Raw genomic sequence first — 57,671 nt, 5'->3', positions numbered from 1 at the left:
TATCACCACCCGATTCCCTGATTACGGGAGCTGATTCTCCAGTGATAGCAGATTCGTCGATAGTAGCAATCCCTTCAATGATCTCTCCATCGGTAGGAATGGTATCACCAGCTTCGCAAATAAATATATCGCCTTTACTCAGCGAGTTTGATGAACGTACTTCTGTTGTTCCGTTGTCCAATACTACCTTTGCAGGTGTTTCCTCTCTGGTCTTGCGCAGACTATCTGCCTGCGCCTTGCCCCTTGCTTCTGCAATAGCCTCGGCAAAGTTGGCAAATAGCAAAGTTAACAGCAGGATCAGAAAGATAAAAAAGTTATATATTGGCGATCCCTGCCCTTGGTTGCTGATCGAGTAAATGGTTACATAGGCCATAACCAAAGTACCGATCTCCACGGTAAACATGACTGGGTTTTTGATCATCGCCCTAGGATCAAGCTTGACAAAGGATTGTTTCAATGCAGTCTGCACCAAAGCAGGCTCAAATAATTTATTATTAGTTTTCATTTGTTATCTACTTAAAGCTGTAAAATATTCTGCTAATGGCCCTAAGGTCAGAGCTGGGAAATATGAAAGTGCGTTGAGCACGATGATAACTGCAAAAGTCATCAGCGCAAAGGTTTTGGTATCGGTTTTTAAAGTACCCGCAGATTCTGGAATAAATTTCTTTGCGCCTAATAAACCAGCAATAGCAATTGGGCCAATAATAGGCAAGAAACGGCCCAGCAATAATATAATGCCCGTTAGTACATTCCAGAAAGTGTTATTGTCACCCAATCCTTCGAAACCTGAACCATTGTTCGCATTGGAAGAAGTAACCTCATATAACATTTCCGAAAAACCATGTGAACCTGGATTATTCAGCCAATTCTGGGGCTGTACTGCCCAGTTTGCGTCGCCATAGTTGTTGAATGTGTAGGTTGCAATCGCTGTACCTGTCAAAATTAAAAATGGACTTAGCAGAGTAATGATCGCCGCAATCTTAATTTCCCTTGCTTCAACCTTATGGCCTAAAAATTCAGGTGTTCTACCAACCATCAATCCCGAAATAAATACGGCAATGATCAGATAGATGAAATAATTTAGGATTCCTACACCACAGCCTCCATAGAACGAATTGATCATCATCCCCAGCAATTGCCATGCACCTGTTAATGGCATGCTGCTATCATGCATACTGTTAACCGATCCTGTAGAAATAATGGTAGTTACTGTACTCCAGTAGGCCGAAATTGCAGGACCAAACCTCACCTCCTTACCTTCCATAGCACCAGTTGCCTGAGATATGCCCATTTTTGCAATTGCCGGATTACCCCCTAATTCGGAGCTTAATGTAGGAATGAGCAACAATAACATACCTATGGTCATTACACCAAAGATTGTCCAGGCCAGTTTCTTTCTTCTAATAAAAAAACCGAAAGCGATAACCATGGCTATTGGGATAATTACCTGAGCAATAAGCTCAACCATAGCTGTAAAATAGTTTGGATTTTCTAAAGGGTGTGCAGAGTTTGCACCGAACCAACCACCGCCATTTGTACCCAAATGTTTAATGGCAATAAAAGCTGCAGCTGGACCTCTAGAAACATTTACGGTATCACCTTGCAGAGATATGAATTGATCTTTGCCTTCATAGCTTGATGGTGTTCCGTTAAAAGTAAGGATCAATGCCATAACCAATGATAATGGCAATAGTAAGCGGGTAATCGATTTCACAAAGAAATCCCAAAAATTACCCAACTTGGTTGTAGTTTTATCCCGAAACGCTTTAAATAATACCACCGCAGCAGCGATACCTGTTGCACAGCTCACAAACTGCAAAAACATCATTACATAATGCTGGGATAAATAACTCACTCCTGTTTCGCCAGAATAGTGCTGTAGGTTACAGTTTACCACAAAGCTGATAATGGAGTTAAAGGATAAATCTGGCGACATTCCCGGATTTCCATCTGGGTTCCAAGGTAATTTATCTTGGTAGATAAGCACAAAAAAGCCATACACTAGCCATACCAAATTAATAGTAAGTAATGCTTTTAGGTGTTGTTTCCAGTTCATCTCTTCTTTGGGATTGATTCCGGAAAGCCTATATATTCCGCTCTCGAACGGTTTAAGGAAATCCGTCCATACCTTCTCACCTGCAAAGACCTTGGCAAGATACTTCCCTAGCGGGATGGCTATAGCCAATGTTAACAGGAATGTGGCAACAATGCCGAGTAATTCTGTGTTCATTTTTTACTTCTTAAACTCCAAAAGGAGTGGTTAAAATTTTTCGGGTTTGATGAGTACGTAAACCATGTACAGGAATACAAGTACCGCAATGATGAATAGTGAAACCATGGGATTTAGATTTTCTCGAACAAGTCGATGGATAAATACATTGCCCAACAGAGCAATAAGATGAGGATAAATAGGATTGCTGTCATAATCTAATTGTTTTTATGCACCCTATACCAACCCGCGTACCACAAAAACAAGAACATACATAAACAATTGAAAAACAGTAGTTTACATCAAATAAGAACTAAAACAGAAATCCGGGACATAAAAAAACCCTTCCAAAATGGAAAGGTTTTTTTCATATCGGGCAAAGCAAAAAAACATCAGTTGATATTGTATTCTTCTATTTTGCGATAGAGTGTAGTGAGCCCTATTCCCAGCAACCTTGCCGTTTCAGTCTTGTTGCCTCGGGCATAAGAAAGTACTTTAATAATGTGTTGTTTTTCAACCATGGCCATTTCCATAGCGTTCGTAGCATCATTTGCACCATTGTTAAACTCATAGGGTAATAAATCAGAGCCAATTACATTGCTACTAGCTAAAATTACCGCCCTTTCGATAATGTTCTTAAGCTCACGGATATTCCCCTTCCAGTAATGGTTAGAAAGATATTCAATGAAAGAATTGTCCATCGTAAGTTCGTTCCTGTTTACCTTGTCAGAAAACTCCTTCAGATAATGCTTTGCCAGCAGAACGATATCGCCTTTTCTTTGGGAAAGGCTTGGCAGAACAATAGCAAATACCGACAGCCTATAAAAAAGATCTGAACGGAAATTGCCCTTGTCTGATTCTGACTTTAGGTCTCTATTGGTTGCCGCAATAATCCTAACATTAACTTTACTGGTCTGTGTGGCGCCCATTTTGATAAATGTTTGATTTTCTAGCACCCTTAAAAGTTTGGCCTGCAGGTCGATATTCATCTCCCCTATTTCATCAAGGAACAATGTGCCTTCATTTGCCTCTTCAAGCAGTCCTTTTTTATCCTTATTCGCACCAGTAAAAGCACCTTCCTTGTAGCCAAATAATTCACTCTCTAGCAGTTCCGGATTAAAACCACTGCAGTTCAACGCAACAAAGGGCTTGTTCCTTCTGGGGCTTCCATAATGGATGGCCTGCGCAAAAACTTCTTTTCCCGTTCCCGTTTCACCAAGCAATAACACTGTTGTATCGGTTACCGCTACTTTTTGTGCCAAGGTAATCGCCTCCTTAATTGCAGGGGAACTACCGATGATACTTTCAAAACTGTGTTTAAGTCCAACCTTTTTTTCCAGATCGAAAACACGTGCCTGAAGCTTTGCCTTCTCCAATGCCTTGTGCAAAAGTGGAATGATTTTATCGTTGTCGTCGCCCTTGGTGATATAATCAAAAGCCCCATTTCGCATGGCTGTTACCCCATCTGCAATGGTACCAAATGCAGTAAGATTGATAACCTCAACATAGGGTCGGATCTTTTTGATTGCTATTACCAGTTCAACCCCATTGGCATCCGGCAATTTTACATCACTTAGTACTACCATTACCTCATGTGCACTGAGTAGCTTAAGTCCTTCTTTTCCCGTTGCAGCCTGTAGCACATGGAAACCTTCGAGTTCGATGATCCTCGATAGCAGGCTTCTGATTTTGGCTTCATCGTCTATGATGAGTATGGTATGTTCCATAAAGTTGATGCGATTAATGCAAATATAAGTTTAGTTATTCAAACCTCTTACTCTTATATTAAAGCTAGTTCATCCCACCTAAAATAACTGGATTTTTGTTACTGCCCAGTAAAATAATCTTTGTATTCGAAGAAAGAGCAATTTCTTTCTGAGCCTTGATGGCTTCATATTGCAGCTGTTTATCACTTAATCCGGTAGATAAGATTTTTTGGTAATCGGCAATACCTTGTGCCTCTACACGTTTACGTTCTGCTTCCTGTTTTTCTTTCTGAAGAACGAAAGTCATTTTTTGCGCCTCTTGTTCTGCATTGATCTTCGATTCAATTGCTGCTTTTACTGAAGGAGGGAGTGTTACATTTCTAACCAACAATTGCTCAAGATCTAAACCACGTTTTGCAAAGCTGGCAGCAATAGTTTGGTAAATTTTCTGCTGGAATTCCTCGCGTTTTAATGAGTAAAGCGCAACAGCATCATAAGAAACTGCATTATCCCTAATTGCAGTTCGCGTAATCGGCCTTACAATCTTATCTACATAATCTGTTCCAATTGTACCAAGAATATTTGGTGCCGAAGTAGGTTTCACCTTAAACAATACAGAAAGGTCAATTACCACTTCCAATCCATCAGCAGACAACACCCTTATGGCATCGTCACCATCCTTGTTTCCTTCATTGTGCACTGCTGACATGGTGTAATTTTGTGTTCGAATATCGAAAGTTGTTACTTCAACCAAGGGGTTTACTATATTCAACCCACTATGGAGCACATTTTCATCAACCTTGCCATAAAGCGTCTTTACCCCAACATCTCCCGCATCAATTACCTTTAACATTGAGGTTACTGCTCCTAGGAAAATTACAACAAGACCAACGATACGAACAATCCCCTTAAACCTTGCCAGTGGACTGTTGCCTTTGGCCATAAAAAAGCCTACCGAAATGATAAGCATACCTAAAATAATAAGAAACATAATTTTTAAATTTATTTGCATTAGGGTCAACAAACTGAATGCCCTAAACAGCAGTTCCTCCAAAAAAACGGTAATCACTGGGATAAACATTGTTTTTCCGCTTAGACCCAAGCAAACAAATTCAAAGCACCCTTCCAAAATGGAAAGACTTTTTTCATTTTGGAAGGCATGAACAATTACACATCCTGCTCCTTTTCTACAGATGAAGGTCGGTTTATATCTTGAGCCGTTGATGAGCGTTTGCGATCGACCTTTCGACTGAGAGAATTTATAAATACCTTCTTACATGGAAATTCTAACAAAACAACTGTGGGTTGCTACAAAACCACTGCATATAAAGTTAATACAACTAAAAGTATATGCTTTATGCAGCTTTTTAGGAATGAGAGTAAATATCTTTGTGATGTGGAAACAAATGAATAGCTATGGTTAAAATGAAGACAATCGGCAACAAGATTGCTGAAGCACGTAAAAAAATTAAGATATCGCAGGCTGGGCTTGCAGAACGCCTTTTCATTAGTCCACAAGCCGTGGGGAAATGGGAACGTGGAGAATCGATGCCAGATATCACCACATTTGAGCGGCTTGCTGGAATATTGGGAGTTGACCTAAACTATTTCTCAGAAAGCTTTGAATCTGATCTTGTAGCCCCATCTGCTTTGAATACACAAGATACTGAAGTCCAAATAGCACAAAGAACAAAGCCAGTTTGGGACTTGTCACGTGGAAATTGGACCGACGCTGACTTTTCAGGACTGAAAGGCCTTCATGAAAAATTGAGCTCATCTAATCTGCAACGCTGCCTATTCATAGGGTCGGACCTATCGGGACTCCTGCTGAAAACGAACAATGTAGAAAGCTGTGATTTTTCCTCATCCAACATCAATGGAAGCCACATCCAAGGTTCGCATTTAGATAACAATTTGTTTAAAGATAGTTCGCTCAAGAGCGCCAAGTTTTCGAAAAGTTATTTTATGGGTTGCGATTTTTCGGGCTCCGACTTTGACGACAGCGATATTAGGACTTCTTATTTTGACGGCAACCTCTTCAAAAATAGTTCCTTAAAGGCAGTTAAGCTTTTCAAAAGCTATCTCAAAGGATGTGATTTCTCAGGTTCGGATTTTTCCCAAACGGAGCTAAGGTCTGGTGGATTTGAACATAACAATCTAAAGGGTGTAGTATGGAAAGAAACTTCCTTCATTGGAACACAGCTTAAGGACCTAACTTTCGATGGTACCATAGAAGGTTGCTATTTTGAGAACTGCTCATTCGACTGGGTGAAGTTTGAAAATGCGAACCTGATTGGCACCTTCTTCAAGAACAATAGGTTTAAGCGAATGAAGTTTGTGGATTGCACAACCGATGCGGTAACTTATGGCTTTTTGAAAAACGGGGGAGCTAATTTGGATGGGCTAACCTTAATAGACAATTGATAAAATAGTAAAAACGCAATAGTAAAATAGCTATTCCCATACGTATATATTATAGTCTGCCACCTGCAGGCTTTTAATATGAAAAATATAAAATGTAATCTATTATCGATTCTGTTGCTCATGATTGCAATATCTTGCAAAAAAGAAAAACAGGCGGCACTAATTCTCCCAGAGGCAAACCAATGGATTTTAGACAGCATGAAGGTTTATTATTATTGGAACGAGCAATTACCAAAACAACCTGAACCAAATAACAGTGCCTCTCTTTTCTTCCAGGGCTTGCGCTATTCAGCTGATCGTTTTTCCTATATGGAAGATCCAGCTGCAAATACTACCGAATATTCTTCTTTTGCCTACTATGGATTTGAGTATGCATTGGTTCAAATGCCAGCTTTCCCCGGGCGTATATTCGGTACGGTTACCTTGGTTGTTCCGAACGGACCAGCTGCAAAAAAGGGCTTAAAAAGAGGAGATTTATTCAGCGCAGTTAATGGTATAGAAATTAACTCAAGCTCATCAAACGCTATAAAACAGCTATTGAAACAAGGTGCTAATATCTCATTACAAACTTTAAAGGTAGTAAATGACCAACTTATAAGTGGTCCACTTTTCTCTATCTCTTATTCCTATTTTAGGGAACAGCCAGTTTATCTTACCAAAATATTTTCCAACGGGAATAAAAAGACAGGGTACATCTTTTACAATAATTTCAATGATGAATTTGATCGCAATATCCTTGATTCGATTGCAAAATTTAAAAATAAGGGGATTAAAGACCTCATTCTAGACTTGCGCTACAATCCTGGGGGAGCGGTTTCTTCTGCGGCAAAAGTAGCCGCAGCAGTTGTTTCAGTTAATGAAGGTGAAATTTTTTTAGTTAGCCAGGCCAATAAAAATGGAGGGCGCTTTACCGATTCTTTTGGGCAGACCATTGCAAAGGGTTCCTCGTTGCCACGAACTTTTGCTGAAGTTATAAATTCACGAATTTCAATCGAAAAATTGTTTGTCCTTACCTCGTCAGCCACTGCATCTTCTGCAGAATTATTGATCAATAACCTAAAACCTTACCTAAATGTTGTACAGATTGGCGAAAAAACCATAGGAAAGGATATGTCCAGTTTCGAAATTTATGACCAGCGGGTACCAAAAAAAATAATGTATGTATTGCACCCGCTAATTTTCAAATTATACAACTCAAAGCTGCAGGGCGATTATAGTGCAGGCTTAGTTCCAGATTATTTCGCAGACGAGTTTAGCACACTACCCTTAAAAGAATTCGGGGACAAAGAAGAAATTTTACTAAAAAAAGCGTTAGAAGTTTCACTTGGTACATCCCCTATTATTAGTTCAAAAGTTGCATCCAATAAAGTAGCTCCAATCCTATCCGCTAATACAAAAGCAGTTTTCCAGTCTTCTTTCGCACGTAGTACAACAATGTCACCCATCAGTTTTGGAAGAGGAAAAACCGGCCTAGATTTTAAATCAAATAAAAAATGAGAAAGTCATAGTAAAAAAACAACTTCTATCCGTAATACTATTAAAAGCAAGACAACTGCTCTGAGATTAAAAGGAAATGACAAAAGAATTAATATACAAATATTTTAATAACACCTGTTCTCCAGAAGAGTATGAGATGGTAAACACCTATCTTAAAGGAAATGATATCACCTTATTTCATGAATATATGGACGAGGTAGCCTCGCATTCCACTAACGAAACTACAATTGACCAGGAAGAATCTTTAGCATTGTTGAAGGTAATCCATCAAAAAATAGAGACAGAAGAAGTAATCAAGCACATCTCAAAAGAAATCGAATCCGACAGCGATATTATAAAAATAAATGCCAACCAAAATCCGGGTGCTAAAAGAACATTCTGGAGTTTTCCATTACGGATAGCTGCAAGTATTATTGTACTATTTACAATTGGTGGCGTATATGCGGTTTGGAAAAAGCAGGAGGATAAGGCCACCCCTACATTGGCCATCTGGACAACCATGGGCAATCCATCAATAAACGTTAAGAAATTGGTGATGCCTGATGGAACAAACATTTGGCTAAATGCATATTCTTCTTTAGCCTATAAAAAATCAGAGTATAACTTAGTAAAAAGAGAGGTTCGCATTAGCGGGGAAGCATTTTTTGACGTTGTTCATAATGTAGAAAAGCCGTTTGTGGTGCGATCTGGAAACCTGAGTACAACAGTGTTGGGTACTGCATTTAACGTAGAGGCTTATAAGACCGCTAAAGATATCAGCATTATTCTAGTTAGAGGCAGGGTTAAAGTCCAAGCTGAAAATCAAGAAAAATTCCTTGTTCCCGGACAGATCTTAAAATACGGCACTGACAACCGTTACATGGATGTGAAAAGTATTGAAACCAAAGACGTGAATGCTTGGATCGACGGGAAGTTAGTCTTTAATGATATTCCATTAGCTGATGCCTTCAAAAAGATGGCACAACAGTATAACATAACCATTATAGCGCCTGAAGCCAAAAAGCTAAACAATAAAAGACTTACTGGGGTATTTGAACGGCAAAGACCAGAAGATCTGCTGAGAAAAATACTTTTCATCTACGGATTTGACTATGACAAGAAAGGAGGAAAATTCATCATAAAAATCTAGACCAAAAAAAGAGGGCATTGTCTCACCAACGCCCTCTCAAACAATTCTTCAAGCCTTTAGAACTTAAAAAAAAATAAATTTATGCATCTCTATACACAATTACGTGTTTTTAGTAAAAAAAAATTAATACTACTTATAATATTGCTTGCAATGCAGGTCTTGTCTGTGGCAAAATCGGCAGGCCAATCTACAAGCGACGTCTATAAAATTACTGCTCCAATAACCTTACAGATAAATAATACTGATCTGGATCAGGTTTTAACAAAACTGAATGGACAGGCTGGGTATCGCTACAGCTATGACAACAACCAAGCTAAAGCAATTAAGATAAATAAGCTGAATCTGAACCAAATTCCACTTGGAAAAGTGCTACTCAAATTACAGGATGAAGCTAGCCTAACCTATAGCATGGACGGAAAATCGATAATGGTAAGGATTGGTGAAGGAAAAAAAATTGAGAGGTTACGCCCAGGCAAAATTACGGGCACTGTGGTAGACGAAAAAGGGCAGCCAATGCCTGGGGCATCAATCAAAATCGTAGAAACAGGAAACATTGTACAAACAGATGTAGACGGGCGTTATTCGATGACCCTTGCTGAAGGCATATACACCTTCGAGGTAAGCTATATTTCTTATCAAAAGCAGCGGATTACTGGCATACAGGTTACCGGGGGTAAAAGCACACCGTTAGACATAGCGATGAAGACCGATACACAGGGGCTAAAAGAAGTGGTAATTACGGCAGATTATAAAAATGCGTCTATAGCTGGGCTATATGCTCGCCAAAAGAATAATGCAAGTATGAGCGATGGGATCACTGCAGAGCAGATTAGTCGAACGCCAGATAATAATACAGCACAGGTATTGAAACGGGTAAGCGGACTTCAGGTGTCACAAAATAAATATGTAGTTGTACGCGGCTTAAGCGATCGTTACAATAATGTGCTGTTAAACGGGAACCAATTACCGAGCACTGAACCCAATCGGAGGGATTTTGCATTTGATATGATCCCCAGCGGACTTGTAGATAACATAATCGTAAATAAAACTGCTACTCCTGATCTGCCAGGTGAATTTACCGGAGGGTTGGTACAGGTGAATACAAAGGACATCCCAGAAGAAAATTTTGTTACGCTTTCTATCGGAAGTGGATTAAATACACAGGCTACAGGGAAAGATTTTATTGGGGGACAAAGAGGACAGGCCAATTTTTTTGGCTATGCCAACGACTATCAGAAAAAACCTGAAGGCATGACATTTGCTGAATATAATGTTTTAGCTAACAAGATTGATGGCAGTGGTGCCTCAAGCGATGAAAAACAAAAAGCGGCCCAATTCCTAAATCAGTTTCCTGATAATTGGGCCATGCGCCGTTATACCGCACAGCCTATTCAAAATTATGCCTTAACGGTGGGTAGAAGCATTCCGATTAAAAAGAACAAACTGGGTATCATCGCAGCTTTTACCTATCGAAATGAACAAACAGCAGAACAAGACGACCAGTATGCGCCAGGTTCATCAGATTACAAGGGAACCGACTATACGTTTACTACGCTAATGGGGGGTAGCCTTAACCTTGGTTATGTCTTCGGCAAAAATAAATTCACCTTAAAGAATACCTACAACAGGCGGTTTTCAGATAAATTATATCAATTTAATGGTATTGATATCCAGAGTGGCGACTCAGAAATGAATGGCTATTCGGCACTAACGCTAATTAATGAGCTGTTTCAAAGTAGCCTTGCCGGTGAACATGCTTTTGGTGCAAGGGGAATTAAACTAGATTATAATTTGGCACTCTCTACCCTACAGCGGGATCAGCCCAATAGTCGGATCATGAATATGGTAGGCCCACCAGTTGGGGGGAATGATTCAGCGCCTGATCAGTATTATGAATATCGTTTTAACGATTATCAACCAGAGTATGGCTCTCTATTCTATTCAGATCTTAAAGAAAAACGTTATGCCTACCAGACAAATCTATCGGTACCATTTAAATTATTGAATCTAAACCAAACCCTAAAATTCGGATATCAGGGAAGTTACCGGAAAGCAGACTTTAACGCAGAATCATACCGGATTAAAAAAGTACTTGGCGCAACAAAAGATTTTAATGGGTCTGCCTACACTGATGTTTATACCAACAAGAATTTTGTAGATCAGCAGTTGTTCCTCCTCTCTTTTACCGGTGCAGGCACATCTATAAAGGCTGGATCGCCAACAGCTTACAATGGGAGCCAACAGTTAAATGCCTATTATGGAATGGTAGATCTTAAGCCGATAGAAAAATTGCGATTAATTGGAGGGATGAGATTAGAACAGAATAACCAGAAAGTTTTTACCAATACAGTGGGAAAGATAACTAATCCAAATGAGATTACACCGTTAGTTGATAGCCTAATTTCGATTGTGAAAAACGATTGGCTTCCCTCTTTAAATGCTATTTATGCGGTTAATGCTAAAATGAATATCAGGGCTGCCTATTACAAAACTGTAGCTCGTCCAGATCTAAAGGAACTTTCTTCTTTTTCCTATTTTGATTTTGAAGTGTTCCGTACCATTAGTGGCAATAATCTTAAGCCTACACAAATTAAGAACTACGACCTGCGCTATGAATTTTATCCCGGTCCAGACGAGATCATATCCGTTTCGGGCTTCTACAAGAAATTTACCAATCCTATAGAACTTACCTTTGAGCCTACTTCTGCTAAGCCACTACTGATTTACAAGAACCTATCCAGCGCAAGGGATCTAGGCTTTGAAGTCGATTTCCGTAAGTCGTTACGGTTCTTTTCTTCCTCTTCGGCATTCTGGAAAAACCTTTACCTATCGGGAAGTTTTACCTGGGTTGATGCTTCTGTTGATCTAGGACCTGGTATTGCAGTTGATGCAGCTGGCAAGTCTATTGCAAGTAAGAGGGACAGGCCATTATATGGCCAATCGCCCTATATTATTAATGGAGGTATCAATTTTGTTGGCAAACGCGTTGGCCTTAATGCAGTGTACAATCGTTATGGGAAACGGGTGGTCACTTCCACTGCCTACACCTCTGCAGATGAGTATGAAAATCCCCGTGATGTTGTAGACCTGCAGTTGAGCTATAAATTCTTAAGGGCTCAACGTGCAGAGCTCCGTTTAAACATCAGCGATCTTCTTAACCAGCAGTTCATTACCTATAAAAATCAGTATGGACCAGACCATCCAGTTTATGCAGAGGCTGACCCCTCGGTTGAGCGTTATCCAGGGGATGGATCTGTTGCTTTATCGGCAGATCAGCTTGACCCCAAAGGAACATCTTATAACCCAGTTTATGATGTGGTGACCTTCAGAAGAAGAAACGGAATCAATTATACGCTCAATTTTATCTACAGATTTTAATTGTACCTACATATTATGCACCATAAAAGAAAGGAGGATCGTTTAGCAGCAGAAAAACAAGCCAGACATGAGCTGGCAGTATCAAATCTGAACACTTAAATTCTATCAAAATTGCAAACATGGCTATTATGCCTTAATTTTTAAAAACTAATTTTATGAAAATTCAACTAAAATCTACAGGTATCTATTTATTATTCTCTTTTTTATCTTTCTTTTTGTGCTTAACCAGCTGTAAGAAAGATTTTAGTGCTAAAAACTCGGCTAATGGCCAGTTTAACCGATCTACAAAAGCCCTTTACACTGATGGAAGGCCAGTTCCAACAGTTGTTCAAACCTTAAGTGGTTTAATTACAGGCACCAGATCATTGTCTAATGATACACTCTATTATTTAAACGGACCTGTATTTGTAGATAGTTTGGCTACACTTAACATTGAAGAGGGAACATTTATCAAAGGTTTGGATAAACCTAATACCACAAGTGGCTTTGCTTCCTATCTTGTTGTAAGAAGAGGAGGAAAGATTTTTGCTGATGGTACAGCAACAGAACCTATTGTGTTTACTTCTCAATATTCAGCAAACAGTCGTAATGAAGGAGACTGGGGTGGTATAGTAATATTAGGACAAGCCCCTGTAAACAATGTAAGACCTAAAATAGAAGGAATCCCTTCAGCACAAATTCCTGCTGCGCTTTCTGGTAAAGATGCGATTGGTTATGGTGGAGAAATCGAAAACGATAACTCGGGCAGGTTGGTAAATGTAAGAATTGAATTTGCCGGCGAAGTAATTACCGACGGTAATGAATTGAATGGACTTACTTTAGGTGGCGTTGGTTCTGGTACTACTTTAGATCACATCCAAGTATCAGTTGGTGCCGATGATGCATTCGAATTTTTTGGCGGATCGGTTAATGCAACGAATTTGATTTCCTATTTCAATGATGATGATGATTTTGATTTTGACCAAGGTTATGAAGGAAGTATCCAATTTGCTGTAGCACAAAAAGACCCTAACACTTCGTTGTATCCAAGATCTAGTAATCCAAATGGTATCGAATCTAATAATGTAACCTCACCAATCATTACTGGCGGAACTTATTCAACAAGGATTACAAATCCAATACTTAGTAATTTCAGTATTTTGGGAGATACCACTACTGCTCCGAGCAATGGTACAGGTACAGTTTTCAGAGCTGGTTCTAGTGGTGTGTTCAAAAACTCTGTTGTGGGTGGTTTCTACGCCGGTGCCAATTTAGGTGCTGCTGCTGGTTCATTGGTTTATAGCAATAATTACCTGCATTATTTTACTAACAATGGTTATCCTTCAAGTGGAAATACTATTGATAATACGGATCCTAATTTCTTTTTGTTAACTGCACCATACAATGGTACAGCACCTGATTGGAGATACATCACCGATGCAATCAATGGTATTTTCTCTCCATTGGCCAGTGGTTGGAACAGTGGTAGCTTAACTGTTACACATACAGGTGGATCATTATCATCTTTCACCAATACTGGTTTTGTGGGTGCGTTTGGTGAAAATGATGGTTCGTCTGCAACCACAAATCGTTGGGATTCAACTGGATGGGCATCTTATACCCCTAGAACAAATACTTATTAATACTAAAAACTAACTGGTACATTAAAACTATCCCGGGGACTTAACGACCCCGGGATTTATTTAAACAAATAACATATGAAGATAAATAGACTTTTATACCTTGCTGCAGTAATGTTACTCCTTTTTTCTGCTTGTAAGAAAGAAGGAGAAATTGTTACCTATCCTGATTTTGGAAAGCTGTCGGTTTCGGGATCTGCACCAATTGGCTCAAAACCACTGTTGATCCAGATTGATGGGAAGCTACAAGATTCAATGCTTGTAGGAATCACGGGCACTGTTAGCAAAAATATGATTATTCAAACTGGAGAGAGAAAGCTTACAATTTTGGACCATGACAATAAGTTGCTGATTGATACTACGCTTAGCTTCACTGTTGGCAAGACCAATACACTCCCAATATTTTTATACACTGGAACATCCCTTTTATTTGATGATTTAAACAGTAAGCCTGCCACCCCTGGTAACGTGCTGTTCAGATTCGTGAACAATTCTGCATCACTTCCAGATTTGATGAATATAGAGGTAGTGCTAATTTATACCCAAGCTGGAGCAAGAAAAATTGTTTCGATGGATAAGAAACTTAATGGGATAACCAGAAATAAGTTTTCGGGTTATTTGGAGCTTGTACCCCCTACCTCACTAACGCCTACTGGTGCAACGGGTGCAACTTATATAATAATCGGCACAAATGCGGCAACTGGTGAAGTAGTGATGAATGTTGATCCTGTTCCAGCCTCCACAAACAATAGTTATGGAACATTAAGATATACCCTGACTGCCAGTAGCACTACCTATGTGGCCAATGCCGTTGTTTCATTGGGCATAGGTGATCCTGCAACTTCAAGTACGAAAATCAGGGCTTCGAAAGCAATTTTTGCAAGGATTGCAAACTGATAAAAAAGGCCTGCCATTACTGACAAGCCTTAAAATTCAAATTTCTTTACAGGTATCTATGCTGTAAGAAAATGCAATATACAATTTATATTAAATCAATGTAAAAATATTGAACAAAAACCGGTATCAGACCGGTTTTTTTTTGCTACCTACTAATCGATACCCGTCTTTAGGTAAAGCCGTAATTCATGGCGCAAAAGAGATAATGATTCCCGAAGGTGATTGTCTATGGTATTGGGTGAAATAGAAAGCCTTTCAGAAAGCTTCTTTCGCGTTAATCCTTCTTCAAGATATAATTTTACTACTTCTCGCCTACGGGAGGTTAAGCGTAACAATACATTGTTTACTACTTCCAGGTATTCCTTTCTCCCGTACTGGCTTTCTACCGAAGGGGCATGTGATTCTGCAATATGTGTAATGTGAACAGTGGCTATCCTACCACAATTGTTCCTCCTCAACTCGTCTATGTAGGTATTTTTGCAATAGGTGAAAAGCAATGGATATAGGTCTTTCTTGTCGGCAATACCATCCCACTTTTCCCAAAGCTTAAGGTAAACCTTCTGTAAAATGTCCAGCGTAAGTTCCCTGTCTCTACAGAGTTTTAAAACTGTGCAATGTAACTTCCGGTGAGTAGCATAATAAATTGTATTAAACTGCTCTGTTTTTGATGTTTCAAATGCGTTAAACATAACTTAGGGATTTAATTAAACCTACTTTAATGGTATTAACCTAATGTGAATTAAAGATTATATTTATTTTAATGTTCCTTTGGTTAACAGTAACAATGTTCTCTGTGCAATTCTCTACGTCTCACTCTGGCCTACAACTTTAAGTGATGGTTTCTTTGTCGATATCAACTTGTTCAAGAGCTTTTCGATTAACGGTACAAATGGAATAAAGAGCAATACGCCGGCTGCATTAAATATCATGTGCGCATTGGCTATCTTCTGCTCAATGCTTGCAGATGCAGAAATCAGTTCTATAAATTGGATATATAAGGGGAAAATCAATAGGCCCAAAGCAATAGAAGAAATATTAAAAAATAGGTGAAAGACCCCAGTCTTGACTGCCTGTTTATCCGAACGAATAGTAGCAAGTAAGGTATCTGAACAAGTGCCCAATTCTGAGCCGAGCATAACTGCAATCCCACCTCCCAAATTGATCAACCCTTTTTTGGCCAGAGTAATCACCATGCCTACGGTAGCCGATGATGATTGTATTACCAAAGTTACCAGGGCACCAGCCGCTGTTCCTCTCCAAGGATTCTCTAACCTTTCCATCCAAGACAGAAAGCCCGGATGGTCTCTTAGTGGTTCAACTGCCCGCTCCATCGTATACAGTCCAAAGAACAAAATACCGAAATAGAGCACGACCTTTGCAGTTCTAGAAATCTTTTCGCTTTTGGAGAAAAGACTAAATACTAGGCCAAGAAAGATGGGTATCGGCGAATACTGACCGATATCTAATGCAATTAGCTGACTAGAAAAAGTGGTGCCAATGTTAGCACCCATTACAATGCCCATAGATTGTCTGAAGGATAGTGCGCCAGAATTAACCAATACAATAGTCATGATGATCACTGCCGAAGAGGAATCTAGGATGGTGGTGATGACAACCCCAGTTAGTATGGCTGTGAATACATTTTTGGTGAAATAACCCAGCCACTTTTTTGCCTTATCCCCAAGCAGTTCTTTAAGAGTATCCGAGAGGTTATGAATGGCAAACAGGAAAAGTCCAAGTCCACCCAATACCATTAATACAATTTCCCATATATTTCCCATAAATGATTATGCCTCCCGGTTTTAAAATTACGGAACCTTCATTTAACAATCTGAAAGTCTGAGAGTTTAGCTTTTCGTGTTATGCTTGTGTTAACAAACAATGCCTTCTGGTTTAACTAAATATGATTCAACTGCCATATTAAGGCAAAAACATCAATAGCAATAATATTTTAAGTTTTTCTTCTTATAGGGGGTATTTATTCCTTATTAAAATAAATATAGGTTATGCCTCAAATTTTGGGTACTTTTATTCCTACTCCCTATGAAAAAACCAGAATACATCGTTGCTATCGGAGCCTCAGCTGGAGGACTAGAAGCGCTGTCAGCTTTTTTTGAGCACACACCAATAGATAGTGTTTCCTATATTATCATCCCGCACCTTTCACCAGATTTCAAAAGTAGAATGGTTGAAATACTTTCTCGCCATAGTGAACTTGATATACTGGAAGCCGAGGAAGAAATGCCAGTAGAAATTAACAAGGTATATCTGATTCCCAATACAAAATACATGGGCATTAGAAATGGAAAATTGTTTTTGATAGAAAAGGAAGGACAGTCCCTGCCTCATATGACTATCGATGCATTTTTAACTTCCCTTGCAGATGAACGTGGTCCCAAAGCCATAGGCATTGTACTTTCAGGGGTAGGCAGCGATGGATCACTTGGAGCAATAGCCGTTGAAAATGCAGGTGGTGTGGTTATGGTACAAGATCCTAATGAGACAAAATTCGACGGAATGCCACGGTCTGTGCTAAACGCCATCGATACCCCATATGTGTTTTCGGCAGCGGACTTGCCACTTGCCATTCAGCGGTACATCTCAACTAGAAATGAAATAGATGTTACTGCAGAAGCGCCCTTAAGCGAAGAAGCGCTGGCCAAATTTGTAGACCTGATTAAAGATCAATATCCATTTGATTTTACACATTATAAAAATGGTACTCTTGAAAGACGGATTAGAAGGAGAATGACCCATCATAATCTGTTGGAGTTGGATTCCTTCTTTGCCTATCTTCAGAAAAACCCACAGGAGATTGAACTGTTGATCAGTGATTTCCTGATCGGTGTTACTTCATTCTTTAGAGATAGGGAAGCATACGAAGTTCTCGAACGGGAAGTTTTACCAAAGATCATTTCTGCAAAATCCGAAAATGAACTGCTTAAGGTATGGGTAACCTGCTGTGCTACAGGAGAAGAAGCCTACTCTCTTGCTATCCTTATAAAGGAATACTTATTAGAACAAAAATCAAATATAGATGTCAAAATCTTTGCTACGGACATTAATGAAAATGCATTAAAACAGGCCGCAAAGGGCGTATTTTCTAATAACATCACCAAAACAGTATCCAAGGAGAGACTTGTAAAATTCTTTGATAAAGCGACCGATAGTTTCAAGATCAAACCAGAGATAAGAGAAATGTTGATCTTTGCAAGGCATGACCTCACCAAAAACCCTCCCTATTGTTATGTAGATCTTATCAGTTGCCGGAACATGCTCATCTACATCAAGCCTGTGCTACAAAAACAGATCTTAGCAAAACTAGGGTTTGGTCTTAGAAAAAATGGATACTTGTTTCTTGGATCAAGCGAAAACATTTCGGTTGCAAAAGACACGTTCGTAGAAATCAGCGCCAAGTGGAAAATCTACCAGAGTATCAAATCTGATAGGGCCATAATCTTTGACGGACAGTTAACTGCCCCTATCTCTAACCTCTCCATAAAATATGGAGAAAAAGAGATAAAACCCAAAGCATTACCAAGAAATTCAGAGAATGCTCCTGATCTCAATGAGGCCATTCTTTCAGAAAGCGGTCTTTCAGGAGTAATCATTGATAGGGAAGGCAAGGTAAGTAACTCTTTTGGTGATTTGAGCGCTTACCTTAAGCAGGAACGATTCAAATTTGACCTTCGTGAACTTTTACCAGAAAATCTTAGTCTGGCATTCAGCTCTACACTCCAAAAGGTTATCAAATCAAACCAGAGGGAAAGAATCAATAACATTTCCTTTATTGAACCTGAAACTGCTAAACATAGCACTGCCGACTTGATTGTTAGTCCGTATGCCGATAGAAAAACCAATTTCAAGGGAATGTTGGTGCTATTTAAAAAGTCAGAAACTGTTGAAGTGCAACATAACGTGGCAAGTTTCAAAATTGATGTACAAACAAAGGAATATATAGCTCAATTAGAGGAAGACCTGATGCAGGCCAGTCAGGACCTTAACTCATCAAATGATTTTTTGGAAACCTCTAAGGAGGCGATGCAGGCATTTAATGAAGAATTGTTGTCTGCAAATGAGGAAATGCAGAGTGCAAATGAAGAGCTTCATTCAATCAATGAAGAACTAGAAACAGTTAATGCTGCACATAAATACACAATTAATGAACTAACTGACCTCAATGACGATCTGAATAACTATTTCCGCAGTAATGTCAATGGACAACTGTTTGTCGACAAAGATATCCTGCTTAAAAAATACTCGCCCGGGGCGGTTAGCCATATCAATATCATGGAGAGTGATTTGGGACGTCCTCTTAGCAATATCACTACGAATATAAAATTTGAGACCCTTATAGATGATATCAAAAAAGTGATCAGCGATGGAGAGATTATCATTAAGGAAATAGAAAGTAACCAGGGAAGGCTGTATCAGGTAATGACCAGCCCTTATCTAAAAAAAGGAAACGATTTGCCCAATGGTGCCATTATCACATTTTATGATGTTACTGATTTGAAAAAGGCCCAACATGAACTAGACAAGAGCATAAAAATGCTTTCTTTGGCTACGGTTGCATCGGAAATGGGTACCTGGTCTATCGATGTCCAGGATAAGGAGTTGTTCTGCTCAATCCGTCTTAAAGAAATTTTTGGGTTTGAGGCCGATACAGAAGTTGCCCTTGATGATATTATAGGCCAAATTGAAATTTCACATCAGCCCATTGTGATGAAAGCGATTGAAACCGCTATTAAAGATGATGGAAGATTTGAAATTGAATTTCCAATAGTAAGATTGATAGATAATGCCCATAGCTGGGTAAGGGCAATTGGAAACCTTTCCCATGATAAGAATAGAACCGCAGCTTTTCTAACTGGAATTATGCATGATGTTACCGACCATAAGCTAGACGACCTGCGTAAAAATGATTTTATTGCCATCGTTAGCCATGAACTGAAATCTCCATTAACTTCCCTACAGGGCTATCTCCAATTATTGGACAGAAACGCAAGAAAGACAAAGGATGAATTTGCAATAGGCGCACTAGAGAAAACGATGAGACAGGTAAAAAAAATGGAGGTACTGATCAGTGGTTTTCTAAATGTTTCGCGTTTAGAATCAGGAAAGATTTACCTCAATAGACAATCTTTTGAAATTGATGCGCTGACAAGAGAAATCGTGGCGGAAATAACAACAGCAAACACTACAGTAACGATTAGTGTTGCTGCTGACTGTGGTTGTATTATTCAAGGAGATCGTGATAAGATTGGGCAGGTCATCACAAATATTTTGTCCAATGCGATTAAATATTCGCCTTCAGATCATATGATAGAAGTCTCGTGTAAAGCTGAGGGAGAAAGCGTACAGATTAGCATTAAAGACCATGGTTTTGGAATAAAAACAGAAGATCTAGAAAAACTCTTCGACCGCTATTACAGGGTTGAAAGTGCAAAAACTAAAACAATCTCTGGCTTTGGCATTGGGCTTTACCTATGTGCAGAGATCATTCACCGCCATAATGGTAAAATATGGGCGGAAAGTGAAATCGGAAAAGGCTCTACCTTTTGCTTCAGCATTCCATGCCTTCATTAATCGATTATAGTTATGCAAAAATCAGCAAAAGGCACAAATCAGCAAAAAGTAGATAAAGTTATCGTTATCGGTACTTCTGCCGGGGGTTTAAATGCAATTATCAAGCTTATAGGCCAGCTAAAAAAAGGTTTTCAGGCACCGATATTAATCGTACAGCATATGTCTGCTGATACCACGGGCAATATACTATTGAATGCACTGAACGAGCAAGGCAACTTTATATGTAAACACGCAACAACAGGTGCTAAACTTATCAATGGACATATCTACCTTGCCCCTTCCGACCATCATTTGATGATTGACAAGGACAAAAAAATATTGGTAACCAAGGGAGCACAGGAAAACAAGTCAAGGCCAGCGATAGATCCTTTATTTAGATCTGCTGCAGTTACTTTTGCCAATAGAATCATTGGTATAACGCTTACCGGCTATCTGGACGATGGCACTTCGGGAATGATCGCCATCAAACGCTGTGGAGGAACCTGCGTTGTTCAGGACCCAAATGATGCTGAATACCCTGATATGCCAAAAAATGTGCTTAACCAGATAAAGGCTGACTATTGCCTACCAATAGCTGAAATGGGCCCATTGCTCTACAAACTTCTCTCTGAACCTTCAGGAAATAAAAAGCCCATACCTAAAGATATTATCACAGAATACAAAATTGCAACCAGGGTGCTAAGCGATCTGCCTGCTGTTAATTCTCTTGGTGACCAGGTGCCGTTTAACTGTCCGGGATGTGGTGGGGTGTTATGGAAGGTGGACAAAGACAAAGGCTCGCTTTTAAGATACAGATGCCATACCGGGCATGCATATACGTCTAAATCCCTCCTTACCGAACAAACCAAAAAGATTGAGGAAACAATGTGGACCGCTCTAAGAATGTTCGAGGAAAGAAAAAACCTACTCACTACTATGGCAAAGAGTCAGACTGGCGCAGCAGCGAAATCTGCCATGGAACGGGCAGTCCTTTCTCAAATTCACATTGACCGCATAAGAGCGATCCTTCTTTCTGATGATAAGGACGCGGCAAATGATATAGCTAGCTAAAGCTGACCTGCATTAAGTGTAATAAAGTTGCGATAAGGACACTTTATATCTATCTGACTGATTTTTCAAAAAAAATGTGTTTTCTTTCGTCGATAATTTTGTGTTTATCACATTGTATCCATGGTTAAATCTTGCTTCTGATTTAAATAGAAGACCTTTCACTTTTAATCTTTTCTCGGTGTTGAATGCCCCATCTGGTCATTGCTTTGACAAGTTCTTCTAATTCCCTGTCGATTAAGGTTGTTATATGTCTTGTGGAGAATACCAGAGTACATATTTGATCAATCGGAGATGAGAAGGTACTAAAAAGAAAATGCCTTTATCGTGCTGGACAGTTTGGGACGACACCAGATGGATACTTTCACGGAAATACACAAACTTGACAAAGAAACAAGCTAACTCAAAACCAGAATCGTTATCCTAAGCAAATAAATTTTGGCCTTTCCACAGCATACAGCTCATTAATTTGGTTAAATACTCATTTTCAAAATTTCTTACTTATTGTGTTAGGTTAAAAAATGATTATTAAAGGGTAAAATATTCATTAATCTAAGCATCCCCGTGTCCTAATTTTATTAAACGTTAAAATGACATTTATTAATTATAACCTAAACCAATAACTATGAACTTAAAATTTAAACTTTCCTTAAGCCGATTATTTGGAATACTTGCCATTCTTTTAATACCGTGGCAAGTTTTTGCTCAAACCAAGATTACAGGAACCGTAAAAGACAACAATGGATTACCTATTCCAGGAGTTTCTGTATCGCAAAAGGCCACTAAAAATGGAGCTTCAACAGACGAAAATGGAAAATTTACATTAATCTTAAAAGCTGATGCCCCATTAACACTCACCTTAACCATGGTGGGTTTCGCTACTAAAGAAATTGCTATTGATGGTAAAACTACTTTAAATATTGAATTGTTAGAAGACACAAAGTCTTTAAACGAGGTCGTACTTATTGGATACCAAAACATCCAAAGAAAGAAAACCGCAGGTGCAATCTCTTCTGTTAAGGGTAAGGATTTTGAAAACACCCCCTACTCTACCTTCGATTCAATGTTACAGGGACGTGTTGCTGGTTTAACGGTATTAAGTACCTCAGGGGAACCTGGAGGAAACAACATTGTAAATATTAGAGGAGCCACTAGCGTAGTTTTAGGTCAGAGTTCTTCACCGCTATATGTAATTGATGGAATTATCTATGATGTTAATGATATAGGTTCTGCATATGGCAGTAATCCGTTACAAGCGATTAATCCAAATGACATTGAATCAGTCGACGTATTAAAAGATGCATCGGCAGCTGCCGTTTATGGAGCCAGGGCATCTAATGGGGTAATTCTTGTAAAAACAAAAAGAGCAGCCATAGGTGCACCACCTCAAATTAGAGTAGCGACTTATTTCGGAATTGCCAATAAGCCTGCCTTAAAACCAATCCAAACTGGAACTGCCGAAAGACGTTTAAAAATGGATCTCTTATATGCTGGTAATGGTAGTTATACACAGCTAGGCAATCTAAACATGATGCTAACAGATAGTTTAAATTCTGCATTTAATAACAATACCGATTGGCAAGGGTTATTTCTTCAAACTGGATTAATCACCAATGTTGATGCAAGTATTGCAGCAGCTACAGAAACGTATTCCTATCGGTTTTCATTTAATCGCTTTAGTGAAGAAGGCGTAATGAAGGGATATGATTTTAGTAGAATCACACCAAGCTTATTTGTTCAGGTAAATCCAACTAAATCGTTGCAAGTCCAAACCAACCTATTTGTGGGCCTAACCAAATCTAGACACGGACAAGGAGATCAAACCAAATATCCTTTTACCACTTGGGGCTTCCCCTCATCTTTCTGGAAGATTGGGACTACTGAAGAAGAACTATATAGTGGCCGTTACGATGAGCTAAGAGACGATGATAGAACTACGAGTTTGAATGGAAATACCTCTGCTCAATATACCATTATCAAAGGCTTGAACTTAAAAAGTACAATTTCGTATAATATCAATAATAACACCAGAGGTTATTTTAAACCGAATATATTAAGCAACAGCGGGCAAAATGAAGCAGAAGGCTGGGTTAATCAAGGCAACCGTTGGGAATTAGAAAACACATTAAATTATACTAAATCCTTAGAAAGCGGGCATAATTTTAATGCGGTTGTGCTTTATGGAATGGAGAAAAATGTGAGTAATAGCACCTACAGTAGAAGTGTGGGAAATTCTGACGCGGTAAAAACAGTTAATGGCATCGCATCTGGAGCAAATCTTTACACAAACAATATCGTTCAACAACGTTCTCGATTATCGTGGATGGGCAGTTTTGTTTACGACTATAAAGGTAAATATTTAATGCAGGCTGTATATCGTACTGATGCTTCATCAAGATACAGTGCAGATAATAGATGGGGTGCATTTCCATCTATCTCTGCAGGATGGAATGTTTCTGAAGAAAAATTCTTTACCCCTTTTAAAAAGGTAGTTTCTTACCTTAAATTGAGGGCTAGTTATGGCATAACGGGTAACGATCCAGGAGCTTATTATGCACAGTACCAAACGTTAATTACCGATGCATCATATCCTTTTTCTGCATTAGCCAATGGGCAAGGTGGTTCTCAGACTACCTATAATGGCACACAGGTACTGTATCCAAATTATAATGGTGCAGCCTCGGCACCATCAATTAGCTGGGAAAGAGCTCCACAATTTAATGCAGGTGTAGATTTAGGCTTTTTTAATGATAGAATATCAATGTCTGCCGAATACTATGTTCGTGATTCGAAAAGTAAAGTTTTTGATGTAGCAGTTCCACTTACCACGGGCTTCTCTCAAATATCAAACAACTATGTAGATTTACGTAATACTGGGGTAGAATTAAGTATTAACACACGCAATTTAGGACCAAAATCACAGGTGCAGTGGAATACGAATTTTAACATCGCTTACAACAAAAATTATGTGACCAAACTTCCAAATGGTGGCAGAGATTTTACCTTCGGACCACCGTGGATGCAACAAACCCTTAGTGTAGGCGAACCACTATTTACATATAAAGTATGGGAAGTTAGAGGAATTTATTCTAGAGATTCTGATGTTCCTATCGATCCACTTACAGGTAAAAGAATAACTCAGTTTGGCGGTAGTCAATTTGGTGCAGGAGACCCAGCAAGGGTAGACCAGAATGGAGATTATAACATCGATTATAGCGATAACATCTCCTATGGCAATCCAAATCCTGATTGGACAGGCGGAATGAACAACTCATTCTCTTATAAAGGATTTAGCATTGATGTTTTAACAACCTTTATTTCAGGACGTAAATTACGTAATGGTTATCTTTCTGATAAACTACAAGATGCTGGAACAAGTGACCCTTATACACTATGGGGACCACGGTCTGGACCTGCTTCGAACTTTAATGTTGCCGACTTCTGGTCAAAACCTGGTGATGTTGCAAAATATCCAGGCCTAATTACAAACACAGTTGATAAATGGCATATTGGACAGAGCATGTATGTTGAGGATGCTAGTTTCCTTAGGATTAAAAACATAAGACTAGGTTATACCCTTCCAGAAAAAGTTTCGAAAAGAATGGGCATTCGATTAATTAGATTTTACGGTTTGTTAGACAATGTTAAAGTATGGTCTAGATCTACAGTTCCTGACCCCGAAGCAGTTGGTGTTGATGGGTATTCTTCTGGCAATGATTATCCTATCCCTAGAAAATACACATTTGGCTTAGATTTAACTTTCTAAATAAAACAAAGATGAAACCATCATAAGGTTACAGCCGCTTAAAAATAAACTGTGAACATAACTTATGATAGCTTCATATCCATTAAAAAATAAATTATAATCCAATGAAAAAATTAACTACATATATTATTTGCATTATAGCAATAAGCACACTTGCTTCATGCAAAAAATTCTTAGATGAAAAACCAATAAGTGAATCAACAGATTTAACCTTTTGGAAAAATGAAAAGGATGCAGATCAAAGTGTTGCTGCTGGATATGCTTTGTTGAGAAAAACCCTAAACAAAGCAGATGGGGTTGCTTTTTTTGCCTATGGAGATTTACCGACTGATGAATACACTACCAATCAATGGAGGTATTCAGATATTTCAAATGTAAATTGGTCCATCGCTGTTCCAGGGTCTGAAGTATGGGATAGAATGATGCAAATGCGCCGCTACGATACTTTTTATAGCGCAATAGATCAAGCTAATCGTTGTATCAAATTTATACCCACAATAGGTGATGATAAGTTTTCTTCACTAGTAGCAAAAAATAATTTATTAGGCGAAGCTTATTTTTTAAGAGCCTTTAATTATTTTTATATGGCTAGAATTTGGGGAGATATTCCTTTGGTAACCGAATCGGGCTTAATAACTGACGCTGTAGATCTTCCTCGTACTAAAGAGGCTGATGTAATTGCACAATGTATTAAAGATGTAAATACAGCTATCAGCTTGCTAAATTGGAATTATGATAATGCCAATAATAGAGCTGTAAGAGCAAACAAGGGTGCAGCTTATGCTTTATTAGCTCACATTTATGCATGGAAAGGCGATTATACCAACTGTAATATAGCTACCGATCAAGTGATTAATCAAGGGTTTTATCAATATGTAGATCGTGGTACTTACCTTAATATTTTCAAAGGAAAATCTACTGAAGGTATTTTTGAAATTGCACAAAGCGATGAAAATGAAGGTAACGTAAATGGAATTTCTTCTTACACCTTAAAAACTCCGTACTTAACCACAGTTACAAACAATGCAGGTTTTACCATTAATACGACAACACTCAATAATCTTTACGGTAATAATGCAAATGATAAAAGATTTACAAATGCTTTTGCGCTAACAACTACAACCGATCCTATTTGTATTAAGTATTCAAACATTACTTATGTAAATGGTAATAATGTAATTACCCCTGTTACACATAACAACATTATCATTTTTAGGCTAGCAGACATCAAATTACTCAAAGCCGAAGCACTTGCTGCTTTAACACAATATAGTGCTGCCAGAATAGTATTAAATGAAGTTCGTTTGCAAGCAGGATTAACAGATTGGACAGGTACAGATGCAAATTTGTTCGAAGGCATTATAGATGAACGTGGCCGTGAGCTGTTCTTAGAAGGACATCGTTTTTATGACCTGGTTAGATTGGGAAAAAAGATGGGTATTGTAAAATTTGGAGACAATAAAATCAGCAAGTCAGACTTCGATGCTGGTAAATATTATTGGCCAATCGATCCTGCATTATTACAAATTAATAAAAAGCTTACACAAACAACATTCTGGAGTTCTAAGATGTAAAACAATGAAAAATAAACTACTCTATTTTTTAATATGTAGCCTAGGGCTTGCATATTTTACAAGCTGTAAGAAAAGTAATTACCTAACCGATGGTGGACTAAGTGAAGCAAAAACATCATTATCTACTTACGATTACTTAAAACAGCATAAGTACCATTTATTTGACACTTTAATTATGGCAATTGACCACTATAAACTTAAAGATGAGGTAAATAGCGCAGCAACCTTTTTTGCACCAACCAATTATTCCATAAATAAGTATCTTAAAATAAAAAGAGATTCGGTACAAAAGATAAATGAAAATAATACCTACACATTAACAGACATGTATGCAAACTTAACTGCTGATTCTTTACGGATTTACATGACTAAATCTAAGGTCGAATTAACGAGTGCACCTTTGCAGGTTACCATGACGCCAAATTTTGGCAATACACAAACTGGTGTGCAGCGCATATTACAGCCTAAGCCAGGTGAATCATGGTCATCGGCCCCTATTTATTATTTATTTTATATTAAAGTAAGAGGGGGCATTGATCCACCGAATTCAGTTTTACTGCCAAATGATCCAAACATTGATTTAAAGGCTCAATGTCAAACCACAGGAATAGAACCTTCGTCTGGTGGAATTTTACATGTTTTAAGTAATACACACACATTTATTAGATTTTAATATGAACTCAAAATATAAAATTTTATATCTTTCCATAGTTGCTTTTATAGCAATTTTATATGGATGTGCAAAAGTTGAAAAGGGCTTTATAAGCGATTATATGTATTATTCGCCAAACCCCTTAATTGCAACTCAAGGTAATGTAACAACTTCTAAAGCATTAGAACTCGATGGAAGTTCAGGACCTGTTACGGTTAAGCTATTGGCAGTTAGAAATTCGGCCACGGGAAAAGATGTTCCAGAATTTCTTAAAGAATACATGATTCAACAGTTTAATGCCCAAATTACGGTGGCTGATTCGACCATTGCATTAGTGAACAAAAAAATTGAACTTAAACCTTCAGTTCCATTAACGGTAGGTGAGATTGGTGGACGAATAGCCCTTTCACAGGCCACTGCTAATGTACCAACGGGCGACTATGTGATTGATGTACAGGTAAGTAATGCTAAAGGAACACGTACACTTTTAAATGCGTGCAGAATAAAGTTAACGCCTAAAGTACACTATGCGATAAGCACAAGTCCATTTTACACCACTTCTGACGTTGGGGCCGAAACTGGATTTTCGGCAAGTAACTTTTTACCGATTACAGTTACACATGATGCAACCGGACCTAACAAAATTATCTTTAAGTTTTTAGATAAAAATGGTGCTGTTTTTAATGCTGCCGCCGGTGAGGTTGTAACAAGAGGAGATCGTGGCAACATGTCGCAGATGAACCCTTATTTCCCTGTAGTAAAAACAACTACGGGATTAGAATGGGGATTTATACAGCTTCCTAATGGTTTCCCAATAAAGGATGGAAACAATGGAACGGGTAATTATTATCGTATTCCAGGTCAATTCACTGTAGAAAACAGAAATGCAAACCCAGTATTCTTCGATTTCAAAGTGTTCTCTGCAGGTACCTATACCGTAACAGTTCAAATACCAGCAATTACCAGAAAACCTTAATAAGGTTAATATAATAAACCCCGAATCTTTAATCAGGTTCGGGGTTTTTGTTAAATATTTTTGCTGGCAGCATCCCTTTGGGAAAGGCCCGTTTAATTTATCATAACATCAAAAGATTTCCTTCGACTACGCTCAGGATGACATCTTTTGATGTTATTCCATTAACTTAGGCTTTACTTCTGCTGTATAATGTTAAAATTATTAAATGAACCATAACCACTTTGTTCACCATAAGTAGCCTGAAACATACCTACTTGAACAGCCTTTTTGTCAAAATCAACACGTAATATCGGACTTCCTGGTAACTCTTTCCAGTTTTTACCATCGGCACTTGCTCTCAAATTAAATAGATTCCCATTGCGTTCAATTTGCAAATACTTATAGAAATTAAATGCAGACCCATTATTGGTCTGAACACGTCCACGACTACCCATATTGGTTACCATGTTACCTATCCCCCAGCCTAGCATCACACTATTTTGAAGTAACCCATTCCCATCTGTTGCACGTACCATAAGGCCAATATCATTGGCTCCATTTGCCTTCCTGTCCTTCCATCCACTTAAATCAGCTATGGTAACCTCGACAACAAAATTACCAGTTATCGTTTTATATAAATAAGGCCCAAGCGGCGTAGACCTATCCCATTTGGTATTTGTTGATGCTAAAGTGAGTACTCCATCTATGGTTGATGCCTTATCGGTGCCTCCAATAAAACCATCCCATTGGCTAGCTGTAACACCATCCTTCTGGAAATTATGATTAGTAACTAAACCATCTTTAAATATGGTAAATTGGCTCGTATTTGTTGAAACATCAGTGTAGGCAGAAGGTAAAGTTACATTACCATAGTTGTCTCTTGCCTTAACGCTATATGCATATAATTGATCGGCACTTAATCCAAAATTGATATATTTTTTGCTGTTTAACCATCCACTGTTATTTAAACCATCTTTTGCCGTGAAATAATAGTGAATGCTCGATCCTGCAAGCTTAACGTTACTTGCAGACATAGAAATCATATTCGGTGAAATGGCTTTTGGTAGCTGATCGAATGTAGCTACTGTTAGGATATTTTGTTTCGTATTGAACCAATTTTTGTAGGCTTCCAATGCTCCTGTTGGTGAATATGCATAGTTGTATACAATAAGTGAAGCTAATGCCATTTTATCTCCATTGGCATAGATAGTAAATTCGTTCTCCCCACTTTTCGAGAATTCAGTTTCATTTTTACTACTTAAAACACCATTGATATAGGTTTTATGCAAACGGCCATCAAAAGTACTTACTAGATGTTGCCACTTCCCTGTTCCCTTAATTTTTAACGTTTTAAACAACTTATTTGAAGCTTGTGGCCAAGCCATTGCTAAATATTGAGAAGCTGTTTCTGAAAATACCTGAGCTATGATGGTATAGGGTTTTGTACCATTTAGTGCAATTGGAACTGCTTTATTAAAAGCAATCTTTCCCTTATCATTTAAATTGACGGCAATTTTACCTTGGATATCTTCAATTAATGGGGAATTTCGAGTTGGTATTAAGTTTCCAGTAGCAAAACCTTCATTTTTCCAACTTTTAAGCTTACCATAATCGAGTGGCGAGGTCTCAAAATAAAACACAGCTTCAGAATCAGAGTTTTCAGCAGCCATTTTCTTTACCTCATTTTCAGTAAGTGGTATGTCGTACAGTTTTAAGGCAGCTAATGCACCCGAGAAATAAGCATTTCGATCGGTTGTAGTGCCAATAAAAATTTCACTAAGCCTGTTTACAAATAACATTTTCCGCTCTTCCCGATCTAAAAGGCCATCTACATATAGACGTTCCATTGTACCATCGAACACCAATGCAATATGATGCCATTTGCCAGCTTCTGGTAGTTTTTTATAAGGCATATCTGGCCAACCCATGTGTGCGGCTGCACCCCAATTTTTATTACCTCCGTAACCTACTGTTACATTTGTTAGATCATCCCCACCACGCTGTGTCCAAGTTATAATTGGTTCTTCATCAGCAATTTCTGGATTATACACCCACATCGCTACACTAAAACTACTATTTCCATTTAAGGAGCCTGGAGCTTTGAAACTCGACTTAAGGGATGATTTCCCTGAAAAAACAAGAGCCTTTTTTCCGCCTATAATTTCTACCACAGGAGCCTGCGATTGTTCGGCCGAAAAACTACCTTTAAGCTTTCCAGTATTTCCCCATTCGTTAACGCTACTTCCTATTTTTAAAGATTTAGCATTTAAGTCTAAAATTAGCCCTTGAGGTTTATAACTGTGATGATCAGCTATTTTTTTTGTTGTGGTGATGGCATTAGGGCGATACTCATCGTTATCGAAAGCTTTCATATTCCAAACCGCTTTGTTAAGTCCTGGGTATTCTGTATCGGTAATGGTTAATTTTAAATAACGTGCTTTTACATTACCAAAATCAATAACTGGACTGCCGTGTTTGGTATTTTTTGTTTTATCGGCGTACACTAGCCAAGTTTTCCCATCAACAGAATAATGGATGATATATTGATAGTACCAGGTTGCGTATTCAAATTGAGTATGAATACTTTTCACGTTTTTAACACTTCCTAAATCAAGTTCTAGCCACGATGCACTTGTATTATTTTTTGGCTTCCATAATGTCCCATTGTTATCATCAACGGCAAAACTTGGTTTAAAATCATCACTATAAAAAGAAGAGGCTTTAACTTTTGCTTTAAAAGCCAAGTTAGTATGTGGATTGCTATTTTTAGCTAAATAACCTACTCCTTCATGTGTGGGATTAATTTTAACGATATTTCCTTCTGCATCAAATTCCATTTTATCGGCAACCACTTGCCTATGATAGCCGCCCTCATTATTCGGGTTATTGTGCCTGTGGTATATCATATAAAAATCGTTCCCTTCTTGTAAAACCGATTGATGGCCAGGGCCATGTACGGTACCATCTGCATTAGTGGAAAGAAGTGGATTGTTTTTTCCAAAAACAAATGGCCCAATTGGCCCTGTTTTACTCATTACATATTGAACTCGATAGGTTCCATCTTCGCAACGGCCCGATGAATAGGTTAAATAGTATATCCCATTGCGCTTAAACATAAATGGCGCTTCGAAAAAATCTTTCGCTACCGTATTGGGTATTTGCGCTAGTTTAGCAAAAGATTTCATATCTGGATTCATTAAGCCAACTCCGCAGCCGTGATTTGGATAAATGCCCCAAGTACCCCAGTACATATAAAATTTTCCATCATCGTCTCTAAACGTTTGTCCATCTAGCGTGATTACGTTAGGCACCAAAAAATTAGGCACAATGGGTTTCCCTTCTGGTAATAAAGAAGTCCAAGGACCAACAGGCGTATCGCCAACAGCTCCAAAAATCTCAACTGGCTGACAATAATAAATGTAATATTTCCCATCATTGCCCCTGGTTACATCGGGTGCCCAATAATGATGGGTAGTTGGCCAATTCATATCTTGTAATGACCAGTTAACGAAATCTTTAGACATCCATACCTGTGAAGGGCCAAAGCCACCCCCATTGCCATCTGTTGTGGCATAAATATAATAAGTATCACCAAATTTTTTAACGGTTGGATCTGCAAAGTAACCTGGTATGATCGGATTACCCTTACCTGGTAGTTGATGGTTTTGAGCCTTTAAGTGTAAAGTAAAACTAACTAAGCTCACTAGGCTAAAAAAAAGAAATTTCATACGTATGAATTAATATAAATTTTACAAACCTTATTTAGTTAAGAATTCCCTATTTCTTTTTTATTCTTATTCAAAAAAGTAACCAGGTAATACACGGGTATTCCAGTTAAGGTTATGATTAAACCAGGCCAAGTAAATTTCGGTTTAAATATGATGAGCAACGTGCAAAAGGCCAAGCCCATAATGATATATATAATTGGCAAAACAGGATATCCAAAAGCTTTATAAGGCCTATCGGCATCAGGACGTTTTTTACGAAGAATGAAAATGCCAAAAATGGTAAGCATGTAAAACAGCACCACTACAAATGAGATCATATCTAATAAGTCGCCGTATTTACCACTTAAGCACCATAAACAGGCAAAAATACATTGTATCCATAAGCCAAATCCAGGTACAGCATTTTTGTTAAGTGTGCCAGCTTTTTTAAAGAATAGATTATCCTTAGCCATGGAATAATATACCCTTGCACCTGCCATAATCAATCCATTGTTACAGCCAAAGGTCGAAATCATGATCATGAGGGCTATGATAATCGTACCAGACGTACCAAATATAACATTAGCTGAAGCCACAGCTACCCTATCTTTATCGGCATAGGCAATATCGTGCAGTGAAAGGACTCCAGTATACATCACATTGGTTAATAAATAAAGAATAGTTACGATAATTGTACCTAAGGCTAAACTTAAACCTATGTTTTTGGCTGGATTTTTTATTTCTCCAGCAATAAAAGTAACGTTATGCCAAGAATCGCTGCTAAAAATAGACCCCACCATGGCTGCGGCTATGGCACCAAAAGCAGCCAAAGTAGTATATGTGCCTAGGCTTCCATCAACAGATAAGGGAGCTAAAGTCCACATGTTTTCCCAATTGCTTTTCCATATTTCTTTATCTAAAAAAAACAAGCCGAAAATAATTAAGCCAAAAAGGCTCAGCAATTTGGTTAAAGTAAAGGTTGTTTGTATTGTCTTGCCACTGTTTACCCCCCTACTATTGATATAAGTGAGCACCACAATAACAACAATGGCCAGCAACTGGGCCGGTGAGATACTGATAAAGCCAAAATCTAAAAACACCAGATCTTCGCTTAAAGAGGGAATTAAATAAGCTGTGAACTTAGCAAAAGCCACACCTACCGCAGCAATGGTGGCGGTTTGTATCACTGTAAAAAAGCTCCATCCGTATAAAAAACTAACTAGGGGGTTGTATGCTTCTTTGAGGTAAACGTATTGTCCGCCAGCTTTGGGAAACATCGCACTCAGTTCGCCATAACTAAGGGCTGCAGTAAGTGTCATAAAACCCGTAATCAGCCACACAACAAGTAGCCAGCCAGAGCTGCCCACATTTCTGGTAATATCAGCACTTACAATAAATATTCCCGAGCCTATCATGCTACCCGCAACGAGCATAGTAGCATCCATCAACTTAAGTGTAGGCTTAAATTGCATTGTGTTTTCTTTCATAATTGTTTGGTTGGTTTATTGGTTGTTTAGTTACTTAAAATCGTAAAATTTCCATTGCGTAGTAAAGTCTCTCGTTAAATTTTGATTGGTTAATGTTGCCCTTATCATTTCAATCGGGATCTGATTCTCCTTAATTACTGCATCATGAAATTGCTTGTACGACATTTTGCCTTTATCCACTAATTCATTTTTTAATGCCATGATTTGTAAACCACCTACCAGATAGGCTATTTGGTACAATGGACTATACCCCCCTTCAAAAGAACGCCTTACCTCACCTTCAGCATTGGCTTTTTCATGTCCCACTCTGTCTACTAAAAAGTCAATACATTGTTTCGGATTCCACTTGCCTAAATGATAATTTAGAGAAAAAAGTATCCTTGCACAACGATGCATGCGCCAAAACAACATCCCAATCTTTTCCTCAGGTGTTTTAGCGAATCCTTTATCGTACAACAATAGCTCCCAATATAATGGCCATCCTTCTCCACTAAAAGGAGTTGAAAATACGCCTCTATAATCTTTGTAGCGATTGTTTATATAATATTGCAGGTGATGTCCGGGCAATAACTCATGCTGTACAGTACCTCTAGAAAAATAAGGATTATTACCTCTCATGCTCATTAGCTTGTCTTCTTGCGACATTGCTTGCGTTGGATAGGAGATACTAATTTCTTTTCCTCCAGTAAAAAATGGGTTTACCAATTGTCTTTGAGCACTCATCATTTCCATTTCCCAAGTTTCGTTTGCCAAATCTGGAATGTCCATTAATTGATTAGCCTTAATAAACTCAAGCGCATCATTTTGTAGCTTTACAATAAGTTCGGGCTGCTTACCAACTGGAACATAGCTATTTTTCACCTGCTCTTGCGCTTTTTTCCAATCGGTACCAAAACCCATTTCTTTCGATGCTTTTAGTAATTCCTTATCGCAAAACGCGAATTCTTTTTCAGCGAGCTGTATGAGCTGTTCAGGAGTATAAGGAATCATTTCTGCTGTAATTTGCCTTTGCAGTTCTTCCTTTCCAATGGGTGTACCAATAATTTCATTACCTTCTCTCTTTTCTGTTTTTAGCGCAAAATTTTGAGCATATTTATTTAAAGCCGCACTCAAATCTTCGGCAGGTTTAGGCACCCACCATGTAAATTCTGGATCGTAATTCACATAAAAATCGGTAAAACTTTTAAGCCTTGAAACCAAGCCATTCACGGCACGATTAGCAATAGATACATTTATTCCTTGCAAATCATTTGTCTTTTTTAGCGCTGCTGAGGCCGAGTCAACCCGTTTCATGATTTTAGTAAGTCTAGCTGCAATTACAGCACCCTTTAAGTACGTACCTCTTCTGCGCAATTTTTCCAACTCATAAATTTCATTGGCAAAGGGAATGTATTTTTCAATTTCTTTATAAACAATGGCATCCTCTTTTAACTTATCTAGGTTAGCTGTAATCTGCTTCTTAATTAAAATATAATCCACCTTCCCATAAACACTAAATTTATCAAATGCCAGTAATTTCAGCTTTACCAAGTAATCGGCATTTACCTCAATTAACCGCTTCCTTTGCTCGGGAGATGCATATACATTATTCCCCCTAAATGAAAAGCCACCCCCACCATTGGTTGGAGATGGGGCATAAAAATCTTGAATAGCTGCAATATCTCTTTGATAAGAAATGATTGTTGTACCCATTTCGCTGGTTTGCTCATAAAGCTCGCTTTGGGCAAAACTTGGTTTTGCAGCAAAAATTAATAAAAGGAAACAATAGGTAATTTTATAAAAATAAATAGGTTTAAAATTGAGCATATCTTTAAATGATTTAAATTAACTACAAACCATTGATTTGACCTTGCTTACACTATTATAAGTATCCATGTAAACACGAGGAGACTTGCCAATGATATTTTTAAACACTCGGTTAAAATTAGTAATGCTATTAAAGCCAGCCTTATAGGCTACACCAGATATACAATCGGCCTTTGGGCCAGAGATTAAGCTTTTGCATGCATCATTAATCCTTACCTCATTTAAAAATGAGATAAAGGTATGGCCAGTATGTTTCTTAAAATAGCGACAAAACGCTTGTGGGGTCATATATGCCGCATTTGCAACATCCTCTAAAGTAATCTGATTGTTATAATTCCTCATGATAAAATTGAGGATATTACTTAATCGTCGGCCCTCATTTTCCGATATATCTGAAGAGTATACTTCTGAACATAAAGCTTCTAGATTAGAATCGATGCCCTGTAATGAATTGAGAAACTTAATAAAGCTAAACAAGATATCTGTACCTGAAGAGTGGTGGACAGCCAATACCCCATTGGCTATTTCTTTTGCATACTGGTCGGGTATTTTAAATCCATGCTTGTGGTTATTTAAAAAGCCATTCACCAAGCTCATTTCCGGCAAGCAAAATAAGGATTTGAGGATTCCAGTGGGGTTAAAATAAAGGGAGCAAGCCTTGATCTTCTTATTATTATCCAAAATGAAATATTCTGGATTACTTTTAAATAAGTGTGGGAGATTAGCTCCAATTAAAAATATATCTCCCTTGCTAAATGAATGCATGTTGTTTCCTGCAAGCAAGGTACCTTCCCCCTCTTGTACCCAAGTAAGTTGCCATTCGTCATGACGATGGAGGTATTGATAAAAATGGGGTAATTCTATTTGTTCAGATATAACACTCTTGTCATCCGGAACCAACATGGTAAATGGAAGTACTTTCATCATTTTTTATATTTAGTTAATTAATTTACAAATATTAACAGGCACTTAATAAAAAATAAGCGAAACGGTTAAAATCATGCCACCATTAGTCAATATACGTTAAAGTGACGTTTATTTTTATTGCCTTTGGCAACCCTCTTAATAGTTTGCAATTATTTTAGTTACGCGAATAAATTATTGAAGAACACAGTACTCCATCATAGCAAGCAATTGAAAAAGATGCATTAAGGGGCGTATTTAAAAATTGGGTAAAATACGGATAGAACAAGTGAAATATCTGATCAATACCCTTCTGTTAATTTTATAATTTCATTTTTAATTAACGGCTATAGAAACCCTATCATGAACATTAAATCTATATTATTTATTCTCGCTCTATTGATTGGAAACAGGGCATTTTCCAAAGATTACGAGCTATTATCGCCAGATCATAAAATAAAGATTAGCATTGCAGTTAGCGACAGGGTTACCTGGTCTGTAAGTAAAGACACTGAATTGCTTTTACAGCCCAGTTCAATTGCATTGCTTTTAAATCATAAAGTACAACCAGGAATTAATCCTGTTTTAATTAAACAGCAGTTAAAACTACATAATGACTTAATCATTGCCACTGTTCCGGTAAAAAGCAAAGAAATCATCAACCTTTTTAACGAACTAAAACTCGATTTTAAAGGTGGTTATACCATTTATTTCCGTGCCTATAATGATGGAGTTGCCTATCGTTTCGAAACTAATTTAAAGGAAAGCTCAATTGAAGTAACTGGGGAAACGGCCGATTTTAATTTTAGTGGCAATAACCGAGTATTTTGGCCTCTAGAAGAAAACAAAGACTTTTTGTCGCATTTCGAAAGCTTATACAAAGACTCAGTTTTAACAGCATTTAGTAATAATCAACATGCAGCATTGCCAATGTTATTGTTTTCGGCATCTGGCACTAAAATGTTGGTAAGCGAAGCTGATTTATACGATTACCCTAATTTATTTCTATTTGGCACAGGCGATAAAAACCTTAAAGCTGGTTTCCCAAAAGTAATTGCAGAAAGTATTCCAGTGAGAGATCGCGGTATTAAAATTACCAAATTAGCTAATTACATTGCAAAAACTACTGGGCAAAGAAAATATCCATGGCGTAGTATTGCCATCTGTAAAGACGATAAAGACCTTCTTGTAAATAATTTAACTTATAAGCTGTCTACCCCTTCTGTAATTACCAATACCGATTGGATAAAACCTGGTAAAGTGGCTTGGGATTGGTGGAACGACAATAATATTTATGGGGTTGATTTTAAGGCAGGCATTAATACCGAAACCTATAAATATTACATAGATTTTGCATCAGCCTATGGCTTAGACTATATCATGTTAGATGAAGGTTGGACTAGAACAACAACCGATTTATTGAATCCTGCTAAAACAATAGATATACAAGCATTAATTGACTACGGAAAATTTAAAAATGTAGGTGTCTGGTTATGGACTTTATGGGAGCCTTTAGATAAGGATATGGATAACATTCTTGCCAAATATGCAAAATGGGGCGCAAAAGGCATAAAAGTAGATTTTATGGCACGTGCCGAACAGTACATGGTTAATTTTTATGAACGTACAGCAGCAACTGCAGCCAAATATAAATTAATGGTTGATTTGCATGGTGCTTATAAACCTGTAGGTTTAAACCATAAATATCCAAATGTATTAAGTTACGAAGGTGTTAGAGGAGCCGAAAATAACAAATGGAGTACAGAAATTACACCTACACATAATCTCACGTTGCCATTTATTCGTATGGCCGCCGGCCCCATGGATTACACACCCGGAGCTATGCTGAATGCAACAAAGAAAAACTTTAATATCGTTTACTCCGAACCAATGAGCATGGGTACAAGAGCGCATCAGGTAGCTATGTATGTGATGTACGAAAGTCCCTTACAAATGCTGGCCGACAATCCCTCAAATTACTTAAAAGATACGCTATGCACCCGTTTCATCTCTCGCATACCAACCGTTTGGGACAAAACCATTGCGTTAGAAGGTAAAGTTGGAGCGTATGCCATTGTTGCACGTAAAAATGGCAATAACTGGTACATTTCGGGTATGACAGACTGGAATTCAAGGACATTTAAAGCTTCCCTTACATTTTTAAACAACACGCAGTATAAAATGGAGGTACTAAGTGATGGCGTTAACGCATCAAGACATGCTGCCGATTATAAAATATCGAATAGCACGGTAACCGCAAGTAATACCATAGAAATTAATATGGAAAAAGGTGGTGGTTGGACTGCTATCCTGACGCCTGTTCATTAAAAACAAGTTATATAGGTCGAGACTTAAATCTCGACCTTTTTTATAATAGGTATTATTGATCAATACCAGACCTCCCATTAGCATTGTTTAGCAATCAAAAACCAACCATATTAGGGATATTAGAATCATAAGAGAATGAGCCTTATCACTAAGTCTGACCAATAATTTGATACACATGATGGTATTACAGACTATTCTATAGCTAAATCGTTGTAAGGCACAAAGCGATCTTCCTTATAAAATTATGCTTTAGATTTCTTCATGCCTTACAATGCCCCACTACTTAGTTACGTATTCCCCATCTTCACATCTTGATAAAAACAAGAAACCTCGAAGATTTTTACATCCTCGAGGTTTACTACTTTAAATATTAACCTAACTTACTTTTGTGTGATGACAACTTCGGTATTTGCACCATTGGCCAATGCAATTTGATAAGCCCCATGGTCCTTTATGGCGCTATTTTGCAGCACATAATTACCTACACCAATTACTTTAGCTGGTTGCTCCAACCTTATCAATGCATTTGGTGTATATTGGCCTGCAGCATTCAATTTTAAACGAATTTCTTTAGAGACTTTATTATATGAAACTTCGTCTATCTGTCCTGCATCTAGAGTAATCCAAAGTCCAGCGCTTGCAATATATACAGATGATTTGGCTGCTGTAGTTAATTTAAACTTAACTAAATTGCCACTCGTAGACACATTACCACCAAAACCTAAGTAACCAAATTCTTTATGGTTAATTAAATAAGATGAAGTGTTAACCGCATATCCAAAAAATCCAGAGCCATAATCTCCTGTTATTCCATCATTTTTAAGTGTTGATGGAAAGGCATGAAAAGCAGTTGGTGCAAAACCATCTTCGGTAATATTGGCAATACCACCCAATAAACCACCATAACCCGTACGTAACAAATAAAAATCATCTGGATTTTGACGGTAATCCATTAACACAGGTATTGCATTTAAAGCAGAGCCATAATGGTGTATCATCCGTTCTATGCGTGAGAGTTTGCCTCCATATAAAAAATCCCAATATCGACGGGCATTACCATTGTAGGCCCAATGTGGCACTACAGGCATATAAGCCAATATAGCATTAAGCGTTACATTGGCTTTATCATTATAACCAAAATATTTAGACCATACATACACTTCTTCCTGACCGGTAGAATCCCATGGCATTTCGCTACCAAAAGGGTATTGTAACGATCGCCAATGATCAGCACGTTTCTTCATCGCTGCCTCTAACTTTGATGCCATTTCTGTTAAACCTTCATTTTGCAGGTCTTTTAAAACCAAATAAAAGACCGTTCCTTCCATTTGTCCAAATTGTGCATAATAAGGTGCAAACTTTATCATTGCCAAACCAGTTTCAGCAGCATTAGTAAGGTGTTCCTTCCATTTTTGTTCCTCAACCAATCCCCTGTAATTACGTGCCAATCGGTACAATGTCCAATGTGCGGCAGCTACGTGTGGGTAGTTATAAGACCTACCTAAATTGTTAGCCTCTTTAATTGGCCAGGCAGACCATGTTTTAAAATTAACATCCTTGCTATACGTATCTTTTGGTACCGAATCAGGCTCGTAATAGAATAGGCTCTTCTTAACGCCGAATTTCTCCGCGCCTTCTTTAACTTGTATACGCCCAAACATCACTGTATCTACAAAGGTCTTTAATTTATCAACCTCAGCCTTATCTGGATTTACCAATTGTTTCATTATTGCGCCTAACCAGCTACCCGCCCCACCTTCATCACTTAAACCAGCAATCCAAGCTCTACTATCTTGTACCACTTGTTGTTTCTTCTCGTAATCGTAAGTAATAGCTGATGGGTTACGTTTAAATATAGGGTCTGGTTGATCAAACCACTGTTTAGTGGTCAGAAAATTTCCATAGGCAGCAATTACTTCTGTTTCTGGCTTAATTACTTTATAATTTATGGTTTGTGTTAATCCATCTTCATAAGTAAGGGTTAATCTGGCCCTACCCCAGGTATTTCCTTTTACGAAGTATGTTTTCCAAGCATTTTTTGTTGATGTGGATGAGCTTACCATCAATGAGTTTTCAGGCTCAATTGATATAGATTTAACGTTTTTACTATACTTAATAAATAATTTAGCATTTACATCTTGAGGCAAGACATAACCAGGTACCGAAACAGCTACAGGTCTATTATTTGCAATTAACGTACTTTCGATATTCTTTACCGTACCCGAAAGCAAAAATTTAAGGCCAAAACTACGTGTTTCTCCTGCTTTTAAAATAGTTGAAGTTGGTGTATTCCATTGTTCAGCGTTTTTCCACTCATTTTCTGCATAAGCTTTACTATAAACCATCCATTCGTAAAAGCCCTCAAATACAATTCCACGCGGCGTTGGATCGTCTAATAGGGGATTATAAGCCTCAAATGGCGTTTTCCCATAAGGCGTTACCACCAATGTTGATGGCTGACCACTTAGTCGTGCTACTTGCAGATAACCTGCATCTTTTCCAATATAAGGATCATAAAAAACATTATCTGAATGTGATTTTTCTAAAGTTTTACCTTCCAAAATATTATTAAAAATCATTGGAATGCCTAATGCGCCTATTTCTACAGGTAGCGCAGTTTTATTTTTCAACTCAAAGCGAAGAATTAGCTGACCACCTTGTAATTCCCAAAATCTTTTCACTTCTAGAGGAATATCATTTGGCAATGTTGCAGCAAGATCTGCTCCAGCAATTACATTTCCAGCTACTTTTAAAGCTTTAATTGGTGCACGTTTGGCAGCCGTATTGTATTTCTTCCATTCAGTTTCACTACCGGTTCTTAATCTAAGGTTAATATCACCCAAATGATAAAGCCCGTCTGCACTACGCACCTTTAAACTATCGCTAGGAGTAAAATCAAAACCCTTAACCAATTTCGGCATCAAGCCAGCAACAGTTTGCGATGAATTAACCAATTTAAGATCAAATGGCCCTGCATTTAATGTGGTATAGCCTTTCTCCAATGCTAATGTAGATGGTCTTTTTGCGAGTGCTTTCCATGGTGATTGAGCCATTAATGAAATGGGGTTCTCAGAGAGCAATACGATTGCAAGTAGGTATAGAAAAACTAAGAATTTATTTTTTAACATGTCCAATTTTAGTTAAATGAATTACGATAATTAAAAATATATTTTTATTAACAAAGGTTATTAAGAAGCTTAAAAAAGCGCAAAATCGGCAAAGAACTTGCGTATTTATAATAAGTTTACAACTATAATCAGCCCTAATTAAAACTTGATGTAGAAAAAGCACCAACATTAATCATAGTATTGTCTTCGGCAATGTGCTGGTGCAAATAGCATCCATCTTACATAAAATTTAAATATTTTATTTAACCACTGATTCGTCCAAGCTTGTGCCTGTAAGTTTAATCTCATAAGGCCACTGCTCATTATTTTCGTCTTTTCCAGACACTGTCCAATGTTCTTTTGGAGCACCACTTACCACTAGCCATAAATATTCAGTATCATTAGGCACTTTAAAAGTAGCAATACCTATTGTACTGCTATTTACATCACCACATACACGTTTCCCATCCTTGTTAACTGCTAAAAAACCATATCTCCATCCTGCCATATCAGTTTTTATTGCCCTAAAGCCATCAGCGCCCGCTATGCCTTTAAAATCCAATTGAACCATAGTTCCAACAGCCGGAACTTTTAGTTTGATGCCATTGTACCCGTAATTTTGCGGACAATTGCTTGCCGCAATCCGATACCACCCATCAGCCACTGCATTAAATGTACTCCTATGCTGATTGGCATATTTGCTGGCCACATTTTCGATGCGTTTCATGTCCCAAGTAATGAAGCGACGTGAAGCATCAAAAATTTCATCGTTAAATTGTTCCTGACTGATACTTGTTACACGTTTATAAACCATTACCGGATCTTCGCCTTTTTTTACCTCACGCATCAATTTACCAAAAAAATCTACTCCATATTTATTAGACCAGTACTCGATTACATATGGGCTATGGTACATATTAGCAGGATGCAGAAACGCATAATGTGTTTTCTTCATAAAATCTACCAAGTGGTAATTTTCGAAAGTCATCCATTCTGGGTAGTTTTGCCAAAGCATATATTGCGCAGACATTTCCATGATAGGCCCGCCCATCCCGGTACCATTATCGTTGCTTGCCAGGTACTGAAAAGAATGGCCTAGCTCGTGAGCTAAAGCGCCATAAGGGGCTTTATTCATTCGTACAGCTGGCGTCCATAAAATACCAATCTTATTTTCGGCTCCACCACCAAAGGCAGTTTGTTCTGTACCTCCTATCACATATACCAATATTTTATATTTATCGGTAAGCGATTTTCCCTTTTGCACCAATTTTAAGTCGTTTACATAGCTTTGATAAAAACGTTCACATTCTTTTAATGCATCATGCACATTAAAACGTTTGTTTACCTCTGCATTTTGCATAGGATCTTCTCCAAATTCTTTGGCCCAAAAAACTACGATATTATCAGATTCTACCCTTCTTTTATTGCTGTATTCACTATTATTATTGGTATAATCGTTATTATCTGGCACCCTCCATATCTTTGCGGGTATGTAAGCCTCCTTCTCTGTTTTATCATTTCCAGATTGAATGGACTTACTCACATTTGGGTATAGCAAACAGGCAATTAGCATAAACAATAAGCCTTTTGGCAAGGAATTAAATTGCATTTGATTCTGAAGTTTTATGTTTTAGATAATCACTAAAGATAAATAGGCCTTAAAAATATCTTAGCTCATAATTTAACTGATATAAGCATTCTTTTACCTTAAAAATATGGATTACGTTCTCGAAGCCACTTCATGGGTAAGAAACGTGGCTGATTTTTGGCTGAATTAACATCTGATAATCGACTAAACGTTTATTATCAGATGTGTTATGAGTATGGGTAGAGATATCGGATTCGAACCGATTATTCCATCGTTAGAAACATGGGGTTTTAACCGATGGTAATACCCCTATCTATTGTTTTGTTTATTTTCATGATTGTTCTGTTTTGGTCAGGTGAACAATGGGTTTAAATTTGATATTATTTTACATATTGCGTTAAAATAAAAAAATTGCTTATAGGCATAAGGAACCGAGCACAGGCCCTCATCCTTACAATACCCGTGTGAGCTCGGTACATGAAAATCCACTATATGAATTAATCTAGTCCAAACTACTGTAGAATTTTGCAATCAGTCTGCCTCACGCAAAATATTTGTTAGCGGTAGTGCTGTTCTTCACGCTAACATTTTTGTTGCTTTTTTTAATGCTTTTGCTACTTTTTCTTCGTTCGGTGGGTCGTGTGAACTTGGACTAAGTCCTAATTTTTTTCCTGTTATTTCTTGTATTGAAACCAAAATCCCTTCTAATGCCTTTATGTCGGTTTCTTTGGCAATAGCAACTTTTAAATATGGTAGCGATTTTTCTATTGATATTTTGTCATTAAAAGAAATTTGCATCATTGCTGTCCCAGCCCAACAACGATTTTCATTGTTGGTGTCATTAAAAAGCAAAGTCGATATTTGCTCAATGTCATTTACGTTACCTGTCCAACCTATAACCCAAAGAGCCCTGCAACGTAAAGTGTCACTTTCAGAAGTCAAAAATTTTCTTGCAAGGTCTGCTGTTTCCGTTGCTCGATTTATTTTTGAATATTTAAATGAGCCTAAAATTTGTAAAACCGTTGCTTTTACAACATTGTCTTGTTCACTTTTAATTCGGGTTAGCAAATAATCTTCTCCTGATGAATGTCTGTCTTTAAATTTTCTTGCAATAAAGTCATAAAGTTTCTTTTCTGTATCTGCCTCAGCAAGAATAGAGTAATGAAAATCTAAAAAATCTGCTGTATTACTTTGAATAAGTTTTGCTCCAAAGTCAAATTTTGTCGGCGTGTCGCAACCCAACTTAATTTTGTCAAAATAATCTTTCAATATCTCAATAGCGCCCATAATTTCGGTTCTTACGGTATTACCACTAACGTTTCGGGGCTTTGTGTTTGGGTGGGAAACTTAAGCATTTAGCTTTGCTTCATCTCGCCTAATGCAAACGGTAAAGCCCTTACCGAATGTAAATCCTCGTTAGCGGAAGTTTTTATTTGAATTCATTCAGTTTATCATTGGATAAGTCATATTCATACAGTTTGCCATTTTCATTATTGTAATAAAGCCATTGAAAAATATTGGAACGATTTTCAAGTTCATAGCCAATTCCCATAACTGTAAAATCTTTATTTTTCCTTGTTCGATTTTCTATTGAAAAAGCAATTTGTTCTTTGTCTCCGATAAGATGTTTAAAAAGTTTGTTTTTTGAGTTGGCAATGTAATATTCTGTCAATAGATAGATTTTGTCTAAAAAACTTTGGGAATAATTTTCCTCTTTACTCCAATGATATTTAAGCTTCATTTTGTAGTCTTTTCTCAGTTTAGACACTTTTCCATCTTTTATTTTTTTAATAGAGATTGCCCAATCATCAATGATTGGAGTTTCTCCGTCTCCTGCAACATAAATCGTATCCTTTCTCCACTGAATCTCACAAATATCCCCTCTTAGTAAACTTCTATCATTATTTTTATCATTTACAAAATCGTGTAATTCTTCTCCTTTCTTCGCTCGAAGAGAAGTATAGTCCAAATCATCATTATATACTACGAATTCAAAAACGTCTTTTAATACCTTTTCTTTATCCTGAATAATTTTAAGGTCGGCTTTTTTTAGCTCAGATTGATTTTGACTATTTTTTTTTATTTCGCCTGTATTTTTTGTTTTATTTTCACAAGATTGTAAAACGAAGCTTGAGAAGGTTATGATCGATAAAAATAATGTTAATTTATTTTTCATTTTTTTTGGTTTCGGTCGGTTCTGAATAATTTCTGTTAGCGTTTTAATAATTTGCGTTCGGGCGGGGCAATTGAAGCATAAATCTTCAATTTTGCAGAAAAGTAAATCGAAGAACTCTTTTTTAACTTTGCAGTTTTGATCTTCTATTATAAAACCTTTGCTAGCTACATTTTTTTTAATAAATACACCTGCCCATCACAACGAACAACTATTTGATCTTCAAAGAAATCAAACTCTGGTTCTCTATAATTTTTACCGAGTTTATTGGTTAAAAATTCCTCGATTAATATTATAGTTTGGTTAGCTATTTTGTAAAGTTTAAAACCCTGTTCTTTTTCTTCTCCATCAAATGAAGCGGGTTCAAGTAAATATATTTCATTTTCATTTTTATATAGAAACCCATTTTGTCCAGTGATTTTTCTATCAGGACTTTCTACTATTTTGATATTGACTTTATTACTAAAAAACAAATATCCTCCATAATATGCCACACTTTCTTTGTCATCAATTTTTATAGAATTTACTTTATATGGAATTGTTGAAGAAATTATTGTTTCCTCCATAGGTTTGGCTTCACTAAATTGTTCTTTGATAAACATAGAATACAAATCAGGATTTTTTGGATAATTACCTATTCCAGCTTTAGGATTTTTCATTCCTGGTATAAACATTAAAAATTTATCAAGGTTAAATATTCCTTGTATTCTGTTTTCAATATCAGCATTCGCATAAATCATTTCTATTGTTTGGGTTAACACATTATATTCATATATAGCTTTATCGCAATAGAAACACACTTTTTGTTCATTAGCCAAAATTTCGGTTCTTGTTACTATGCCAAAAGTTGATTTTATATTTTCCTCTTTTATGCACTCAACCTTGAAATTGTTTAAGTCGATCTCAAGAATTTTTCCTGTTGAGTTAGGTCCTTTTTTGCTTCTCTCATTTAAATAAATTTTGCTGTTTTGATGAACCACAGAACCTATTAGAATAAAATTTAATATTTCTGTAATGTCGCCCGTAATAATATCAATTTCAAAAAATGTGTTTTCATTGAATGCGTACAGCTTTTGCTTATAAAATATAAATTCAAAAAGAACGGGATTTTTAATGTTTTTTTCCCAAACCGTAGCTTGATCATTTAGATTTAAGCACCATATATTTCCCTTCCAATCTGCTATAATTAAATTGTTTTCAAAGTAAAAAGAAGAACTTACAACTGTTTTAGATTTAACCGCTGTTAAAGTTTCAAAATATGGATTACTGTTATTACTTTTTCTTAGGTCTATCATTTTCTGTGGTTCGATAAAATTGTAGCTTCCGTTTTGTATTTTCTGTTGATCACTGCCACGGCGGTAGCTGATAGTCAACCAAACCGTATTTTTTGATTAGCCAACCCGAGCCAGCTGGTTCTCCGTTTATCTTTTCGAAACCTTTTGATTCGCAAAAACAAGGATCAACTGGCCCGAACATTCCATAATTGTATCTAGCTTGGTATCGGTAGCCAGAAAGTACGTAATAGCGATTGCCGATATTAACAATTAGCTTATCTGCAGCATTAAACTTTTTAAAAGGAAACTTTAATGTTTGTGTTTCTCCATCATCTTTAGCGGCAAAATTTATTACCGTATCACTGACTAATAATTTACCTTGCTGCAGGTAAAAATGAATTTTACTGAGCTCCTTTTTACTAAAACCACTTATCATCATCGGAAAATTACCTTCAGCCTTTTGAATGGTGTCGCACACCTCTTTTTGGTAGCGAATGGCCTCTGTGGTTTTACGATATCTATCCCAGGAGATATAGCACCAAATTATGGCGCCGATGAATAAAATAAAACTAACAATAACGAGTGCAGCTACACCCATCGATTTAAAAATCTTCATTTTCTATTGCGTTTTAAAAGTAACAGGCATCAACTGGCTGGATAATTTCTCTTGCAGGCCATTCTACATTTTCGCCATTAACTATTTCAAAGTTTTGTGTTAGGCTAATTTTCAGTTTTTTGTTGGATTTTATCTTACCGCTAGCGGCTGAACTGGGTTTGATAATTGATACTTCACAGATTCCATTTTCCGAGTCACATATCAATGGATTGGCTTGTTGATGCATACTGATTTTTTTTGAGAAGGTAAGCTCGTATTAGGGATTATAGGGGTTGCATTTAGAAGAGACAAGCTATTTTCAATTTTGATAACTGCCTTCTACCATTTTCTTTATCTTTATTCAAAATTGGGTACTTAAATTCAATTAGGCAATAAGTCAGAAAATTATGACTACCAAAAAAGAGATAGTTGATAAAGAAACTTGTCCGGCTCAAGCGCTTTTGAAGATGCTCTCGGGCAAATGGAAGCCTGAAATTTTTCGGCTGGCCGTTAAAGCACCTTTACGGTTTAGTAGTTTGCTGCGTACAATCGAAGGTTCCAATAAGCAGGCATTAGCTGTGGCTTTAAGAGAATTAGAAGAGGTTAATTTGTTGAAGAAGATTGTGATACGACAAAAACCTCTGCATATCGAGTATAATCTGACCACAAAGGGAGAGGCATTGATTCCTATTTTTCTGCAGTTAGAAAATCTGGCGTAATTTTGGTCAGGTTACTGTCCAAAGGTCTTTTCCTTGGGGTAAGTCCATCAGTCGAGAACCCCATTTATAAATTATTGCCGTAATGCAAAAAAGTCTGCCAAAAGTCTGCCAAATCAATAAGTTTTTAGCATATTTTAAGAAACAAAAAACCCCTAAACAGTCGTTTAAGGGTCGTTATAGGTTTTTGGTGGAGAATATCGAACTAGAGATTTATTCTTAAACAACTGACTATTTGAATTTTACAGGATTTAATAAATTATGGTGCAAACAGGGTGTAAGCGATTAGGTGTAATTTCTTTAATAACTAAAATCTAAACCAATACCCTAGTGGAGATATGTATGTGTATGCTTCCGATGGGTACTTTTGTCAAATATTATAACAAGGTCAAACAATAATTATTGCCGAAAAATTGATATCTTACTTTTTAAAACTTAAAATATGTCAATATATTACGAAAATGAATTTCCAGCTGAACAAGGTATTGTCACTGTTAAAAACAGAAAGTACATAGCTGATTGCATAATAAAATTTCCTGTAGACAAAGATACTATAAACATTAATAAATGTACATGTGTATTTTCTATCTTAGATAGAGGCAAACAGTTAAAAAGACATTATGTTGGTGCTGAATTTTTTGAAAAACTTAACAACGAAAATGTAGTGAAATCTTTTAATGGGTATTTACCTGAATTTGTATTCTGCTTTTTCAAAACTGATTTTCCATTACAAGATTTTAAAGGAGAAAAGAATCTTTAATCTTTTGGCTCAATTCCTGTTGGGTGGTTTATACACATAACTTTTCCACTTCCTTTAAATAATCTGCAAACAGTTCTATATCGTTGTAACTGTTGCCTGCAAACGCAAAAAATATGGGATTTGCATTATCATAGAAGAATTGTGATTTTTTATTTTTCTTTTTTTGACCTGTTATCTCCTAAAAAAACATCAAATGACCGTTTTCTTGTGGTTTAATCGTTAGTAAATCACCTGGTAATTCAATTTCAAATTCGTCTATTTTTTATAGCATTTAATTTTAATATTTTGAATTTATTATTACCAAACTCATAAAGCTTAAGCTTTATACAAACATCATCTTCAATCTTATTTGTGAAATTAATTGCAATACCAAGACTAACCTTAGGAAAGTTCATTAAAGGTTTAAGTACCACCAACAATTCATCATTTTCGATTGAAGTATTTACGATTAGATCAACAAACATTTCATCAAATAGTTCTTTATATTGTTCAATCGTCATTTGATAATGTTTTATCTAAGTATAAGCCCAATTCATTAACTGTGTCTTGAAGTATTTCGCGTCCACTCACTTGAACCCAATCTTAGTCACCCCTAGCTATTGAACCAATTAGCGTTTCTCCAACATAAACAAAAAAACTCTCATTTAGCTGATATTGAAACAAGGTTTATTCTACTGGTTTAGAAAATTGGTTTATTTCTGGTGGCGAGCCAACAGGGCAACATGTAGATATCGTCGTACCAAAACGCCTATTTGATTGATAACCGTATAGGATAGTGGATGTCTAGGCTATCTTTCTATCCCTTATCAAAACCGAAATAAGTTGATAGAGCAGGCCTGTTTTTTTTAACCGATAGATGCATTACCAGCAAATTTGGTTTTTGATAGCTCATCGTTTTAAATTATTTTTCTCCAGAGATGTCATCCGCTGATTGGCGAGCATATACATGTATCTGCTTAAAGTCGGCGTATGCCAAATCCTCACCTGGGTTCTTTCTGTCCCAATGCTCGAACTGGCCAAGCGAGAGTTCCCGCTCGCCCCAGACCGCCCAAACCAGAGACATATTTAGTTTATCCAGTAGTGCATCCAGAATTTCCTTCTTCAGGTAAAATAACCGTTCACTATTCTTGAAGGATTTTTTTTGGTAGGAATTCTGAAAGGTCAGCCGTCCTCCAACTGAATTCCTGAGGTCCCTGCTCTGGGGTATCGTCTTTACATCTAAAAGATCTGTCAGTTCGCTTGTTAGCGTACTGCCGCCTGTAAAATCCTCAAATAAGGTTTTGCCTGGAGTGCGTAGATCGCATACAGGCTGCAGGACAGGAATGTTCAGGAAATCCTGTTGTACTTTCGGGACCAATATCGGCTCTTTTCGGACTTCGACTCTATTGAGCTCCTCATCGCTCAAGTCCTTGTCCTCTTTTCCCGTTGAAAAGTTAATTCCCGATAGTTTCAAGCTGTCTAAAAAAGATGGTTCAAATCCTATCCCGTCGAGATAGAATTTATCCTCCAATTCTTCCACTTCGATAGTGTTTTCCGAAAGCACAAAACGGAGCTTGCGTTTGCCGTTTATGCGGAAGTGTGGGCTCCACGGTACCTCACCGGCAAAGGCACCATTGCATTCCGCCTTCTCTGGCAACCAGCGCCCTCCCAGTCGCTGTTTGTGTAGCTGAGTCACGAGTTCGGACTCGTCTTCTTTGGATACAAAAAATGCCCTAAAGAAGCCGAACATGCTACGGCCCCGGTGTTCATCCTGCTGACCGATGTGACCATCCAAAAGCACCCAAGAGCTGGAACTCCCGTCGAGATCATTTTGTTGCAGGTAGACTCCCAGGTCTGGGATAAAACCTGTCTTGATCCATTCTTGAAGGGGGATTTCAGCGCTTCCCAAAACATCCAAGTCAACTATTTTCTCTTTAGGTAAAGGGCATGGAAAGCACGGATCGATATCAGCATCAGACTCCCTCCTGTCCAGATAAATATCCTCCATCTTCTCTTCAGCTGACCTTTTCTTAAGCCCCAACTGCTCAAAGTAGGCTATCCATGAGTATTTCTTTCCGTAACGATCGACCTTATCTATTTTATTGCCATCATTTCGGTCATAGCTATCTCGGCTATTAGCAATTTTCCTGTCGGTAGCACTGAATTCCTCGAACGACCAGCCCAGATCAAAAATTCTCCATAAAACTTGGGATCTGACCTTCTGGTAGCCTACATGCTTAAAGTCATAATTATGCCTTCCTTCCACTAAACTTCCAAGCACATAATTCTCAAAATCCATACCCAGCGGCCATTCGCGACTTGCCTTTCTTTCATCGCTTAATTTTTTTGTTTTAGGTTTCAGTGTACGGGGATGAAGGAAATGGATTTTGGCCATTTCACCATCGCTAAAAAGAGATTTGTCCGTGAAATGTGCGAGTTCGATTATCCCTCTGGCATAGTCCAGAATCAGAACATGCGAGGTAACATTCGATGCATCATTTCCAAAAAAATCGGCATGGAGCTTTTTAGCAAACCTCGGCAAAATTGAACTCCCGAAATCCGTACTGCCAGATTTGCTCATCAGCGCCATCGAGGCTCCATAGCTGGCAGCCAGCATTCTTTCCTGTACATAAGGATCATCGATCGACATCGACCTTTCGGTCAGTTCAAACAGATGCTCGATAGCACCTCTGCCGTACCAGTACAGGGCTAGGGTGACTTTGTGCCTAAGCTTATGGCTCGTACTGGTCAGTTCCCACATCAGCCAGGTTGCTTTCAGATGATCCGAATATGTTCTTTTTTCCAGATCTTTCGACCATATTGAGACCACATCGTCGAGATCTTCTTGGAAAAGCTTTTCGTTCCTGCGCAACCATTCCGTCCAGATCAGGTCCCGTTTTCCGGTATGGAGTTCAGAAAGCACCCTATCTACAAACAGGGCATTCAGTGGATGCTTCTCTGCATCATGGATTTCGAACAGATTTCCCAGGTAGTGGTTTCTCTCTGTAGGGGATGTTTTAATTGCGTCAACCACTGCATCTAATGTCGATTTGTCAAGGTATTTTGGTTCCAAAAGAAGAGTTTGCTCCAACGCCTCGCCACGTAAAGATTCCTTAGCTACCTGCCACAACTGGATGCCATGGAACTGCGGCAAAAGCGCAACAAGAAACCTTATAATATCTTCTCTTAACGGGTGTTGGGTACTGTATTCGAGACCAAGCGCATTTTCTGCGGTCGCTTCTGTCAACCAAGGGCCAATGGTATCCCTACCATTTGTAGAGATGATGTATTTGGCAACCAGATAACCTCCCAAAAGGTCGTAAGTCGGGATGATCTCATAGTCGCCGGCAACCTTACCGGGCATACGCAACAGTAAACCTTCCTGTTCCATGAAATTAACGGCACTATTCACCCAAAGATTTTTCTCATCTCCGATTTCGATCCTAAATTGCCGCTCGTTGACTGACCTGGCGCGTGCAGACCATAACAGCTTCCCAAAAGTATCAAGCTGGTTGATGATATCTGCCTGCAGATACCTGCAGTGGCTTGGGGCAAGCTCTTCGATACGTTTCGATGCTTGGTCCACGTACCGCTCGAAAAGAGATGCTAAAGACCTTGGCACCGCCTCCATTCCCACCCATTTTTCCCTTGTGGGATTGGTCACCTCACAGAAGATCCTGAGTGTAAGCGGATGGGTTAGCAAATGACCGTATAGGAGATCAGGCTGTGCCTTGATCTTAAAGTAATCGAAATAACTATCCATTGCATCACCAACGTCATCTCCGAAGTCTGGGATCTCAAAGGTAATGGTATCGTCGGGCAGAGAATATTGGACAAATGGCTTTGGCTTTTTGTCATCTCGATCATCGTAATAATAGTCGTCGCGCCTGCCCTTTCGCTTCTGTTCGCCAGACCTGAGCGTGCAGATAAGCAGTACACTTGGATAGTTCTTAAGTATAGGTTCCAGTTCGCACAGTAACATCTTCCAGTCCCTGGGATCCTCCGCTTCGTTAAGACCGTCGATGACGATGGGCAAAATGCACTTCGCCCGTTCCGCAGCAGCATTCAGGGCCGCCACCAGAGCCTGCATACTCGGAACCGGGTTGCCGTTGATGACCACTTTGCTGGCTAAGCTATCCAAGGAGCTGCTGTGGGTCAAAAATCTTCCCAAAAGCAAAATCCCAGCCGGCCGGTCATCTCTCGCGGCAGTCAAAGTAGCCGCCAGTTGTGTTTTTCCGCCACCGGCATCTGCAACCACCCCAACTAGGCGCGTGTTCAAAAAATCCATCACCTCTGAGAGCACCTCTGCAGATTCGTAGAGGTCTGCTAATGCATCTGTTGCAATCAGGCCAATCTGAAGTCTTGCTCCTCTCGCTTTTCGCGGAAAACTGGAGATATGTTTTATCTGTCCGACCATTTCCGATGATATGCCTTGATGAAGGTGTAAAAAATTGCCCTCGCAAAGCTGGTCATGAACAACTTTCAGCTGATCGGCAAAAGAGAGGATACACATCTGAAATTCCCCGGTTAGATTTTTCAAAATCTCCGGAACGGTACCCAGGCGCATATCAATCTCTACATGGTGTTCCCTGAGATTTTCGGATAGCCTAATGAGTTCATCCCACGCGGTAGCACTCCCCAACATTCGCCGAAGCGACCGTTCAGCATCGACTTCCTGGTGAACCTGTGGGAACCATCGCTTTTTGATCGGTGCAACGGACTGCTCATGCTGAGCAAAAAGCTGCTCTGGGGTGAGGATCAAATCCCCAAAGTAGGTCCGTTTAAGCTGTTCGCCGTTCAGGTTTAGCAGCATCTCCGCTTCATGGCTGGTCCACAGCTGTAGCTTTAGTGTATTGCTCAAAGCATAAAACCAGACTTGGTCTGTTTTTGTGAGCGGATGCCTTGTCCATAGCACCCAGTCGGTTAGATTTGGCCTAGCTGCTATGCTTTTTGTCAGAGCATCTTCGATCTGGTCTCGGCGGGTCTTGCCAAGGTTCTTTCCCCGTGGCAGATCGTACCATTTACATTGCCACCCAAAGTGGCTTTTGCTAATGCCAAGTTCGCAATCGTTATGCAATATCAGCTCAAATTCGATTCCTGGCTGGTTTAACAATGCCCTGAAACTACCAAAACGTGCATAGTTCAGCCATACCAGTGACCTGCATAGCATTTCAAAATTGTAAGTGACGCTTCCTGGAAGTGTTTCAAATACTGACCAATTCACCATAGCTATCTTATTTAACGTCCTTCCCCAGTACCTGTATAAGTATGTGCGGAGTAGACCTCAACGCGTGCTTCGTAATCAATTAGGACTTTCAGGAATGCCGAAAAATCCGACTCTTCGGTAGTCACCACTATTTTATTCTCTTCCAGTTTTGTCCTGGCTTCATAGTTGAACTGATCAATTTCCCTAGGTACAATCGAATGTAGCTTGAGTTCCATCAATAGATCTCGCAAAGGCTTGGAAAACCGTGTACCATCTTCATAGCTCTCTTCCGATTCTAGCAAGTAATGTTTGATTTGATCTATCGCATCGTAAGCTTCCTGTGCTTCTGCATTGGTTCTGAAATGTCCGATCATGACAAGATTGGCCGAATGTTCAGACCCGTATGAATTCCAAAATTTCATTTATGATTTATTAATTGTTCCGATTGGGATTTGATAAGCTCCAAACCCTGTATTAAACTCTTTCCTGTGATATCCATTCCGCCGGTCTGATAACTGGTTCGCTTGAGCATCCCTCTGGCGTCGACAAATGCATATGCGAGTAATGGATTGGTATCATTGAAAGGTTGCGCGATCGGCAGACCATTCGCGCAGTTTTCGTTGATCCTCAGCGGCAGCTTTCCTGTATAGCCGTCCAAAAATTGCTTAAGACGTAACAGGATGTCTGCTGAAAACATTCCCTTAGCGTCGATTTCGGGGAGTATCAGCAACTCAGTTGCGCCTTGCTGCTCCCAAAAATTGGCAACCTGAATCAGATCTGGGATCGTGTCTGCGTTTAGGACATAATTGATCCCAAATGGCGCGATGGCTTTGATCAGCTGGATCTGGCCAAGTAGGGTATCAAAGGACCGTCCGCGCAACTTTTCATAGGTACTTCCAAGACCGTCGACGCTAACTCGTATAAAATGCACATTACCCTTCAGCTGTTCACACATTGCGGCAGTTATGCGATGGCCATGGGTGGTAAAAGAAACGGCCAGATCAGTATTTACCGTCGCAAAATTACAAAGTTCTGCTAATCTTGGATATAACGTGGGTTCCCCGCCTCCAAATCCCACTCCAAGGGATCCCCCTAGATCAATTTCGGTTATCCAATTCTTCAGGTCCTCAAATTCTAGCTCGGACCTATCCTTGGGTGCGTAACAATAGGCACATTTAAGGTCGCAGATGTTCGTAAGCGCAAACGAAACGTGCCTTGGCGCATTCGACCATTTGTCATGGGGAACGCTCAGTTCGTCGATAAGAAGGTTTGCACCGGTGTTCCTGTTGAACAGGTGAACGCCATTTTCATCATAGCGGATTTTCATAGAGGCATTAATTTAAGGTTAGAATTTGTAATTTATTCAAAAAGAAGGATAAAATAAAATTGGATTGTCAACAAAGATCGTCCTTGAACAAAATGGAGGAACAGAAGGTTTAGTAGGCCAAGTTTTGGCAAGGTAAAATATCCGAGCTAATTGGGGATGATCGTTATTGCCATCAGCTTCTTTCCTTAATCTTGCTGTGTTGCATAGGAGTTCAATATCGAATCAATATCAATTGCGGGCAATGATTGTATGCCGGTCTTTTTGTTTTTGATTACGAACATGTGCGGCATTGCATATGCCATATCTGGATTGGCTGGTTTCATAACGAGCAGTTCGAATCTCTCATCAGCATTGCGCTGGTAGAATGTCCTAAAAGCCGACATTTCATGGATGATGTTTTCGAGTCTGGCATTGGGATATCGACTTGTTTCCAAAACATTAGTGGAATAGGTCCTGATCTGGGGGTCGTTCATTGATGCTATTCCTGCTACACCTGCAAGACCATGGTGATTACCTGATCGTTTTTGCGCAATCAGGAAGTTTATCTGCGAAACAAACGGAGAGAGTTCGAGTTCATTTTCCATTCGCTGTATCTGATTTTCAAGTTTTCCCAGATCAAAAAGGTCACTAAAACCAAACCAATCTCTTGAAACCACTAAAAGCTCAAGCGCTAGGCACTGCAGCATATAGGCCTGTCTGAATAGCTTGTAATGCTCCATCATAGTTGCAGTTTCCAAAGCGATGTCTATCCTTTCGGTAAGTTCCAACCTCGTCTTTTCCATTGATATTCCCTTGTCTCCAAATATGATTATATCCATTTCAAAGTCCACCCAAAACTTCAAGCTCGAAATTGTAACCGCAGCCAAGAGTACAAATTCCGATTTTTCGAATGCAAATTTTCCAACTTGGGCGTACTCCAGATGTAGCCTATAAAAAAGACGCGACCCTTTTTCAGTGTATTTTTCACTCTGGCAACTTTGCATTTTCATCCCGAGCTGATCAAATATGGCCTTTCTGTTCATATCCTCGGTGCGTGAATGGCTAACGATCACAGAAAGGTTATCCAAGTTTTTGGCCTTAAGATAGTTTCGCTGCCCATCATCCTGCACCTTGGAAATCATCTCCTGCAACGCCTCGAACTCGGAGACTAGGCCGGCTGGCATCGGCTCAAAAGCCTTTATACTGCCAAGTTCAAAATACAATATATTCATTCGCAGCGATAGCTCTTCCAGAAAACCGCAGTTAGGAAGCAATAATTTCGCTTTTATGACGAATGTTTTTCTATCGATATCCCCCAGACCAAGCTCATTCTTTAACGAAATAAAGGCAATCTTGCGTTTATCTTCTTCGTCAAGCTGATACCTTTTTGACAGCCTATCGATATAGTATATTGAATCGGCGAGCTTTCCGACCTCACTATAGACCAGTGCAGCGATTCTTAGAATATCCCTGTCTGATAATATCTTTCTCTTAGGCAAATTTTCAAGCAGTTCGTACACACGGGACAAATCGCTCTGTTTTATCGGTATTTTGCCTTTTTCTTTCAATTCCAAAACTGCATCGTCTATGCTTATGAAATATCCTTTTTCGACCGTAATGGTGCCGTCACTTGGCAATCCATAACTAGCGCCATGCTCATTGTTCATTGCTCCGAGCATCTTGAACCGTTGGACAAACCTTTTGTGGATATCAGCCAGTGAAGAAGAATTTAATATATTGACAATGGGGACATGAACTCTCACCTCATGATTGCGCTGCCAGTCCACGCCCTCCTTCTCACTTAATAACTTCCGATAAAGTAGGTCGATATACTCGAAATAAAGAGTATCCGAACTGACATCATAGATGACCAAAAGGCCATATATAGGCGCGGTATTAATGAGATAGCGTAATGTCGAAGTCCTGATTGCCAAGGACAGCATGCTTCCTTCCTTAATAGATTTTGGGTTTGCTATACTTTTCAGCTGGATATCGAACGACCAGTTGGTCGCTCCCTTTTCGATCAGCTCAATCTTAAAGTCGCAGCCCAAGTCCTGGAATTGCTCTCGCACGATAAATCCAGCATTCCTGCTGAAATTCCAAACGAGCCGGCTCTTCGCCGTATCATTGTTCATGGATGCACCATCAACCTGCGGTAGATCATCAAATCCCATTATTAAAGCATTAATTCAAGCTAAGTTAGTAAAAAGTTCTCTTTAAGATTGGTCAAATGCTAACCGCAAAAGTAATAAACATTACCCTTAAAGTCCACATTTATAAAAAGCACTTAACCG

General features: G+C 38.4%; 38 protein-coding genes (1 of these 38 running past the window's edge). 15 read left to right on the top strand and 23 right to left on the bottom strand.

The features are described from left to right. The 5 genes from kdpB to FA048_RS13010 form a co-directional block, all read right to left on the bottom strand. On the bottom strand, nucleotides 1–505 hold the 5' end (the start) of the coding sequence (gene kdpB / locus FA048_RS13030; protein WP_136841694.1) for a potassium-transporting ATPase subunit KdpB. It extends 1,526 nt beyond the left edge of the window; the window shows 505 of its 2,031 coding nt (coding positions 1–505); its start codon is at nucleotides 503–505; its stop codon lies off the left edge, out of view. Between the two features lie 3 nt (nucleotides 506–508). Next, nucleotides 509–2,230: a potassium-transporting ATPase subunit KdpA gene (gene kdpA, locus FA048_RS13025; RefSeq protein WP_136841692.1), complete on the bottom strand. Its 1,722-nt coding sequence runs from the start codon at nucleotides 2,228–2,230 to the stop codon at nucleotides 509–511. Nucleotides 2,231–2,260: 30 nt separating this feature from the next. Then, complete coding sequence (locus tag FA048_RS20110) at nucleotides 2,261–2,338, bottom strand: potassium-transporting ATPase subunit F (RefSeq protein ID WP_136842436.1); 78 nt, start codon at nucleotides 2,336–2,338, stop codon at nucleotides 2,261–2,263. Between the two features lie 263 nt (nucleotides 2,339–2,601). Continuing rightward, nucleotides 2,602–3,936, bottom strand: coding sequence for a sigma-54-dependent transcriptional regulator (locus FA048_RS13015; RefSeq protein ID WP_136841690.1), 1,335 nt, complete (start codon nucleotides 3,934–3,936; stop codon nucleotides 2,602–2,604). Nucleotides 3,937–4,000: 64 nt separating this feature from the next. Next, entirely contained in the window at nucleotides 4,001–4,906 is a 906-nt protein-coding gene (locus FA048_RS13010) for a prohibitin family protein (RefSeq protein WP_136841688.1), read from the bottom strand. A gap of 434 nt (nucleotides 4,907–5,340) precedes the next feature. On the opposite strand from FA048_RS13010, the gene FA048_RS13005 reads away from it, so the two are divergent. From FA048_RS13005 to FA048_RS12980, 6 genes are all read left to right on the top strand, one after another. Then, nucleotides 5,341–6,339, top strand: coding sequence for a pentapeptide repeat-containing protein (locus FA048_RS13005; protein WP_225872540.1), 999 nt, complete (start codon nucleotides 5,341–5,343; stop codon nucleotides 6,337–6,339). A gap of 120 nt (nucleotides 6,340–6,459) precedes the next feature. After that, nucleotides 6,460–7,836: a S41 family peptidase gene (locus FA048_RS13000; RefSeq protein WP_205943482.1), complete on the top strand. Its 1,377-nt coding sequence runs from the start codon at nucleotides 6,460–6,462 to the stop codon at nucleotides 7,834–7,836. 76 nt (nucleotides 7,837–7,912) lie between these two features. Further along, nucleotides 7,913–8,965, top strand: a complete 1,053-nt coding sequence (locus tag FA048_RS12995; RefSeq protein WP_136841682.1) for a FecR family protein — start codon at nucleotides 7,913–7,915, stop codon at nucleotides 8,963–8,965. A 150-nt stretch (nucleotides 8,966–9,115) separates the two neighbouring features. Continuing rightward, nucleotides 9,116–12,343, top strand: a complete 3,228-nt coding sequence (locus tag FA048_RS12990) for a TonB-dependent receptor (protein ID WP_169306873.1) — start codon at nucleotides 9,116–9,118, stop codon at nucleotides 12,341–12,343. Nucleotides 12,344–12,498: 155 nt separating this feature from the next. Continuing rightward, nucleotides 12,499–13,965, top strand: a complete 1,467-nt coding sequence (locus FA048_RS12985) for a hypothetical protein (RefSeq protein ID WP_136841678.1) — start codon at nucleotides 12,499–12,501, stop codon at nucleotides 13,963–13,965. 75 nt (nucleotides 13,966–14,040) lie between these two features. Then, nucleotides 14,041–14,859, top strand: a complete 819-nt coding sequence (locus FA048_RS12980) for a DUF4397 domain-containing protein (protein ID WP_136841676.1) — start codon at nucleotides 14,041–14,043, stop codon at nucleotides 14,857–14,859. A 152-nt stretch (nucleotides 14,860–15,011) separates the two neighbouring features. Here FA048_RS12980 and FA048_RS12975 read toward each other — a convergent pair whose 3' ends face one another. Further along, nucleotides 15,012–15,548 (bottom strand): RNA polymerase sigma factor, encoded by a 537-nt coding sequence (locus FA048_RS12975; RefSeq protein WP_136841674.1) that lies wholly within the window; start codon nucleotides 15,546–15,548, stop codon nucleotides 15,012–15,014. A 114-nt stretch (nucleotides 15,549–15,662) separates the two neighbouring features. Further along, nucleotides 15,663–16,640: a Na/Pi cotransporter family protein gene (locus tag FA048_RS12970; RefSeq protein ID WP_136841672.1), complete on the bottom strand. Its 978-nt coding sequence runs from the start codon at nucleotides 16,638–16,640 to the stop codon at nucleotides 15,663–15,665. Between the two features lie 262 nt (nucleotides 16,641–16,902). On the opposite strand from FA048_RS12970, the gene FA048_RS12965 reads away from it, so the two are divergent. The 6 genes from FA048_RS12965 (at nucleotide 16,903) to FA048_RS12935 (ending at nucleotide 28,463) form a co-directional block, all read left to right on the top strand. After that, nucleotides 16,903–20,448, top strand: a complete 3,546-nt coding sequence (locus FA048_RS12965; protein WP_136841670.1) for a CheR family methyltransferase — start codon at nucleotides 16,903–16,905, stop codon at nucleotides 20,446–20,448. Between the two features lie 12 nt (nucleotides 20,449–20,460). Next, nucleotides 20,461–21,498: a chemotaxis protein CheB gene (locus tag FA048_RS12960; RefSeq protein WP_136841668.1), complete on the top strand. Its 1,038-nt coding sequence runs from the start codon at nucleotides 20,461–20,463 to the stop codon at nucleotides 21,496–21,498. Between the two features lie 622 nt (nucleotides 21,499–22,120). Next, complete coding sequence (locus tag FA048_RS12950; RefSeq protein WP_136841666.1) at nucleotides 22,121–25,261, top strand: SusC/RagA family TonB-linked outer membrane protein; 3,141 nt, start codon at nucleotides 22,121–22,123, stop codon at nucleotides 25,259–25,261. Between the two features lie 104 nt (nucleotides 25,262–25,365). Continuing rightward, nucleotides 25,366–26,835 (top strand): RagB/SusD family nutrient uptake outer membrane protein, encoded by a 1,470-nt coding sequence (locus FA048_RS12945; RefSeq protein ID WP_136841664.1) that lies wholly within the window; start codon nucleotides 25,366–25,368, stop codon nucleotides 26,833–26,835. A gap of 4 nt (nucleotides 26,836–26,839) precedes the next feature. After that, nucleotides 26,840–27,508, top strand: a complete 669-nt coding sequence (locus FA048_RS12940) for a hypothetical protein (protein ID WP_136841662.1) — start codon at nucleotides 26,840–26,842, stop codon at nucleotides 27,506–27,508. 1 nt (nucleotide 27,509) lies between these two features. Beyond that, nucleotides 27,510–28,463, top strand: coding sequence for a hypothetical protein (locus tag FA048_RS12935; protein WP_136841660.1), 954 nt, complete (start codon nucleotides 27,510–27,512; stop codon nucleotides 28,461–28,463). A gap of 173 nt (nucleotides 28,464–28,636) precedes the next feature. Here FA048_RS12935 and FA048_RS19820 read toward each other — a convergent pair whose 3' ends face one another. Genes FA048_RS19820 through FA048_RS12915 form a run of 4 tightly spaced genes read right to left on the bottom strand, consistent with a single transcriptional unit; the run spans nucleotide 28,637 to nucleotide 36,369 of the window. Beyond that, nucleotides 28,637–32,170, bottom strand: a complete 3,534-nt coding sequence (locus FA048_RS19820) for a family 43 glycosylhydrolase (RefSeq protein WP_136841656.1) — start codon at nucleotides 32,168–32,170, stop codon at nucleotides 28,637–28,639. Nucleotides 32,171–32,208: 38 nt separating this feature from the next. After that, entirely contained in the window at nucleotides 32,209–33,636 is a 1,428-nt protein-coding gene (locus tag FA048_RS12925) for an APC family permease (protein WP_136841654.1), read from the bottom strand. Nucleotides 33,637–33,666: 30 nt separating this feature from the next. Then, the gene (locus FA048_RS12920; protein WP_136841651.1) at nucleotides 33,667–35,442 is read right to left on the bottom strand and encodes a DUF885 family protein; all 1,776 of its coding nucleotides are present in this window, start codon (nucleotides 35,440–35,442) and stop codon (nucleotides 33,667–33,669) included. Nucleotides 35,443–35,460: 18 nt separating this feature from the next. Beyond that, nucleotides 35,461–36,369, bottom strand: a complete 909-nt coding sequence (locus FA048_RS12915) for an AraC family transcriptional regulator (protein WP_225872539.1) — start codon at nucleotides 36,367–36,369, stop codon at nucleotides 35,461–35,463. A 339-nt stretch (nucleotides 36,370–36,708) separates the two neighbouring features. On the opposite strand from FA048_RS12915, the gene FA048_RS12910 reads away from it, so the two are divergent. Then, nucleotides 36,709–38,673 carry a glycoside hydrolase family 97 protein gene (locus FA048_RS12910; RefSeq protein WP_136841649.1) on the top strand — a complete coding sequence of 655 codons (1,965 nt, stop codon included), beginning with the start codon at nucleotides 36,709–36,711 and terminating at the stop codon, nucleotides 38,671–38,673. Between the two features lie 380 nt (nucleotides 38,674–39,053). Here the strand turns inward: FA048_RS12910 and FA048_RS12905 are convergent, their stop codons facing one another. From FA048_RS12905 to FA048_RS12875, 7 genes are all read right to left on the bottom strand, one after another. Beyond that, nucleotides 39,054–41,801 (bottom strand): DUF5695 domain-containing protein, encoded by a 2,748-nt coding sequence (locus FA048_RS12905; RefSeq protein WP_205943481.1) that lies wholly within the window; start codon nucleotides 41,799–41,801, stop codon nucleotides 39,054–39,056. A 238-nt stretch (nucleotides 41,802–42,039) separates the two neighbouring features. Beyond that, a complete protein-coding gene (locus tag FA048_RS12900; protein WP_136841647.1) occupies nucleotides 42,040–43,389 on the bottom strand; it encodes a DUF6055 domain-containing protein in 1,350 nt (449 codons plus the stop codon). 555 nt (nucleotides 43,390–43,944) lie between these two features. After that, entirely contained in the window at nucleotides 43,945–44,655 is a 711-nt protein-coding gene (locus FA048_RS12895) for a HEAT repeat domain-containing protein (protein ID WP_136841644.1), read from the bottom strand. A gap of 142 nt (nucleotides 44,656–44,797) precedes the next feature. After that, nucleotides 44,798–45,544 (bottom strand): hypothetical protein, encoded by a 747-nt coding sequence (locus FA048_RS12890; RefSeq protein ID WP_136841642.1) that lies wholly within the window; start codon nucleotides 45,542–45,544, stop codon nucleotides 44,798–44,800. Between the two features lie 164 nt (nucleotides 45,545–45,708). After that, a complete protein-coding gene (locus FA048_RS12885) occupies nucleotides 45,709–46,914 on the bottom strand; it encodes a PQQ-binding-like beta-propeller repeat protein (RefSeq protein WP_136841639.1) in 1,206 nt (401 codons plus the stop codon). Continuing rightward, nucleotides 46,886–47,431 (bottom strand): hypothetical protein, encoded by a 546-nt coding sequence (locus tag FA048_RS12880; protein ID WP_136841637.1) that lies wholly within the window; start codon nucleotides 47,429–47,431, stop codon nucleotides 46,886–46,888. Before FA048_RS12880 ends, FA048_RS12885 begins: the two co-directional genes overlap by 29 nt. Nucleotides 47,432–47,444: 13 nt before the next feature. Next, a complete protein-coding gene (locus tag FA048_RS12875) occupies nucleotides 47,445–47,657 on the bottom strand; it encodes a hypothetical protein (protein ID WP_136841635.1) in 213 nt (70 codons plus the stop codon). A gap of 160 nt (nucleotides 47,658–47,817) precedes the next feature. Here FA048_RS12875 and FA048_RS12870 point away from each other — a divergent pair, with 160 nt between their 5' ends. Next, the gene (locus tag FA048_RS12870) at nucleotides 47,818–48,129 is read left to right on the top strand and encodes a winged helix-turn-helix transcriptional regulator (RefSeq protein ID WP_136841633.1); all 312 of its coding nucleotides are present in this window, start codon (nucleotides 47,818–47,820) and stop codon (nucleotides 48,127–48,129) included. Between the two features lie 439 nt (nucleotides 48,130–48,568). After that, nucleotides 48,569–48,886, top strand: a complete 318-nt coding sequence (locus FA048_RS12865) for a hypothetical protein (RefSeq protein ID WP_136841631.1) — start codon at nucleotides 48,569–48,571, stop codon at nucleotides 48,884–48,886. A gap of 245 nt (nucleotides 48,887–49,131) precedes the next feature. On the opposite strand, the gene FA048_RS12860 is transcribed toward FA048_RS12865, so the two are convergent. The 5 genes from FA048_RS12860 to FA048_RS12840 all read right to left on the bottom strand — a co-directional run bounded on the left by FA048_RS12860 (nucleotide 49,132) and on the right by FA048_RS12840 (nucleotide 57,551). Beyond that, complete coding sequence (locus FA048_RS12860) at nucleotides 49,132–49,386, bottom strand: hypothetical protein (RefSeq protein WP_136841629.1); 255 nt, start codon at nucleotides 49,384–49,386, stop codon at nucleotides 49,132–49,134. A gap of 401 nt (nucleotides 49,387–49,787) precedes the next feature. Further along, nucleotides 49,788–54,092, bottom strand: a complete 4,305-nt coding sequence (locus FA048_RS12855) for an NACHT domain-containing protein (RefSeq protein ID WP_136841627.1) — start codon at nucleotides 54,090–54,092, stop codon at nucleotides 49,788–49,790. A gap of 11 nt (nucleotides 54,093–54,103) precedes the next feature. Further along, complete coding sequence (locus tag FA048_RS12850) at nucleotides 54,104–54,493, bottom strand: DUF6375 family protein (RefSeq protein WP_136841625.1); 390 nt, start codon at nucleotides 54,491–54,493, stop codon at nucleotides 54,104–54,106. Further along, the gene (locus FA048_RS12845; RefSeq protein ID WP_136841623.1) at nucleotides 54,490–55,398 is read right to left on the bottom strand and encodes a radical SAM protein; all 909 of its coding nucleotides are present in this window, start codon (nucleotides 55,396–55,398) and stop codon (nucleotides 54,490–54,492) included. Before FA048_RS12845 ends, FA048_RS12850 begins: the two co-directional genes overlap by 4 nt. 185 nt (nucleotides 55,399–55,583) lie before the next feature. After that, on the bottom strand, nucleotides 55,584–57,551 hold the full coding sequence (locus FA048_RS12840) for a DUF4365 domain-containing protein (protein WP_136841622.1): 1,968 nt from the start codon (nucleotides 57,549–57,551) through the stop codon (nucleotides 55,584–55,586). Nucleotides 57,552–57,671: the final 120 nt, after the last annotated feature.

Origin of the sequence: Pedobacter polaris (genome assembly GCF_005116505.1) — a bacterium.
Classification (GTDB): Bacteria; Bacteroidota; Bacteroidia; order Sphingobacteriales; family Sphingobacteriaceae; genus Pedobacter; species Pedobacter polaris.
The sequence above is the reverse complement of the archived record's forward strand: the minus strand, read 5'-3'. Positions and strand labels throughout refer to the sequence as shown.

Excerpts from the sequence above, each read along its gene's own strand:
- kdpA (WP_136841692.1), bottom strand. The coding sequence starts at position 2,230 with ATGAACACAGAATTACTCGGCATTGTTGCCACATTCCTGTTAACATTG.
- FA048_RS20110 (WP_136842436.1), bottom strand. The coding sequence starts at position 2,338 with ATGGTTTCACTATTCATCATTGCGGTACTTGTATTCCTGTACATGGTT.
- FA048_RS13015 (WP_136841690.1), bottom strand. The coding sequence starts at position 3,936 with ATGGAACATACCATACTCATCATAGACGATGAAGCCAAAATCAGAAGC.
- FA048_RS13010 (WP_136841688.1), bottom strand. The coding sequence starts at position 4,906 with ATGTTTCTTATTATTTTAGGTATGCTTATCATTTCGGTAGGCTTTTTT.
- FA048_RS13005 (WP_225872540.1), top strand. The coding sequence starts at position 5,341 with ATGAAGACAATCGGCAACAAGATTGCTGAAGCACGTAAAAAAATTAAG.
- FA048_RS13000 (WP_205943482.1), top strand. The coding sequence starts at position 6,460 with ATGATTGCAATATCTTGCAAAAAAGAAAAACAGGCGGCACTAATTCTC.
- FA048_RS12995 (WP_136841682.1), top strand. The coding sequence starts at position 7,913 with ATGACAAAAGAATTAATATACAAATATTTTAATAACACCTGTTCTCCA.
- FA048_RS12990 (WP_169306873.1), top strand. The coding sequence starts at position 9,116 with ATGCAGGTCTTGTCTGTGGCAAAATCGGCAGGCCAATCTACAAGCGAC.
- FA048_RS12985 (WP_136841678.1), top strand. The coding sequence starts at position 12,499 with ATGAAAATTCAACTAAAATCTACAGGTATCTATTTATTATTCTCTTTT.
- FA048_RS12980 (WP_136841676.1), top strand. The coding sequence starts at position 14,041 with ATGAAGATAAATAGACTTTTATACCTTGCTGCAGTAATGTTACTCCTT.
- FA048_RS12975 (WP_136841674.1), bottom strand. The coding sequence starts at position 15,548 with ATGTTTAACGCATTTGAAACATCAAAAACAGAGCAGTTTAATACAATT.
- FA048_RS12970 (WP_136841672.1), bottom strand. The coding sequence starts at position 16,640 with ATGGGAAATATATGGGAAATTGTATTAATGGTATTGGGTGGACTTGGA.
- FA048_RS12965 (WP_136841670.1), top strand. The coding sequence starts at position 16,903 with ATGAAAAAACCAGAATACATCGTTGCTATCGGAGCCTCAGCTGGAGGA.
- FA048_RS12960 (WP_136841668.1), top strand. The coding sequence starts at position 20,461 with ATGCAAAAATCAGCAAAAGGCACAAATCAGCAAAAAGTAGATAAAGTT.
- FA048_RS12950 (WP_136841666.1), top strand. The coding sequence starts at position 22,121 with ATGAACTTAAAATTTAAACTTTCCTTAAGCCGATTATTTGGAATACTT.
- FA048_RS12945 (WP_136841664.1), top strand. The coding sequence starts at position 25,366 with ATGAAAAAATTAACTACATATATTATTTGCATTATAGCAATAAGCACA.
- FA048_RS12940 (WP_136841662.1), top strand. The coding sequence starts at position 26,840 with ATGAAAAATAAACTACTCTATTTTTTAATATGTAGCCTAGGGCTTGCA.
- FA048_RS12935 (WP_136841660.1), top strand. The coding sequence starts at position 27,510 with ATGAACTCAAAATATAAAATTTTATATCTTTCCATAGTTGCTTTTATA.
- FA048_RS19820 (WP_136841656.1), bottom strand. The coding sequence starts at position 32,170 with ATGAAATTTCTTTTTTTTAGCCTAGTGAGCTTAGTTAGTTTTACTTTA.
- FA048_RS12925 (WP_136841654.1), bottom strand. The coding sequence starts at position 33,636 with ATGAAAGAAAACACAATGCAATTTAAGCCTACACTTAAGTTGATGGAT.
- FA048_RS12920 (WP_136841651.1), bottom strand. The coding sequence starts at position 35,442 with ATGCTCAATTTTAAACCTATTTATTTTTATAAAATTACCTATTGTTTC.
- FA048_RS12915 (WP_225872539.1), bottom strand. The coding sequence starts at position 36,369 with ATGATGAAAGTACTTCCATTTACCATGTTGGTTCCGGATGACAAGAGT.
- FA048_RS12910 (WP_136841649.1), top strand. The coding sequence starts at position 36,709 with ATGAACATTAAATCTATATTATTTATTCTCGCTCTATTGATTGGAAAC.
- FA048_RS12905 (WP_205943481.1), bottom strand. The coding sequence starts at position 41,801 with ATGTTAAAAAATAAATTCTTAGTTTTTCTATACCTACTTGCAATCGTA.
- FA048_RS12900 (WP_136841647.1), bottom strand. The coding sequence starts at position 43,389 with ATGCAATTTAATTCCTTGCCAAAAGGCTTATTGTTTATGCTAATTGCC.
- FA048_RS12895 (WP_136841644.1), bottom strand. The coding sequence starts at position 44,655 with ATGGGCGCTATTGAGATATTGAAAGATTATTTTGACAAAATTAAGTTG.
- FA048_RS12890 (WP_136841642.1), bottom strand. The coding sequence starts at position 45,544 with ATGAAAAATAAATTAACATTATTTTTATCGATCATAACCTTCTCAAGC.
- FA048_RS12880 (WP_136841637.1), bottom strand. The coding sequence starts at position 47,431 with ATGAAGATTTTTAAATCGATGGGTGTAGCTGCACTCGTTATTGTTAGT.
- FA048_RS12875 (WP_136841635.1), bottom strand. The coding sequence starts at position 47,657 with ATGCATCAACAAGCCAATCCATTGATATGTGACTCGGAAAATGGAATC.
- FA048_RS12870 (WP_136841633.1), top strand. The coding sequence starts at position 47,818 with ATGACTACCAAAAAAGAGATAGTTGATAAAGAAACTTGTCCGGCTCAA.
- FA048_RS12865 (WP_136841631.1), top strand. The coding sequence starts at position 48,569 with ATGTCAATATATTACGAAAATGAATTTCCAGCTGAACAAGGTATTGTC.
- FA048_RS12860 (WP_136841629.1), bottom strand. The coding sequence starts at position 49,386 with ATGACGATTGAACAATATAAAGAACTATTTGATGAAATGTTTGTTGAT.
- FA048_RS12855 (WP_136841627.1), bottom strand. The coding sequence starts at position 54,092 with ATGGTGAATTGGTCAGTATTTGAAACACTTCCAGGAAGCGTCACTTAC.
- FA048_RS12850 (WP_136841625.1), bottom strand. The coding sequence starts at position 54,493 with ATGAAATTTTGGAATTCATACGGGTCTGAACATTCGGCCAATCTTGTC.
- FA048_RS12845 (WP_136841623.1), bottom strand. The coding sequence starts at position 55,398 with ATGAAAATCCGCTATGATGAAAATGGCGTTCACCTGTTCAACAGGAAC.
- FA048_RS12840 (WP_136841622.1), bottom strand. The coding sequence starts at position 57,551 with ATGGGATTTGATGATCTACCGCAGGTTGATGGTGCATCCATGAACAAT.